We start from the raw sequence: 52,320 nt of genomic DNA, 5'->3' as shown, positions 1-52,320 counted from the left end.
TAACCAATTACATAGCCAGGTGCTTGCTGAAGTCAGGAGGGTTTAGAAATCAGCTACACCCTTAAATGCGAAGAGCCTTATTTCCATTCAAGGTCAGAGATGTCGAATTCAAATACTCTACTACCCTCTTGATAAAAGTTAGCCTCAATGAATACCGTGTCGGATTTTCGAGCTTGCGAAATGAATGATGATGCGTTGCTAATAAAAAGTAGATTGTTACTATGGTCGCTAGGCTCGCTTGCTGACATTCGTTGAGCTTTACCATTGGCGAATCTGACCCGCACATAGCAATCGTCATAGCCACAAATGAACTGGCCTTTGTCCAAAGATATATAAACTGAGGTTCCCCAGCGCGGATGTTTACGGATTGTTAAAGTGGCTCTTTGTGCTCCTCCGTACGGAAATTTGAAATTGACAGTATTTATCGATGATACGTATGCATGACGTGTGGACTTACCGGACATCGAATCTTCACTAACCGAATAATTCCATGTCAGTCCCATACTCTGACGATATGCCTTTTCTGCTTCAGCTGTTTTGCGAGCTTTCTCTTCTTGTGCCTTTTGCTCGGCCAGCTTTGAGTACTTGTCAGCGTCGGTTTGGTAAGTTTTATCTATTGCAGCAAGCTGAGTATAGGTACTAGCTAGTTCGGTAAAGTTATTTTTTGGAATTGATTGCAGCGATGCGACGAGACTAGATTTTCTCTGTTGTTTGTCAGCCTCTCCTTTTTGTGCTGAAACCTTGGTCATTGCTTGGTCGATTTTGATGCTGCCAGCGTTGTTATACTTTCCGCCAAAAGCGATTGCTGCAGCGTAGTCTTGTTTGGATGTGAGATCATTAATTTTTGTAAGGATCGTATTCTCGTTGGCAGTAACGTACTCACGGTTTTCCTTGCGAGCCTGCTCTGCTATCAGGGCTTCCTGAGCCGTCCGCTGAACCTGATCAGCTTCCATCGCTTTGCTACTGGTATAAATAAAGATGCCAAAACAAACGATAACTACGATGGCGCGACCACCTGGAGTTACAGTGATATTGGTCCTGTCCTTGATCGTTCTATTGATCTGAGGGACAAAAATGCACGCAGCCAATAGCATAATCAGTCCGGATAGGAAGCTGACAAACATTGAGGCAAGCCCAATGATCAAAAATGCGATAAATAGCATCCACATCAAGACGTTACGAAAAAAAACTCTGACCTTAGACTCCGACACCATTATCGCTCCCTGATAAGTGCTCAGATCGTAGGCAATAGGCCATTATTGGTCAATATGTTTATTTTTTTGCACATGCATATCGAATCGTGCCCAGCTTTTGCGTGCTCGCTCGTATGCGCTGTTGAACAGATGGCAGCTGAGTGGAGATCGAGAAGTGGTGGGGGTATACGCGGTCTAATTGTGTTAGACGTAAAAGGGCACTGTTTACACTGACGTTTCAGTGGTGAAAATTGTTACCGGACGGCAAGCGCCCTATTTTTTGCGAGCAAAATAAAACAGATCAATGCGCGCGTCACTCCTACAAATACTTCTTAAAACTCGAAACAGTGACATAAAAAGCCACTCCCAACATCACCGCACAAGGCCCCAAAATCAGCAACGGACTGACACTCACGGGCAGCGCCAGATAAACCGTCCACGGCACTACCGTCAACGGAACAATCGTTGCCCGGGCCTTGTGGTACAGGTAGCTCGACTCACGGCCTGAGCCAAATTTGCGCAAATCCCGCCGCACCAACCCGTCGACTAATCCGGTAAACCCCGCCAGTACAAACAACGGAATGGTCAGTGTCAGAATGACGATCCGTACGCAGAAGGTGAGCACGGTGTAGAGCGCGGCCAGGCCGTAGTCTTGCAGTTTGATCATCACTCGGCCGATTTCGTAGCGCAGGTCGAAGTTCGCGATCTGATGGGGTGAGGCATTGCGGGCGTATTGGGTCAGTGCGTTGAGGGTGTCCTGCAGGCCGGTTTTGATCATCAGCCAGTCGTAGACGGTATGGGCTAGCAAAGTGGCAGTTCGCCCGGGTTCTTTGATGACGATGCTGTTGAGCATGTCTTGTGACAGCCAGCCCAGTTCATGCTCAAACATTTGCTGAGCATGTCTCCAGCCCGCCTCGGGCCAGAAGAAATACAGGCACAGCCATTCCACGAGGATGGCGGCCAGTAGTGAGCCGAACATCACACCCAAGAAGTGAAAGGGTGCTGAGAACAGGATGCCCAGAAAGGTTTTCTGGCCTTCCTGCTGCTGTTGGGCTTTCTCGGTGATGTCAGCCATGGTTTGACGCCCTCAGGCTTGATCGCTGGGTTTTTCGTGGGTGATGTGCTGAAAGTTGTCCATCAAGTCATTTGGAAGCGACTCACTCAGTACGTGATACCCCGGTGCTTGCCACCACTCGCTGTTGCCGTTCGCACCCTTGCGCATGCCTTCAGCCAGCGCCTGGAGGTCTTTGGGCATGACTTCATCGGGATCGCTTGCGGGTAACGGCATGCGAATTTTCCACAGGTTGCCGCCTTCAATCAGCGCAAAGCATTGCCCTTTGGGCAGGCTCACAACATGCGCCGGTTCGATCATCGGCACGCTGACGCTTTGGATCTGGTCGTGGGTGGTGGAGGTGAAGGCGGCCTTACCGGTGATTGCATCGTTGGCGCTGCTGGCGGTGGTGCTGGTGAACACCTGAACTTTGGGTAATTGGTTGGGCAGCAGCTCTGCCGTGGCGGTTTCGCGCACTCGCAGCATAAAGAGGTTGTTGAAGTTACCGATGACTTGGCCAGCCTTGGCGCGGCTGCCGATTTTGGCTTCAATGTCGCTCATGGTCTGGGTGTAAGCGGTTACTTGCATGCCTGCGCCGCCGCCTTTGTTGATCATGGGGATGAACTCGTCGCCCATCAGTTCGTTGAATTCATCGGCATGCACGTTGATCGCGACCTTGCCGCTGGTGGCGCCGGGCAAGCCGTCATCGATGCCGAATTTGTAGATGTGGCCGGCAACGGACACCAGGTCGCTGAACATCGAGTTGCCGACGGCGGCAGCGACTTCGGTATCGGACAAGGCATCAAGGCCCACGTACACCACTGCGCGTTTTCGGATGACTTGCATCCAGTCGAAGATCGGCCGTGGGTCATTGAGGTCCATGTAGTCCGGTGAGAGCAGTTCGGCGATGCGCCCGGTGGTGAGCTTTTCCAGTAGGGGCAGCAGGCTGGCGACGATCTTGTCGAAGTAGGTTTTGTCGTAACGCACGGCTGAGCGCAGGCCGTCCATGACAGGATCAGACAAGCGTTGCTGGGTGAGGTACATGTCGAGTGCGACCACGCGCAGCGGGCGATCTTTCATGGCGAAGCTGAGGTTTTTACGATCGATCTTGCCTTCAATTTCGACAATGGTTTGCCAGGCTTTGGGGTCATGCTCTGCGAAGTAGCTCTTGGCGTACTCCTCGAACAGCGCGTCGATGTTGATCACATGTTTGAGAATTTGCTCGTAGTCGGGTCGACGGCCGAGTGCGACCAAGGCGCGGGCGATGATATTGACGAACCGCCAGGCAAACTCGCGAAATGCTGCAGAGTTGCCTTCCCCTGATAACTGCCCGGCAATTCGGGTTGCGACTTCGGAGATCCGGCCGAAACGGCCTACGGCGTTATAGCGGGCCGAGTAATCTGGCCAGCCCAGATGGAACACATAGAACTCGTCGAGTCGGCCAGCGCGTTTGCATTCGATGTACATGCGCTTTAACAGGTCGGCGTCGCCCTTGGGGTCGAAGACAATCACCACCTCGCGATCGAGGTTTTGCTGGGCAGGGACCTTTGCCTTTGAAGGCCGGGTTCGCCGAATATCCTGGGTGATAAACAGCTCGGCCAAGCGCGTTTTGCCCACGCGTGTGGTGCCCAATACCAAGGAATGACCCACCCGTTCACCCAAGGGCAGGCTGACATCGCCCTCGTGCGGCTCTATGCCGTGTAAGCGGGGCAGGCCGCCAACTGGAGGCAGCGGGCGCACCGGGTTGAGTGCGATGTTTAACGCCGTGGCCTTGGCCAGCAGCTTGAGTGGAAAGGGCGCAAACTCCAATCGCTCCTCGATGCGGCGAGCCCACTGATACAGCGCAGTGGGTTCGACATACTCAGCGTACTTGGGCAGATAGGTATCCATCAGCCGCTGGGTATGTTTTTGCGTCCAGCGAAAGCCTTTGCCGATGAACAGGCGTTCGTTGCTGACCGGCATGTCTTTGCTGGTCATCGTGTAGTGCGGCAGGCGGCGGATGTTGCGTCGATACCTCAGCACCACAAGCGCCTGTTGCAGGCGAACAAATCCCAAACCTGAAAACCCGGCTGCTGCGACCATGCCGAACAGCGGTGTCAGGGCAAATGCCCACGGCGCGAATACACACAGCAAGGCAGCGATCACGCACACAAGCACTGTGTAGAGCTCAACAGCGGGCCGAAGCAGCGATTCAATGGTAAAGGTGCTGGCCATGGTGTATGCCCTGATTACTGTTGTAGCGTGGTGGCGGTGATAAGCAGCGGGTAATGGCGGATCCCTAAGCGTTGAGCCAGGTCATCTGCTTGAACCGGGGCAATTTGAAGGCCCGCGGCCCAGCGTTGAACTTCAACCAGGCGTTCTGCGCTGGCCACGTTGGTGACCAGCCCAACAGCATTCAACGCCTGAAGTTGTTCGCGACGCTGCAGCAACCACGCTTTTGATTGCTCGTCGTCACCCACCAAAAACACGGGTTGAAGCCCTGGCGCGTTGATCACTCGACCTTGTTCCTGGCCCGGAGAAAGTAAGGCTGAACGTACGGGAAACGCTCCAGCATCCCGAATCCCGATTGAAGGGGGCGATGGCACACGATCGGAGGGTTCTGGTACCAGGTCCTGGTAGTAGGGCAGGGCTGAAACACCGCCACGGTCCTCCACCACAATCAATGAGCTGGCGTGCAGTGTCTGGCACAGGCAGGAAATTATAAGTAAGAGAGCAAAACGTCGATTCATGGGGTTGTCGCCATCAGGTTGATGCCGGTGACACGGCTGAGGTGTTTGGCAAAATCACGGCGATAGCGGGCAGCGGGCTTACCCCCGGCCGGGCGGTGATAGCGTCCGGCAGCAGTGATCCAGTCACCGCCTTTGTATTTTTGCTCCGCCAGAATCTGGGCCGTGACCGAAAGGTTTTTGTACGGATCAAGCCCTTCGCACGGCGAGCTGTAACGATGGCCATTAGCGCCAATATTGGTTTGGCCCAACCCCACGTCGACCCGGTGGGGGCCAGCCTTATTGATCGCTGCAATCAAGGCTGTGCAGGCATCGCTGCGGGTTGCAAAGCGATAGCCAGCCCCCGCGACATTCAGTGTCCAAGGCCATGGCACGAGTTGCCCCCTTAAACGGGTGCCGCTTTCCTGCAGGGCAACGGAATACAGCACCTCGGACGGAACCCCTGCCGGCAACGCAATCAGTTGATACGCCGGTGGCGGCACTTCGGCGCTGAGTGCATTGACTGAATTCAGCAGACCGCAGAACAGCAGTGCGCGAGCTACTGACGTTGCCATTGGCCATTCACCTTGCGCACTACAGCTGGAAGCACCCCGTTCAATCCAAGGGCCTGCCATCGACCTTCATCGTGATTGAGCGTTATTTGGCGGTTACGCACACTGCTGGCGTCGACTCCCGCGAGAATGGCCCAACGCCGGATTTTTTCGTCATCTCCTTGGCTGCCGACGTAGTACAGGTCAAAGGGTTGCCTCTGTGCTTGGAGGCTCTTGACGCGAGCGATGCAGGGTGTGCAGTCGTCTTGAACAAAGAGTGCCAATCGACCCCCGCTTTCCAGCATTGAAGGGCTGCTGCTCATCGGTGATGCGGGGCTGGAAGAGAGCTGGATGATCTTTTCATCCGGGTACATGCGTTTAAAGGCCTGGTCATAGGCCTGCTGGTAGGCCAGTTCCTTATCAACCCGCTGGCGCTCGGCCTTAACCTGCAACTCGGCATAGCGCTTACGATCTTCAGCCGACTCGGCTTCAACGCCTAACGCTGTGAGCGGATCCAGCCCCGGAGAGTAAATACCGCGTGGGCCAGCCATCACCGTCTGGTAATGACGCCACTCATCGGCCGTCAGCCCCCATTCACGTGCCAACTCAACCTGGGTTGATTCACGGGCAGGGCTGATAGCTTCTACGACATCCTTCTGCGTGGTCGCAACTGTTACAGCATTAGCGCATTGAGACATGGCCGATACCGCCAGGCCTGAAAGCACTAGCCCTGCAATTGCCAATCTGACGTGATTGGAGCGCGTTGTTGAATGCGTCACTGTGACCTCCTAAGGCGAAACAGCCAGGGTTTTCGGCAGGCCAGCCACATCGAAATGGGCCAGTTGCTGGTCCAGCGCCTTGAGCCGCCAAACCGTGCCAGCAACCCCATCACCGGGGCGGATCAGATTGACCTGACTCAACTGCGTGCTCCCCGGTGGAGTAACCGACAAAAAGCGCTCGCCACCGCGATATTCGATGCCAATCACAGTGAAGGGTGGTGGTTGGGGGGGAGGAGGTTTCTTGCGCGGGGAGGGTTTGACGGGTAGGGCAGCAGGCGGCAATGACGCTTGAGATTTGCTCAACTCTTCGAGCTTGCTATCGATCAGTTCGATGCTCGCCTTGAGCTGCAGCACCTGCTGCTCGGCGGCCATCACACTGCGTGAGAGCTCCTCAATCGATCCCGCCGCTTGTTTGGCATATGCCTGAACAGCATCAATGCGATTGGACAGCGCTTGCTGGCTGGAGCGGAAGTCATCGTTGGACACCAAGTGCTTGCCGTCCACGGTATCCAGCCGCTCATCCACCTTGGCCAGGCGTATCAGCAACGCATCAAGTGAATCCTTGTCGGCGGTGGCTGCCAGGCTGTTGGTCAGCTTGGTGAGATGGTGGTGCTCATAGCCCAGTGCGCCTGCCAGAAGGGCGAGGCACAGGCTGAGAATCAGCGTGGTACGGGTAGGGCGTGGAAGGTTCATGGGCAGCCTCGCGTGAGAACGAGGACAGGGTGTCAGGGTGGGGTAGGCGGGGCATTAGGAAATAGGTTTTTGGGGTGAGGTGTTTTTTGGCGGGAAGGCGTGTTTGGAGATCTAGACTTGATGCCAAAATGCTATTGGCGTTCTTCAAAGGCTCATATTATTGTTCATCTAAGTCCGTCGATAGCCAAGGAATGCCCTGATGATTCTGAGCGTGTCATTACAAAATGTTTCCAGTTACTCACCTGCGGTTCCTACAGTACTGGGTCCATTAAAAAAAATTAATTTAATTTACGGACAAAACGGTACGGGTAAATCCACCATTGGGAATTACCTACAGGCTATGGATCAGCCTGCATTCCAAAACTGCACTATTGATGAGCAGGCAGGACCACAAGACGTCTGCGTTTACAACCAGTCTTTCATTGAGAAGAACTTCCATGGTGGTAGTCAACCTGGAGTCTTCACTCTTAACCAAGGAAACATTGAAGCTGAGAAAGCTCTGGAAGAAGCGGATGCTGCAATTAAGTCCCTAGAAGCTGATCTTGAATTAGAGATAAAAGGTGGCTTAGAGATCCGGTCTGCTCAAGAGGCATTGGAGCAAGCACTTAAAGATGGAGTTTGGGCTTTGCGAAAGCAAGTAGAACCCACAGCGCTAAGGTATTGCTTGCAAGGTCAAAATACAAAGGAGCGAATGCTTGAGAAGGTGATCAGTATGGTCCACTCGGTCAGTCCTGATACTTTTGCGGACCTTGCTGCTGAGGCTGATGAGTTGCTTAAAGCCGATGACCGTCCAATTCAACCGATTCAGAAGCTTACGCTGTTAGCTAGAGCTGTAGAGCATGACGAACTGCTTCAGGAAAAGATAATCGGTTCTGATGAGTCTTACCTATCTGCTTTGATTATGTCACTTGGAAACTCAGACTGGGTCAAGCATTCCTTTTCTTATCTCAATGAGCAATCGCATCAGTGCCCGCTTTGTCAACAGCAACTGCCTGAGGAATTCTATGAGAATCTTCGGAAAGTCTTTGATACGACGTATGAAGAACGCATTGATAGGCTTCAGATACTGCGCTCAAAGTATGCTTCAGGATTGTCTCAGGTCATTTCTCAGATCGAAAGTGTTGAGTATCCAACCTCGGAACTAACTCAGTTAACCTCTGATCTCAAGGCGTTATTAATCGAGAATTTCAACTTCATAGAGACGAAAATTTCTACGCCTTCAATGGTAATCACCTTATCCTCCACCTCAAGTTTGATCGAGGAAATAAACAGGTTGATCGAGTTGGAGCAAGTACGTATTGATGCTTTTAACCAGAAAGTTCGTGAAAAAAAGAAACACCTCAACATTATCAATGACCGTTTTTGGCATTGTTATCGAGACGCTTGCGCTGATCTGGTGAACGATACTCAACCTAAACTTGAAGTGCTCAAGCTTCAGCGAAGCGAAAAGCGAGATGTAGTGCAACAAATTCGTACACATATAAATGTGCAACGTCAGGTGATAGTAGACAGCCGGTCTAAGATAACCAATATTGATCAGTCGGTCGAAAATATTAACCGGTGGCTGGGTTTGTTAGGGTTGCATGGTTTTGAGCTGCTGAGAGAGGAAGGACAGATACCTCAGTATAGATTGCAAAGGCCCCAGTCCCAGGACAAGGTCTTTAAATCGTTGAGTGAGGGGGAAAAGACTTTGATTTCTTTCCTCTATTTCCTTGAAGTGTGCAATGGTGAGCTTGACGCTCAATCAACGAAACAGAAAAGCCAGCGTATTGTAGTCATCGATGACCCTATATCTAGCCTTTCCCACAACTACATCTATGATGTGGCCTCCCTGATTCGACGACATGTATTGCTGCCATCCAACCGATTCAAGCAGGTGATCGTGATGACTCACAATTTATTCTTCTATCATGAGCTCATGAAGCTAGTTGAGGACGACAAGCGTGAAAACGAAATGGCACTTTTTAAGGTTTCAAAAGCTACTCATAGTGCGATCCAAACGCTTAGCAAACGTGACATAAAAAACGATTATCACGCATTCTGGCATACGATAAAAGACGCACTTGAGGGTAAGGCTTCTCCAGCACTAATTCCCAATATGATGAGAAATATTCTTGAGTATTATTTTAGTTTTGTTCAACGAAAAGATAAATTGTGGAAAGTGATCGATGAGCTGTCGGAACAGAATCCGGATTTCAGGGCTCTGTATCGTTATATAAACCGGGAGTCGCATTCAGATCCAGTCAATCTCACCGAATTTGGAGATATCGATCCTAAGCAGTACCTAGAACAGTTCAAGAAAATTTTCGTTGTTACGGATTTTGAGGAACACTACAACCTAATGATGGCTTGAGCACCTAGCTTGTGATCCAAGAACTGCTGGACACGTGTGTAAGAAAAAAGCCAAATGAGACGGACAATTTCTATCATGTATGGCAATTGGCCTTCACATACCCGTCAGATCTTGTTAACATATTTTTCGCAGCTACCCCCAAGGATCTCTAGTACCGCCGCACCTTCGATTGCACTGCTTCGCATATTGAGTGTGAGGGCGCTCAGCAGCATGCTGAGGACGGATGGAGGACGTGTCATGAGTAATCATGAAAAGGTAGTGCCTGTACGGCAGTATCAACGTTACCGCTTTGGACGCTGGGAGACAGTGTGTAAACATTGTCGCTCGCTTCCTAAGCAGTAATTGAATCGGCCAAGGGGGGAGCTGCTCTTGCTTGACAATTTTTTAGCATGTGTGATGCCTGCTAAAAAACTGCCACCCCAAAGGGTGGCCATCCACCTACATCCCAATCAACTGCCTCGCCAACGCCATCTCCACCGAATCCCCATCATGATTCAGCGCGTCCAGCCCTGACTCGGGCACATCTCCTGACGTGCTTTGCGCTACTGCAATTTTCTTGGCCATCAACTGCAGGCAAGTCATCTGCGAGCTGCCGGCATAGCCGAAGAAGATCACCCGCACCGGATGCTTTTGACCAATCCTCCATGACCTTCGCGCCGCCTGTTGCAACGTGTAGACGTTGTAGCCGGTCTGCAGAAAGGCGATGGTGGGAAAGTCGAGCAGGTCCAGCCCGGTCTTTACCAGCTCCGGGTTGGTGATCAGCACGTCGATCCCTCGGTCTACCTGGTCGAGTATCCAATCCTCGCGCCTGGCGGTATCCACTGACGCCCTCAGCACCGCTACCTTCAAAGCGGCCTGTTCCAGCAACCGTTTCAGGCGTGCGGTGGTGTCGCGGGTGCCGCTGTACACGGTGTAGGCCAGGACCTTGCGGCCTTTGGCTTTTTCCGTGAGGCAGAGGTCGAGCAACGCCTGTTCTTTGGGCATCTTTTCTTCATCTGCAAATATCGCAGGCACAAAGGCTAACGTGTCTTTGCTGCGTGGGTGTTTGACGATTTCCGGTCGGAAGCAGCAGTCTGGCCAGGCCAGGAGTACGTTGAGTACCACGCCCAGAAGGGTGGTGTCTCGACGGGCCAGTGCCTGACGAAGTTCTGCGGTGAGTTTGCCTGCCAGTTGCTGGTAGGCCGAGGCCTGTGTTGTCGACATGGCGATGTCGATGAATTCCTCCTGGTAGGTCGGCAGGATGTTGCCGCCAATGTCTTTGAGCTTAAGAAAGACGGTGAAGGGGAGCACGTAGCGGTGAATGCCTTTGGGGCCGAAGCCGGGTGCTTTTACCGTGCGTACCGAGAGTTTTTTGCCTTTGGCGGTTTTGTGCGATTGGTTGTCTCGCTCGGTGTAGATGTCTTTCAACACCCCGTGGTCGCGCATGAATGACATGGCTGAGGGGGCCATGCTGCCGCGTACGTTAGGTTTGTAGCCGTCCTCGATCATGCTGTGTGTGAGGATGCGAAACAGGAGGTAGAACAGGTCGTCGGCGTAGCCGCCCATCAAGGTGCCGGTCAGCAAAACGGTTTTACGCGCTTTGGCTGCCAATACGCCCATGGCCTGGCCTTGGGCCGAGCCACTGTTTTTGTACTCGTGCCCTTCGTCTACGACCAGCAGGTCGAAGTAGCCATCAGGCAGGTAGCGCTTGATGAACTCGGTGGGTTGGTAACCGCCCTCGCCAAAACCGAATTCGATGTTGGCCATGGCGCGCTCCATGCGCTTGGCTTGGCGGTCGCTAAAGACGAAATTGCCTTGAGCATCCATCAGGTTGATGAACTCGCTGACATTGTCGATCAGCATCGAGGCGAGAAAGTCCTCCCCGAAGTCGTTCAGCAAGCGGTCGGCGCGTATCGGGCCAATGGTCGGTATGCGGCACATTGATTTATGAATGGTTGATCGACGAGTACCGCTCTCAACTTTGCCCGGACGCATGAGCGTCCACAGTGGGCTTTGGCAATGAGGGCAGTTTCGTCGGCGTTCTTCTTGGATAAATACTTCGACAGTGATCCGATTGCTGTCTTGGTCTTTAAGCATTTGGCCGCAGTTGGGGCAGCTTGCAAAGCGATGGCCACCGCCAGAACGACGTGGCCAACAGACTGGACGCCAGTGGAACCCCATCCGCATGCGCACGCGCCCCAGGATGAAGAACTCTTGTCGCCCGTCATACGCATTGCCCTGTTGATCGCGCAAGGTGAGGAGTTTGACCAAAGTATCGGGCCCGTTCAGTACCCAAACCCGTGCATCCGGAAGGGTTTCAAGGATCTCGCGTCGCCACTTGTAGACCAGGTGCGGAGGCGCGATGACCAACGTGCGGCGATAACCCTCGCTGTGCATAACGGCTGCAGCGGCGATGGCCATCATGGTTTTGCCAGTGCCCATTTCGGCGTTGATGATGGCTGCCTGCTCATTGCGATCGAGTAGCAGGGCAGTCACGGCTTGTACCACTTCGGCCTGTGCGGGAAACGGTTGGCGTTTGAGGCCGTCCATTATTCGTTGGCGTGCAGGGTTCAAGTGTCCGGCGTAGACCGGTGGGTTGGAACGATTGAGAGAGTCGAGTAGTTCATCGCCGAACTCGTTGATGAATTGAGTCAGTCCAATGGACAGGGTTGAGGGAGGGGCTTGGGTGAAGCCTTGGGACAAGTCGTTCATGGATGTTTCTCCGGGAAGGATGAAACAGGGCATGCACGACACCCCGACGGGTATGGTGAATACCCTGTGGGTTGAGTGAGAAGGTGCCGGATTGGCGGGGTGGGTCAGTATTCCGATGGCAGCAACACGGTGGTTGCGCTTCGGTCGGCTTCGGTGATGATCCAGAGTTCAGGTTCTTTGTCATCGTCGAGGGTGTATCTGGAGAGCAAGCGGTCCACATTAGTAAGTGCGTGTTGGTTACTGGTCTGGTCGTAATATTCGATCTCGCCCCAGTCGCCCGCAAAGTGCCGTTTGAGATAGTGGGTTACGTCGAGAATGTCGTTGTCCACCAGATCAGCTATGCCCTGGGTGATGACCAAACGTCCTGGCGTAAAGAGCGAGGGCGTCGGGTGTGGCTCATCGGGCTTGGCTGGTGTATCAGCCGAGGAACTGATGGTGATGACACGTCCGAGATCGGGTGAGCCAGGCGTCATGTCCCATGCCCGGATAATCGGCACGAAACGATCAGTCAGGATGCTGACCTCGGAGACGTTGCCGTCCTGGTCTTCGGTAAACTCGGTCTTGCGGACCTTGTCTTTGTAGGTGTCGCCCTTGAGCACTAATACGCGCCCATTTTTTGAGGTAACAACACCCGATATCGCTCCGGCAGCTAAAGCCAATGCCAGATGCCAGCTCGACAATTTCCGAACAGGCGGTCGTGGTTGTATGCCGTTTTGACCGAAGTGCAGGGTGAAGTCCGGCCACAGGCCGCGCAGTCGTTTGACCTCTTGGCTGAATTGCTCCGGTTCCAGTGTGATGCGGTAGAAGTGTTCCTGCTCTGTGGTCGCCGACAAGACTCTGTAGGGCTCCCACGGCCAGCTGTCGGGTAGCGCTTCTGCTGTTAATGTCCCGGCGCCGATAGCCTGAAGGCGTGCGCGTAGGTGTTTGACGTCTTGTGGTTGAGCCAGATCCTGGCGTCGAATCCTGATGCCGAAAATCACAACCTGTTTGAATGTCGGATCAGACGCGCTGTATATCCTCAGCTCAGTGAAGTGGTTGCACAGCCATCCGCACAGTTCGTCGTCCAGCACATAGTGCGGAACAATAAACACCAGCACGCCGCCGTATTGCAGCAGAGGAAGCGCTCGTTGATAGAACGCTTTCTCCAGGCGTTGGCGACCGCTGCCTTGGTACTGTGAAGCGCCGGAATGGTCGCTGACCAAATCTCCGTACGGTGGGTTGAGCCACAGCAGTCCAAAAGACTGGCGGCTGATCAGGGTGTCCATCAGGTCGCCGTGCAGCACGCGATCAAGCAGTGTTTTGCAGTGTTCAGCACGTTCTTGGTCGTACTCGACCGCGTAAGCCTCTACGCGATCACGGCCCAGTGCATGGGCGGTTTCTGCCAGTGCAGCGCCTTCACCGGCACACGGATCAAAGATCCGCATTTTGCCGTTGGGAGAGGGTGCCAAAGCGAGCAACACGCGTTCCAGTGTGGTTTCGTCGGTAGGGTAGTAGCCGTTGCGGGCGAAGTTGTGCGCCAGGCGCGGAAACATCAAAGCCATGATGAGGCTCCTTGTTAGAAGGCTCAGGATTGAGCGTGAGTGGTGAGGTGGCCCACGCGAATCAAATCGCCCAAGGCAGGTTCAAGCACGTCGAGCTGCAGCGATAAACGCCAGGCTGTGATGGGGCCTAACGTCCCCGGAAGGGGCAGCAACATGTCGTGTTGGGTGAGTACGTCCAGGACTGGTTCACGCCAGTGCGGCAGAAGCGGCAACGGGCAGGTTTCAGTGATCAGCGGCCAAAGCCGTTGATCAGGTGATTGCCCGTTTTCAAGCAGGGCGTAGGCCAAGTGATTGGCTCGGTCGGGCTGGGCGCAGCGTCGATCGAACAGCCAGATATGCAGCAGGCTGCCGAACAAGGTGCCGCGAAATTGTCGCGTTGTGCGCTTTTCCAGTAAGTCGGCGTTAGGAAAGACCGGAAGGCTGCGCCCCTCAGCAACGATGTGAAATTGCTCCAGGCCGTTTTCGGATGAGCCGAGCGTGAGCCTGGCCAAGAACTCCTGCAGCGCGGTATCGCGGCCCCAGGCAGAGAGAAAGACCAGATTGCGCTGCTCATCGCAGGCGCAGGCGTCAACAAATAGGTCAGGGCACTCCTCAATGTAGAAGAGCGGGTTAGGGTTGGGCATGTGAACCTCCAGAGTGGAGGGTTTCACCGCCCTCAAGGGCTATGAAACCCTCAGGGTGTTGGTGGTGAGTGGGGTGTTAGTAAGGCGCAGTGAGTGGTGCGTCGGATTTGAACGATTTGTCGTTCGGATCAAACCAGACGGCGATTTCTTGAAACAAAGGGCTGTGCCTTTTCAGAAATGTTCGCACCCAGTATTGAGCGCGAAGTTCCACGGCGGCATCGGCCTGTTCGGCTGTTAAGTCGAGGTCCTCTATAAAAAGGTCCCACAGCTCTTCATCTGTCGACACCTGATTGTTAGCGAGGTGATCGTCGATGTGGTCCAGCGTCTTGGTGGTCAGGTTGCTGAAAATCGGGTTCATGGTGAGCTCCTGGTGTGAAGAGGAGCACCCAAGAGGGAGTTCCTCATGGGTGTGCCGATTGGCTTGGTTGAGTGGCGGGCTTTGTCAGGTGTTGGACATGTTCCAGACCTGCAATTTGAAGTCATGCAGGTAGCCGAGATCTGAGAGTCGACGACACTGTTGGCGTAATTGCTGACGGTCAACGGTGGTGTCTAGCCTGACTGTGTCGCCAAGTGGCCAGAGGGTGCCAAACAGCAAAGCATCTGCGTCTGGGTTTGTTGTTGTGTCAGGCGGTGACATTCCAAACGGGGCATCGGTTTTTGATACCTGTTTGGTGCTGGCTGTTACGGGTCGCTCAGTTTGCCGATGTTCTGGCTTTGACTGGGGAGCAGTTAGCTCTTCATCAATGGGATCAGGTTCGTTAGGCGAGAGCTTGTCGGTGTCCTCTGAGGTCAAATTGTCCACGTCGTCGAGGCTCATGCTGTCCAGCTTTGCACGAATCTCAACGACCAAACGACCTGCAGTGGAGTAATACGAAGGGCGGATTTCCGTTATCAGAAAGTCGCCTCTGTATTTGCCTTCGTCGTATTGGTCGAGGAGGGCGTCTTTGATGACGAACTCACCGATTGAGGTGGATAGTCGACCCACGTTGAAGTCGCCATTGCGACCGCTGATGGTACGGATGGCCAGTTGGCCAGGGATGTTAATCATGCTGAGCTCCGGACAACGGTCTGTCGGGATGACAGGCGTGTTGCTGGCAAGAGGAGAGGCCCTGTTTGCTTGGGCTTGATCGGGGGAGTTGTAATGCGGCGTCAGAAGGGCGGACTCTCCGAACTGAGCGAAATACACAAGTAAGAAGCGGCGTCTGGTGGTTCAACGCAGGTGATTTTGAGCTCAAGGTGCCTATTCTTTAACACAGAGATCTGGACAATACGCGGGTAGTAACAGAGCAGTGTTTCAGGTTGCCCCGGGTTTAGATGCAGTTCCCGGTACACCTTGAGTAACAAGGTACATAGGCGCAGTACAGTCACGTCGGCGCCGTTGGGCTCGTCCCATTGGACGGCTAACTCCCAGGCTTTAGGGGTTAAAACCACGGGAAGTTTGAGTAGGTGAGAGGTGAAAGCGGTGGGGTGGTCCATGGCATTTCTCCGGGTACGAGAAAGCACCAGGCCCGGCCGGGAGGTGATTTCCCGGTGGCGAATGTTGGAAAAGGCACCCGTAAGGGCGCCTTGATTTCAATCAAGCAGACTGACGTTGTTCTTCATCAGTCGGTTGTGGTGCACTCCCCGAATCGGACTCAGCATTGTCCTCAAGAGGTTCAACCGAGTCTTTCGGTTTGGCTTCGTAGACGGTATCGCCATCCACTTTGATCCAGCCTATAAACAACAGGCGCCCTTTGAGACTGGCTCCCGGTTGGCCTTGTTTATTGCCTTTCTCGTAGGTAAATGCATCAGTCCAGATGTCACCGATACGAAAGCTCGCAATCACTTTCTTACCGGCTTCAACGGCTTCTTGGCAGCGACGAATCAGCATTTCAGCTTCGGTGCCAACGACGTTGCAGTCGATATAGGAATACTCGACTTCATCGGATGAACCGCGCAATGCAGCAATGGTGACTGCCATAAAAGGCTTGCCTTTGCCACGAGGTTTGACTTCACGGATACGGTTCAGATAACCAATACCAGTGGTGTGCAGGTCGAAGAATTTGCTTACGTTGGTGCGAGAGGTGCTCATGGTGATTCTCCAGTTTCAAAGATGCAGAAAGCGGAGAAACACTTCGCCCTTGGGGGAAAGTATTCCCCGCGAAGGTGGGTAGAGCTGGTGAAGCGGTGTTTAGAGCATCAGTTTTATTGCAGCAAGCATGACTCCAGCGGTTGCTGACAGCATCAGGCCCATGCGGATGGTGAGTTTGAGCTCTAACTGAGAGATATCAGTTTTCAACTCAGCGAGAAGATCGGTGCGCAGAACAGCGATATCTGCTTTGGTGGCCAAGCGTGAAAACATGTCGGACTCCAAAGCTTCAATGACTGCATTAGCTTTCTGCTCGGGAACGTTAATCGAGATCAACGCTTGATAGAGAGCCAGCTCGGTTTTCATCAGACCTCCAAAAATAATCGAGAGGCCTGCCCTGACGGGGGAGGCCCGTCATGGGTGAGTAATCAAGGTGCTTCCATCGACTTGCGTCGATTGATCGCGCTACCGGAAGCTGTGGCGATCTTGGGCGTGGATCAATGCGGTAACCGCATCGTAGTCTTGAAGATCCTGACTACTGGGCATGTTGCTGACGACGTCAGCGGTACATGAGCACAGATTGGAAATGACGCAGGATTTTGTCAATGATCGTTGCGTTTAAAGTTTGAGTGGATGTTTCTATTGTTGCGCCTCACAAACTACAAGTGCCGTTGGCCATCCATTCGATCATGCAAGATTCTAATAACGGCAATACCGTAAGCCGTCACGCGAAAGTAAATCATGTGCCGTTCAACGTTACGGCGACGATAACCTGGGCGGATGTCATCGCAGGCGATGGCAGCTTTAGGTTGCTCTGACAGTTCTGCAAAGGTCCTTGTCATGAGGTCGATATATCGATTGGCTTGTTCCACACTCCATCGCAAGGCAGTGTAGCGCCAGATATTTTCCAGATCGGACTCTGCTGCAGGGCTAAGACGAAATTCAGCCATGCGCAGCCAACATTCTTTGCTTGAAAGACTCTGCGTCGAAAACGCGAGGTTTTCCGCTATTTTCGCCTTCATACAGGGCGGCACGGATTGCCTCGAGCTCAATGCTGCGCTCTTGTTCACGGCGTATCAGGTCGCGAATGTATTCGCTGTCATTGGTGTAATGACCAGCTTCGATTTGAGCTTTGATCCAGCTGTCTTGCTGGTCAGTCACGGTGATAGTTTTACGTACGGTTGCCATGAGTCAAGGTCCGGTATGGTCAGCAGTTGAGCGGAATTTATCATACTATTGATGCGTTTTTGTGTGGCTTGACGAGCAGGCGCCGAGCGGTATGTGTCAGGTTCCTAGGAGAGGAAGACAGAGTAGAAGTAGGTATTATTTCTAATTAAGTACTATGGTTTGGTTATGAAAAGTGGGGAGTCATGGATGTTTACTCCAGCAAAATATTGGCGCATTGCTTGCGATCTAGACGTCGTCTCGGCAAAGCCTTCTTCGACATTTTTACTGCCTGACTCCTTAGCAAATCAATCAGCTTCTCCTTCGGTTGGGCACGGTCTTGCAATTGCGGCTTACGATCCTTTAGAAAATATTGGGATCTTCAAATGGGTGGGCATCATCACCGAGCGTGCCGGAAAAATGCGCAACGTGGATTGGAGATCAACATCTGCACAAATATGGGTAGACACCCCTAAGGGACGAAGCTATTGGGAGGGTGGAGCATTCGGCTTTGCACATAAAAAGAATGTTGATTATGGGTTACACCAGCTATGGCAAGAGCATTTTGCGGAGCTGACAATCCGTGAGGCAGTTGCCGCTAGACCCAAGTCTTCCAGGCAGCGCTCATTCACGAAAGTCTCTCCCGAACGCTTGAACCCGATCGAAGTAATTGGTGAGCCCTTATTAGGTGACAAGGCTGGTGTCGTCTACCTATTGAAGTCGGCCTACGGCTATAAGATTGGGAGGACCCGCAATGTACCTGCACGTATGAGAGCGTTCGGGGTGCATCTCCCGTTTGTTTACACCATCCCATTGTGTTCGTGGTTTTCGGATTGCCACGCTGCAGAGCGGCGCTACCATGAAATGTTCGCCGGGCAACGTATTAATGGTGAGTGGTTTAATTTGGATGAAGAGGACATACAGCAAATAAGGCTGAGAGCATAGGCGCGACAAAGTGCCTGAAGTCGGTAGATCCCGGAAGATGATAGAAAATCCACCGAGAGCAACTGACCAACACTGCTCTCGGCTACGGTCCACGCAATTTCTGAAAAGCATGCCACCTGCAAGTCTTGAGCGTCTTTAATCTCTGGGCGGTGATCGTGACGGTTCAATTTCGCCTGGCCGATTATCGTGGCTGGGGCCAGCAAACATAAGGCACGCATCCGCGCACAAAGGGAGCCCTGCGTTTCGCCGGCGGGCCACCGGCAAGGACAAGCCGCTACCAAAGGGTAGCCTGATGATCTTTCACAAGATGATCAGGCTACCCTTCGGGTGAGCTTTAAAAAGAGTGAGCCGCAACACCAGTGCGGCTCTTGGATGACAGTGCTTCGAACCTCAAGAAAACCCTATGTGCCTTTGGACTCGCTATTCACGAGTTGACGGCTGCGTGTCTGGCTTGGAACAGGGAGACACAGGGAGAGTTTTCGACCAGATCCGCACGCGCTTCCCGGAGCTCAGCGTGCTTTGGGGAGGTGATGGGTAAACCGCATCACCGGGCGCTACTGATGACCGCCAGTAGCCAGCGAGGTGAAAACATTGACGCGTCCATTATGTGAGGGCTCCCATGTATGTGCAACCCGGCGGACTGTAACGAATTAATTGACTGCGACGACGGCACCTTCGGGTATGGCTGCAGGAACGCTGATGCCTGTAGACCCCATTGAAGGCGAGATGAGAACACCTGTTCTATTTACCCCGATAGCGATGGATTGAGTGAGATCAACCAGTGCCGACGGCAGGCCTGGCGGGTTAGCGCCATGAACGTAGGTGTATGCCGTCCCTGCTTCAAGGTAAGACGCAACACCGTCAGGTTTAATAAACCATGGCGGAAGTCTAAAAGACGCGTCGTCAGGGACACCGTTGAAACCCGGATTCGATTTGGCAAACTCAGCGACTGCCGCTCGATAGACCAGCATGTTGCGGCTTAGTGAATCCAGTGCTGCCCGTTCAGATGTTCGCTGCGCTTGCTGTTGAGCGTCAATAAACAGCCCGGTGGCCATGAGCAGTATCGTGATAACGACCCAGTGCATCGTCATCGTCAAGGCTCCTTGTATAAGGGGAGGAGCAGGTCTCTAGCGTTCAGTTGCATGCGATAACGTAGCTACAGACGCCCCCGGCAATGAAGGTTCCATAGTCGTAGAAGCCACACGTCACCACGCGATTTGAGTCTGCATAGGCATAATTGCCCCCTGCATAGTCCGGCCGGGGAGCGGGATGCGGGTTGGCAGCGTCAGAGGCTGACCAGGTGCACTGTCCGGCGGTGCTGCCGCTGGGAAGGGGTATTTGTTGGTTGTGTGAGATGAAGCCAGTGAGCACTTTTGAGCCGCCGCCTGAACGCCAAACGCCGGACTGGCAAGAGAGCGCGACACCTATCGCGTTTTTTGCCATCAGTGTGTGATCGCCACACGCAGTGCCTTCAACCGCTAAACCACCAATGGAGACATACTCACCGGTCGAGAGTCTGCCAGTGGCTGTGATCGTAGCAAGAGACGTGATTTGCCCACCCACCAGTGGGCCATTGGTTGACAGACCTTTGTCGTTATAAATCCGCACCCAGTCAGGATCCGTCTGATAGATCCCGCCGCCCCATTTTTCGCTGTACCAGCCTGTGTCGCCTCGTGTTCTGAACCAGCCGCCGGTATAAGTCTCACCGGAGATAGTGGCGGTGGCACCACTCAATTCGGCAGCGGAGGACACATTGCCCGCTGCGGTGATTGTTCCAGCGTCGTTGATGTTGTTGCCGCTCATCCCAAGGTCAGTATTCATCGTGTTGAGCTCGGGGCGACCGGGCACGGCATTGCGATACAAGTAGTCGTTGGCCAAGGTCCCATCCATCAGAAACAGCGCGCTTGCGGTATGACCGGGGCCCGGAGCAATTGCGTAGTTACTCAGTGCAACCTGCCAGCCACCTCGGACACCCTGGACAACACTAGGATCGGTTTTAGAGATGAACCCACCTGGGCCGCCCAGGTGTTCAGCTATGGCGCGAATACCCATTTCCGGAATAGGTTGCCCGCCTGTGGTGATCACAATCACTTCCAGTTGGTTGGGATTTGGTTTGCGGGCAAGGCCAACGATGGTCTGCCCAAAGACATTGGTGGCGCTGAAACCTGCAGGTAGATAGTGGGTGTTGATCAGCATCGGTACCGTGATCTGTACCGGTACGGTTGGCGTAGCGTTGGCCAGTACGGTCGCGAAGTTGTCCTTCAAATAGTTGACCTGGGCCTGCGCGATGGTTTTTTGTTGATCGGCCGCTATCCGGTAGTCCTGGGCGTCCATTTGTTTGAACTGCCACAACGTAGCCAGGGTGATGACGATGGTAAGCACCATCAGCCCTATGGCCATGTCCAGACTCAAAAAGCCGCGCTGATTATCGTTATTGATCATTCCAAAGGCTCCTCGATGACTGATTGACGATGTCCTGATCGAGCAACGAGACCTTACCTGCGCGGACTTTTTCCCGGATGCCTGGCCCGTCTGCTCCGGTGAAAAGCAGGGTTTGCAGTGTCAGGCGGCGACTGGCGTCATTGTTTTTCGACAGGGACTGTTGAATAACCGCCACCAGCCCTTCGGAGAGCAATTCCCGGGCATTACTCAGTAAGGGGTGAGCCAGCGCGCATATGCGCTCAATGCCTTGAATGACGCTGCCAGCGTGACCCGTGCTGATAATCAGATGGCCATTGATCGAGGCCTTGATCACTTGCGCGGCGGTGGCGCTGTCGCGTATTTCGCCGACAAACAACAAGTCGGCTCGGGTGCGCAGCGCCAGAATCAGGGCCTCTTCGTAACCGCCCAAGCGTCGGCACACGGGCACCTGAATGCAGCGGCCCTGACCATGCAGACCATGTAAAAACGGCTCCGGTGGATCCTCTACCGCCAGGCACAAGCCACCCCACGTTTCCAGGCGGGCTTTAACCAGCGAGGCCGCGCTCGACGTCTTGCCCGTACCCATTTCTCCGCAGATAAAAATCAGGCCGCGCACGGTGTCGGTCATCAGCGCATTTTGCAGGGTGTCCGGTAAGCCGAGCATGTCCAATGGACGAATCTGAACCGACGATTTGCTCAGGACAAACACGGGTTTTCCGTTCAAATCCAGCAGCTGCGTGACCCTTAGCACCACACCATCTTCGATTAAGGCGAACTCCGGGTCGGCAGCGTGTTTGTCGATGCACTGCATCCGCAAGCGTTCAAGGTCTGCCCGCCAATCGCAGGGAGCTTCAACGCGGCGCGCAGACCCCGGCAGGCCTTTGACGTCTGCGAATCCGTCACCCAAGTACAGGTCAACGAATTCTGCTTCGGAGATGACGCTCACAGACGACTCCTTCAATAAGAGGTCCAGGCGATCGTGTTGGCATCCGATGAACAACTGGTCGAAGCAGCCACGGCAGTGATTTCACCTGCTACAGCGGTACCGCCGTTAATGGCCGTGGTGGTCTGCTTGTCTTTGGCCATATTGGAGGCGAGGGTGATACAGGCATTTTTAGGCAGCTTGGTTTCAGTCACTGTGAAGGTCATGCCATTACTGACAACAGTGACGGCTCCGTTCCAGCGATTGGTGAGCGTCGTGCCACTGATGCCCATGCCGCCTGTGCCTTCGAGGTTTATCAGCGGCGGTACGAGGTTGGTCCCGGACGTGGCGTATCCCGTCGTACTTTTCAGGCGTTTGGTATTGGTCATCAGCGTGCCGAGGTTGCTCTGCTCAATGGTGACCTCTGAGTTGCCGAATGTTCGGTAGCCCATGTACACAATGAATCCGAGCGCCACAGCTATCAGCATCAGCCAGAACATGCCATCCAGTGACAGAAATCCCCGTTGAGAATTGCGAGTGTGTGCGGGCATCTTTCGTACCTCATATCAGGTTGGGTTGTGTGGGTGAGTCCTTAAAGTGATTCCGTCACGGTACTGGCCAACTGGAAAATCCCGACCACGACCAACATCATCATGATGCCCATGGCCATGGAGGACACGCCGATAAGGGACTTGGCAATGGCCTCAACCTTCTGCAGCGTTTGCTCCAGCCAGCGGTTGGAAAAGCGCTCCATCGACTCGGCAAAACCCTTGCGTGTCGCGAGCACTTCCAGAAAGTGCATGGCCATTGCATCAGGGAATTCGTGGCCTGCGAGTTTGAGCGCGGTACCGAAATTTTTGCCGGCACTGACGCCGTAATGGATGGCGCTGAGCCGTTCTTTCAACCACGGCGAAGCGTTACGTTGCAGAGTGTTGAGCGCATCGAGCTGGTTGATGCCGGAGCGCAACATCACGGCCATATTCAGCAGAAAGATTGAGCCGTGAAGGGCTTTGTATACCGACCAGGGCGGGAGCTTTTCAGCTCGCACACGCATTGTCTGAAAGAGTCGGGTCAGCTGCAGCTTCCACGCAGGGCTGCTGGCTGTGACCGGCAGCCCGCAAAACACGGGCAGGGTGGCAACCGAGACCAGGATAAAAGTCACCACGCCGATCAGTGTTACCAGCCCGTAATGGCTCACGAAGTTCGACACGGCGTAGAGCAGGGCCGGGATCCCCGTCCAGGCCTCGGGATTGGAGCGTTGCGCCATTGAGGGCACCATCCACATGGCGATGACGTACAGCAACGCGGCCATCACGCTCCAGACCACCGAAGGAAACACCGTGGCCGAGGCGATGAGGCGGCCTATGCGTTGGCGTATTTCAATGATGCGCACGCAATCCTTGAAGGCCTGAACCAGATTTCCGGTTTCTTCCCCAGACGCGATCAGAGAGTTTTCGTCATAGGGCACCCAGCGATCACAGGAAATGGTTAACGACTTTCCTCCCTTCACTTTTTGGGCGATATCGCGGCAGGCGAGGGACACCGGGTGCAACTTCAGACCGTTATCGCTGAAGGCTTTGGCCACGGTCAGCAAGGCCTCCTCAAGCGGCACGCCGTCTTCGAGAATGCCCATCAGGCTTTCATAGAACTGGATGCGTTCGTTCTTGCCAAATTGTTTGGCGTAGAACGCTTCAGCCCACCGATTAAGCATCTCCCTGAATTCAGTCAGCATGATCGACCTCCAGGATCTGCCGGTCGAAGTCGAGCGGGCCAATCATCATTTCCGCTTGCCGTGGATCTACCACGCCCTCTTTCAGTTTGATGATCGTGTGCGCAGTCTTGGTAATACCGCCCATTTCCTTGACCCAATGCCGCCGCGCGGCACTGGCGCCCTGAGCGTTAAAGACGTGCATAAACTTGAGGTCTGGCAGCAGGGTTTCGGCCACCACTGTCCGGCCGGTGATGCCCAGACCTTTGCAATTCGGGCATCCGGGGCCTTTGAGGTAGGCCAGGGCGAGCGCGTCCAGATCGTTAAGGCGTTGCAAAAGGGCCGGGTTGAGTTGATCAAGATGCAGCGAAGCCGGGATGCGGCACTGAGAGCACAGCACGGGCAGCAGGGATTGATTGATCACACCGGTCATCAGTGCCGGATCCGTGACCAAATGCCGGTCGACACCCATGTCGATCAATCGCTGTAACCCGGCGACCGCATTGTTAGTGTGCAGCGTGGACAGCACCAGGTGACCGGTCATCCCACCCCGGAACGCTGCTTGGGCTGAAGCAAGATCGCGGATTTCGCCGTACATGAGAATGTCCGGATCCAGGCGCATGGTGTTGGTAATCCCGTCATTCCAGGTTTCGCCTGCGCCCAGCGGTGACTGATTGGCGAGCAGCGGATACTCGGGAGGATCTTCCATCGTCAGAATGTGTTTGGTGCCACCACACTCTTCATACAGGCAATTGAGGTTCACTTGCAGAGACTTGGACTTGCCAGAGCCAGTAGGGCCGGTGATCAAATTGACGCCATAGGGCAAGCTGCGGATGCGATTGAATGCCTCAATTTGTTGAGGCAGAAAGCCAAGGTCCTCAAGTGACATTTTGGTTTTGTCGTCATACAGAAGGCGCAACACCATGAGCGGGCCATCCACCAGTGGTCGACTGGCCACGCGAGCCCCGAACAAACCGAGCTGCTCGACGTATTTGCGTTTGATCCGGGCGTCTTGACTGATCTGCGGTAGGAAATGCTCTTTGGCAACGTCGCACATGCTGTTATAGAGCGATGAACACAGCTCCATGCCGACCTGGCTTTGATGCTGTTCGGCTTCCCACAAAAGCCCGTGGATACGAAAAAACACCCGGGTAATGTCGTGGCCTACGACAAAGTGCACGTCGCTCGCATTGCGCCGATGTGCCTCACCCAACAGGTGAACCACTTGCGCCTGGCGTTCGGTCTCAGTCGCTGAAAGGGCTGTGCCTTTCACCTCTTCGTCGGACTGGTACAGGGCCTTGATATCGCTCATCGAGCAGACCTTGACCTCGTAGGGATGGTTTTCGTGTTAGAGCTGGTCCTCAAACGCCATCACATACGCATCGGTCTGGTGTTGCGCCGACACATACAAAATGCCGTCGCGGGTCAGTGCGCACAGTTGGCGCAACTCAGGTTTTAACTCCAAGGGGCCGCCACTACCCGTTAGCAGGGTTTGATGCGGCATCGCGACCGCTACAGAAAATGGTTCTGAGCAAAGCTCGATGGCGTCTTCGGGACCAGCAGTCATCTGCGTCATCAGCGTTGACCCGGGATCAAGCCAGGCAGGATGGGCAACGCCTGAGTGCTTCCAGAGGTTGGCCTGTTCACATCGCTTGAGTGCGTTGGGGATTGATGTGAAAAGCCCAAGGGGAAACGTTTACCGTCACGCTCAACGACCACGTTGTCGACAGTCAGGGTGACTACGCGGTAGCCCCCAGGCAGTTCTTGTGAAGTCGAGCCCGCATCGATTTCAAAGCCGCTGCTGTAGAGCAAGGTGGCGCGCAGGCGCTTGCCGGATCCGAATACAGCTTTAACAACGGGTAAGTCCGACTGGCTGTTAGTGCCGCGAAGGGTGGCTGACAACGGTTGGAAAGGATTCGCAGTGGACGGCAGGGTGACTTCGCCCAGGATGGATTGCTCCGCCTTGGCGCGCTCAGCCTGAGCTTTGAAGAGAATCGTCTGGCTCTGCACAATGGCCAATTCGCCAACGTTCAGTCCGGCCAGGTTGCCCTCTGCAGCCCAGCTAAGGGAGGGAAGCAAAGTGATTGCTGAGCACAAAACCCACAGCGCTTTATTTCGCATAGAGATCACCTGTCACTGACCACAAGAGATGGCCCGCCTGATATTCGGTACTGATTTCGCGCAGCCGAAGGCCTTGGGCTGGCACCCCTGTCAGTGAGTCCAGCGGCGTAATGCCTGTAGCGAATCGCAACTCAAATTGTTTCCACTTAGGGGGCGGGGGAGGCGGTGGTGCAGGTTGACCCGGTATCGCCGGTTCAATCGGCACCACGACCGGTACTTCTTTGAGGGTTGGTGCTTGCGAGAAGCTGTGCAGCCAGGAAGACAGGTTTGCCAGGATGTCGATTGCGTCCATCAGCGGTTCGTCCCCGGCTGCGGGGATCGAAATATCGAACTTCAACGTGGCTGAATTACCTTCGTCAAAAAAGGCTGGGTGATCCGAGAAGTAGCCCTTGGTCGCGGCAATTAGATCATCGGCCGTGCTGTTACCCGTGCGTTTGTATGAGGAGAGCACGTTCACGCCATCGCACTGGGCATTCGAAAACTGCCAGCCCTGAATGGAAAGGGGCAGTTGGTAAAAGACCTTGCTGCAATGCGCAACGAAGTCAGCCACCGATGGGCGCTTGGCCCAAGGATGTTCCAGGGCTTCAGGCGACTGCTCTTTGCCCGAGTCTTTTTGAAGCCGGGCCAGCTCGTCTAAACGTTTTTTTTCAGCCTGAAAAGCCGCTTCCTTGGCAATCTGGTCCTGATGACTCTGCCATTGCGCCCAGCCTATAGCGCCCGCTGTGATCAAGAGCCCGAGCATCACACACTGCAGCAGCTCGGCTTTGGATAGCCCAAACACCAGAGGGCGCAGTCGATACTCACGTTTTAACCGTGAAGGTTGAAGCAGGTCTTCAATGTCGATGGCTTGCCCGCCCATTTCAAACTCTACGGGCAGGTATTCATGGGTGAAGTGGATACCGCGGCTGCGCTGCTGTGCCACCCGGCGACGCACCTCAGCGCCGGTGCCGATCATGTCGCAACCGGAAATCACCCCGCCTTGATACACCGCTACCAGGGCATATTGATCGAGGTCTGGGGCCGTTTTCCAAGCCGCAATCCACGAGTCGCCGAGTTGTCCGGCCAAGGTGGCGGCTAACGAATACATGCCCTTGATAACGCCATCACTGCGCGCCACAAATCCTGCCTGAATGATGGCAGGTGTTCTTCGAATGGCGACTATGTCCAACTGGTGCTCGCGCCCGTATTGCCGCGCTTCTTTCATGTGTCCGGTGACACTGCCCAGCGGATGCCAGCGCAGACCCGTGACGAATGATTTGCCACGATGCTGCAGTATCTGCACCCGGGGAGCGCGCGGGATTTTGGCGGTTTCATCGGCCATGGCTTACCCCTTTAGTCCGGCGCAAAGCGTGACGGGGCTGGGGCAAGTGCGAGGGCTATGCAGTGCGCTGGGACTGTCTATTTCGCTATCGACCACTGGCGTGATCAGCACCACCAAAATGTTGTGGCCAGTGCTACGGATCTGGCTTCCGCCCAATCCGAAGAAGCCAGGATCCCCCACGCCTGATTTGGTTGCGTTCTCGCTGTTCTCCTCGAAACCAGTCAGTACCAGTGTCTGGCCGCTGCGCAATTTGACCTTGGGTGACAGGTTCTTGGTGTCGTAGTCGGCTGTCTGCACGCTGGCGCCATTGCTTTCAAAGGTTTGAAAGGTGGGCTTGCTGCTCATGCTCAGGGAAATCATCAGCAACAGGTTGTCCTGGTCGATGATGCGCGGCAGCAACATCATGTTGAAGCCGCTGGTGATGGTGGCCGGGGAGAGCGAAGTGGATGAGCCTACCGACGGTGTGGTGGTGGTTGTGCTTGAGGCCACATAGCTTTTAACGTTGCCGATCTGGATGGGGGCTGGCTGCAAATTCAGGGTGGTGACAGAGGGCGAGCGGACATTGGAAATTCGCCCCTGCTCTGACAACGCTTGCATGATGATGTTAGAGCCTGCCCAGGGCGACCCGGAGGTGTCCAAAATACTGATGGAGCCTGAAACCGCGTCGCCGCTAATTCCGGTCGCGGTGTTCTTCAGGGAAAAGCCCCATTTGTTGGAGAGCGAGGTGTAGACCGCTGTCCAGTTCAGGGCGGTTTGGTCTTTGTCGTTGAGGCTCACCTCGAAAATCTTGACGTTGAACAGCACTTGGCGGGTGATGCTGCGGTTAATCGAGTTCAAGTACTTGGCGATAGTCGACAGCACTTCCGGTCGGTCGCTGACCGTCAGCGTGCCGGTGGAGCGGGACAGAAACATGCGGCCGGCGGGTTGTTGGCTCAGCATGGTCTTGATGTTTTTTTCAATGTCGTCAACCAGCGACGTCTTGATCGTAACGGCCGTGCTCTGGTTGCTTCCGGATTCACCCGAAGCCCCCGTTGTCGATGAACCACCGCCCGAGCCGCTTCCACCTCCGGTCGACGTGACCAGCCCGGACTTCACCGTGCTTTCAATCACCTGGTCATCACCAAAGGCCCAGACATCGAAGGTTTTAGTGTCGAAATAAGTGATTCGGACACTGCGATCGTCCGAGGAATAATTCCAGGCCAGGCCCAGCCGTGCAGTGACTTGGTTCAACAAGCCCGAGAGCTTTCCGCTGAACTTGATCGGCAAGGTGCTGTGCGCGGACAAGCCCGTCGCATTCAGGGATTTGGCATTGCCGGGCAAACTGCCAATAACCCCAGCCGGCATGAAGCTGGAAAGATTGTCGGCCGAATTCAAGGCCGGTGGCGCCATGGGTCCTGAGCTGCCTTGAGTCGCGCTGGATAACACGTTCGGGTCAAGGGCGTCAGGCGCCACTATCACGGCAACCCCGCATTCACGGGTGATGGCATGCGCAACCTCTGCAATCCCAACGTTATAGGACGGGCTGTAAGTGATGTCGCAATCCATACTCAGCGGCAAGCCACGCTTGGCGAGCATTGGCTGTTTAGAAACCCACGGCTTATCGCTGAACACCACCGTGTCACGGGCTGGTTCCTGCTGTTGATTACGCAAGAAGCGGCTGTACTGCGAGGCCGTGGCCGCCTCTTGCTCGGCACGCTTGACGGATTCATTGACCCGCTGCACGGAGCAAGAGCTGACCAAAGCGACCATGGCTGAAAGGGCAACGCCCTGAGCCCAGAAATGCATAGCCATCAGGGTTTCCTCTCAGCGATGTAAATCAGCCGCTGTGACGAACTGCCATCGACGACAAAAGACCGGGGAGCGGCGTCATACAGCGGGAAAATCTGCTTGATCGCCTCTTGAAAACTGCCTTCGAATCGCAGCGGCGCATCAATGGGGTAATCCAGATCATCGACCTTCCAGATCAACCGCCAGTTGGCTGTAGCCGCCCAGCCTTCGACGGTTTGACGAAGGGTTGAGCCAGTTGAAGCCGCCCATGTCTGGGCCAGCGGCTTAGGGATGGCCACCACTGTGGCGGCGGGTTTGGGTGGCGTAGTCACGGCGGATGGCGCGGTGACGGGCTTTGTTGTGCTCGCAGCGCTTGTGGGAGGCGGCGAGTTGAGAAGGGGAACTGACTTCGGCTGATCAAGAGCTGGCAAAGAAACAGTACCCGTCACGGGGACAGACGGCGGGGCAGTTGTCACCAGCACTTTAGAGGCCGCACTGCTGCTTGCAGCGCTTGCCGGAACAGACTGCACTGAAGTCGGAGGATTAGCCTGCGCAACTTGCGTCAACGCAGACCGTGTTGAATCCGGAAGCTGATAACCAGGGCGCAGGACATAACAGACCTGGCGGTTCACCTCATCGACCTTCACCTGCCATGCGGGCCCGGCCAGTACTTGAAGGGTGTTGCGCAACGTCATCGGCCCCAACTTGTACTGCGCTGCAGGCAGTTGCCGCGTGTAGAGAATATTCACATGGCCAGAGTCAGCCGAGCACAGCGAATAACCTGAGCGATCCATGACGTATTGCATGGCGTCACGCAGATTCGGCTTCATATGGGCCGGGATAGAGACGTCGATAATCTGCGCCATCAGATCCCGCTGCCCTGACTCGGGCAGCGTGCTGACCAGGGTGTACCGCCCATAGCGAACGACCGGCTCTTTAGAAGCAACGGCCCCGCCTGGGTACAAATCCGGGGCGAGCAGATCGGGATTGCGACTGCTGTCGTATGCAGGCTTGGGAGCCGGTGTAGTTTGGCTCGTGCAACTGGCGACAAGCGCGAGCAGGGATAAAGTGGTGAAGTGCCTGATCATATGCCGAAAGGCCCCCTGTGAGGATGGGGGCACGTTGGCAGGTCAGTGGGGGTGGGGGCATTAGGAAATAGGTTATTGGGTGTGCTGGATTTTTGTGTGGGTGAGTTTTGGTGGCTTAATCGGAATTCCAATAGTGTGTGCAACTCTAAGCGGCAGACAGCAGTCGGCCCATCGATGACTCTCGGCATCACTTTTTTGCTTCTCTCAAGCCGTTACAACCCGCATCGCTCTTTGGGAAAAAGTGCGATGTTATCGACCATTGCTGCACTATGTGCATGAATGATCTGCAACAAGACAGTCTTGTTCATTGCACGGTCAGTTCTCACACTAAAGGCATCAATGTGAAGGAAGCTTCTGGCTGAAGGGGAAATAACCATGGCATCCGTGATCCGAGTTAATCAGTTCGGCAATCCTGAAGTAATGAACCTGGAGATACTGAGCGAGCAATCACCACGGCAAGGTGAGGTCTGGCTTGAGCAAGAGGCTATTGGAGTCAACTTTCTCGACGTCACTCAACGCAAGGGAGTGGTTCCCATCGCGTTGCCATCTGGACTTGGGTTGGAAGGCGCCGGGCGTGTTGCCGTAGTGGGTACCGGTGTCAGCAATGTGCAAGTTGGGGATCGCGTCGCTTATGCTACCGGCCCTATTGGCTCGTATGCTTCAGCTCGGCTTTACCCGGCGGAGCGGCTGGTTAAAATTCCGGATGCACTGTCGTTCGACGATGCCGCCGCCGTCATGTTCAAGGGCATCACGGCACAGTACCTTTTGAAAGCCACCTATCCCGTCGGACAGGGCACAATCATCCTCCTCTACGGTGTGGCCGGAGGTCTGGGGGAGATCATGGTGCCTTGGGCAAAGCATTTGGGTGCAACCGTGATCGGTGTGGTTTCGAAACCGGCCAGTGTCAAAAAGGCTCGAGCGTTGGGTTGCGACGAAGTACTGGTGTTTGATGCCGACAGCCTGGCGTCGGACGTTGCTCGTATCACTGGCGGGAAAAAGGTAGACGTCGTCTATGATCCAATCGGGCGCGTTTCTTTCCAGGCATCCCTGGATAGCTTGCGTCCCCGTGGTCTGATGGTCTCATTCGGCGCTTCATCGGGCGCACCGTCAGCCGTGGAGCTGTCGACACTCAATTCCAAAGGGTCGTTGTTCCTGACACGTCCTTCGTTGGCAGCCTACACGACCAGTGTCACTGAGTATCAGGAACGTGCTCAGGATGTTTTGGCAGCACTGGCTGCGGGTATTATCAAACCCCGGATCTGGGCAAGCTACCCACTGGCTGACGCAGCAACGGCGCATGCCGATCTGGAATTCGGGCGTTCATCGGGGGCGATAATTCTAAAACCATGAATCTTGATGTTTTGAATAATCATCACAGTGACGAAATCGCTGCGTTTCTGGCAGTCGCTTCGCAAGGATCTTTTGTCGGGGCTGGCCGGCTATTGCAGCGACACCCTACGATCGTCTCGAAACGACTTGCGTCGATGGAAAAGCGCCTCGGTGTGCGGCTCGTGGAGCGTTCAACCCGACAGGTTCGAATTACTGAAGTAGGTGCCAAGTTGGAGCAGCGTCTGCGCTCAGCCATCGAATTGATGAATGAAGCGCAGCAGCAAGCAACCCAGGGTGCGAGCCAAATTCGAGGTACTTTGCGACTCGCACTGCCCGCAGCCATGGGGCGACGTTGGCTTGCCCCGCTACTGCCGGAATTTCTAAAGGCTTATCCTCATGTCTCAATCTTTGCAGACTATAGCGAGCGACTTGTCGATTTCATTGATGAAGGCTTTGACGCTGCAATTCGAATTGGAGAGCTGGAGGACAACAGATTGATCGCCAGTAAACTGAGTGACCATCGCCGAATATTGTCCGCCTCACCTGCCTACATCAGCGAGCACGGCATGCCTGAAACTCCTCAGGATCTGATCAAACACAACTGCCTTCGCTTCAGCGGTCTTGCAACTTTTCCTCAGTGGAAACTTCATCGCGGTAACGAAATACAGACGGTCTTACCAAAAGGAAACCTGACGGCCAACGATAGCGAGTCGTTACTTTCGGCGGCCTGCGCTGCTACGGGAATACTGGGCGCAGGTGAGTGGTTGATGAGTAGCGACATTGCAACCGGTAACCTGGTGCATGTCCTGCCTGACTGGCAATTGGACACTGCTGGCGGAGTCTATTTGGTCAGGCCCTCGGCTAAATTTCCTAGTGCCGTGGTCGTCGCCTTCAAACAATGGATCGAGTCCAAGTTCAGCCCTACACCTCCATGGACCATTTGACCGGCTGATCCTCAATTCTCCCCAAATTAGTGGAGGCCCCTTGTTCACAGGTGTTGCTCTTTCTATTGTTTCATCCTGCCTTTTTGCCATCCTGTACTACTACGCGACCTTGCTTGCCCCCCTGAGCGGAAAGGAAATTTTCGGGTGGCGCATGCTGCTGATGTTACCTTGCATCACTGCTTTTCTAGTGCTCAGCGGCGAATGGCGGCATGTAAATGCAGTCTGGCAATGCCTCAGGCGAAAACCACAAATGCTCGTATCGCTATTTCTGAGCAGTTTTTTGCTAGGCATGCAGCAGTGGCTGTTCATGTGGGCACCACTAAACGGTCATGGGCTCGATGTTTCTCTAGGCTATTTCCTTCTACCGCTTGTGATGCTCCTCGTCGGCAGGATTCTGTATGGCGACCGCCTGACATCCACACAAAAAATTGCAGCCCTTTGCGCTGCAATAGGGGCGGTTAACGAGCTGTACCAAGTCGGGCATCTATCATGGTCGACGCTCTTGGTAGCTTTCGGTTTCCCCTTGTATTTCGTGTTGCGACGTAAACTCGCCACGGCACATCTCGGCGGCCTTTGGTTTGACATACTGCTTACGTTTCCGGTTGCTGCCTATTTTGTTATGGGGCAGCAACCAGTGGCGGATGCCTTCGCCCGGACGCCGAGTTTGTATTTTCTGCTTGTTCTGTTAGCGGTTATCAGTTCGGCCGCGTTTATGGCCTACACCGTTGCTAGCAAGATTCTTCCGTTCAGCCTGTTTGGTCTACTAGGTTATGTTGAACCGATATTGATGGTCGCTGTGGCCCTAGCCTTGGGTGAGCAGATTAGAGCTGAGCAGTGGATGACGTACCTCCCAATCTGGATGGCAGTGGGCTTGCTTATTTTCGATGGTGGTCGTTATTTGTGGCGTTCGGGGGAGGGTAGACGGTAGAAAAATGCGGCGAGGACTAAGGCTAATCTGAGGGTATCCGCTTGATAGTGACGAACGTCGGTTTCTGGCCGATTGCTGTCTAACATGATGGGCACTCCGTTTCGATAACAGCCCTTCGTGGTAGATGGCCCATTAACCTTTCTAAGTTCTGACCGGTCACAGCGAACCTGCCAACTCCGCCCGATTGTTCACCGCTACATCCCGCTCAATCAAATCCTGAGTAATCTGCCGCTTATCAAGCAACATCTGCCACAGCATTTGGTCGATGGTGTTCTCCACCAGCGGGATTTTCACCACGACCATGCGCATCTGTCCGTTGCGATAAGCTCTGTCCTCAGCCTGTTCTTGCATACCTGGTGTCCAGGGCAAACCAAGAAACATGACGTAGTTCGCGGCGGTCAGATTGTTGCCTGTACCCGCCGCTGAAGTCGTGCCAATAAATATCCGGCTATCGGGATCGCTCTGGAATGCATCGATCGCTTTTTGTCGTTTGCCAATCGAGTCGCTGCCTACCAAGGAGACGCACCCATAACCAGTGACTACACACAGTGATCGCAGTTTGCTGACAGTGTCTTTGAATTCGCAAAACAAAATTACCTTGTCCTCGACGTCCAGCTCTGCGAGCAGTTCCATCACGACTCGAATTTTCACCTGCTCCAACAGTTGGCGAAGTGAGCCGAGTCTGGCAAGGCAGGGCCTGTCTTCAAGACGAGTGCGATCGTACTCACTACGTTCTTCCATAGAGAGTTCGACCGGTAATGTTTGTCGCTGCTTGCCCTTGAGTCCGGGCAAGACGTCTTTGCGCCGACGTAGCATCCAGTCGCCAATGGCATCGCGCAGGTTTTTGCGAAAATCCTGACTGCCAGCGAACTGTTCGCAGAAGTCTTTGAGGGGTAGCTGTCCCACCGGGTGTCCGGACAGGCGCAACAACGTGTGCAGTTCTGATTCGCGATTCAGAACGGGTGTACCGGTCAAGAGGTAGCGATTAGGCACTTTTGCTGCAATGTCGAAGCCGTGGCGGGTCCAAGCCGCAGTGGGCTCTTTCAGACGGTGGGCCTCGTCAATGATCATCACTTCGAAGTGAGCCGCCTGCAGGACGTAGTCCCCCAAGCGCTCATAGTTGGTGATGATCCACTGGGAAGATGTGTCAAAAACCTGCAGCCCGATTCTGGCCTCTGGGTACACCATCTGAATTTCACGCTGCCAGTTGATGATCAGCGTTGATAGGGTGATGACCAATATAGGCCGGCTTGCCGCCCTTACAGCAGCCGCAATGATGGCCTGACGTGTTTTGCCAAGGCCCATATCATCTGCCAGTAACGCACTGGTGCGTTGAAGCAGGTGCTGGATGCCTGCCGGTTGATGGGCCAGTAACGAATGACCGTTAAAGAAATCGAAGAAGACCGCCTGGATATCACCTGGATTGATGCCCAGTTGGCACGCCTGGGTTACACCGCATGAAGATCGTCATTCTTGACCGGGACACGCTGTCGCCACAGACCGTGCTGCGGGCGCCGTCCTTTGCGCATGAGATCCAGTCCTGGGGGCGCACTGCTCCCGAGCAAGTGGCTGAGCGGATCGCCGATGCCGACATCGTTGTGCTCAACAAGGTAAAGCTCAGCGGTGAAGTCATCGCTGCGGCGAAAAACCTTCGCCTGGTGGCCATTGCCGCAACGGGCACCGATAACGTCGACATTGCGGCGTGCAAGGCGCGCGGCATCGTGGTCAGCAATATCCGCAACTACGCCGTCAACACGGTGCCAGAGCATACCTTTGCCCTGATCTTTGCCCTGCGCCGGAGCATTTGTGCGTACCGTGACGCGGTGAGGGCAGGGCGCTGGCAAGAGGCGCAACAGTTCTGCTTCTTCGATTACCCGATCAAGGACCTGGCCGGCTCCACCCTTGGCATCATCGGTGATGGAGTACTGGGGCAGGCGGTCGCCAACATGGCGCGCGGGCTCGGCATGCGGGTGATTTTCGCCGGGTACAAAGGCCACTCCGGGCTTGGCTCGTTGTATGTGCCGTTTGAGCAGACGTTGGCTGAAGCCGACATCCTGACCCTGCACTGCCCGCTGCTACCCGAAACCCGCAACATGATTGGCGCCGCAGAGTTTGCGCTGATGCGCCGCAAGCCTTTACTGATCAATACCGCACGCGGTGGGTTGGTGGACGAAAGCGCTGTCGGCCCGGCCCTGGAAGCGGGGCAGATCTCTGGCGCGGGTTTTGATGTGGTGATGGCCGAGCCGCCAGCGCCGGATCATCCGTTCATGACGCTGGTGGATCGGCCCAACTTTATTCTCACCCCCCATGTTGCGTGGGCGAGTGATGAGGCCGTACAAGGTTTGGCCGATCAATTGGTCGACAACATTGAAGCCTTTGTCCGTGGCGAGCCAAGAAACGTCGTTTAACCCACACGCGTTAAATGCCCACATTTAATGTTAGAACCGCTACAACCTCGAACAAGCAGGTTGTGTTTGAAACGCTGGAGGGCGCCCCATGATTAAACACCTTGATCACTTAGTGTTGACCACCGTTGATGTTGAAGCCTGCAAAGACTTCTACCTGCGTGTGCTCGGCATGCAATTTGTGCCTTCGCCGGGCGGGCGGATGGCGTTCCATTTTGGCCAGCAGAAGATCAACGTTCACGTGCGCGGGTTTGAGTTCGAACCCAAAGCTCATTTGCCGGTCTCGGGGGCGCTCGACCTTTGCTTTATCGCCACCGTCACCCTGGATGAGGTCATCGCCCACCTGGAAGCCGAGAACTGGCCGATTCTGCTCGGTCCCGTGCAGCGTACGGGAGCTACCGGCCCCATTCGCTCTGTTTATCTTCGCGACCCTGACCTCAACCTGATCGAGATTTCCGAACTGCTGCCCACTGAGCAGGCGTAAACACGTCACGATTATTTGATTCGCTCCGCTGAGCGTTCGGCACGCGCTTGACCCAAGGTGTTGAAGTCTCCTGTTTCCCTTTGCACCGCACGTGGCGAGGGGGAGTTAAGAGAACACCCGGTCAAGTGTCGTGCCTTTTTTTGCGCTCACACCTGCCGTGATACCCCTGAAGACCAACACTTAATGATGCGAAAAAGGAATGAATAAGGTTTCTTATTTATCGCTTTTATCGACATCGCCGAATGCAGAACATGGCGGCTCCAATAAGCATAAAAAAAGGAATGTTCATGACCGCAATCGCCGCCACCGACGTTGCCGCTCAGGCGAGGTCAAAGTATCGCTGGGTTGTTCTGTCCGTCATCGTCGTTGTTTACATGCTGGCCGCCGCCGATCGGGCCAACATTGGTATCGCCTTGCCCTACATCCAGAAAGAGTTCGGGGCGACCAATGCCCAGGCGGGATTGCTGGTCAGCGCGTTCTTTCTGTTTTATTCCCTGGGGCAAATTCCTGCAGGCTTTTTGCTCAGCAAAGTGGGCGTGCGTGTTGTTGCGCCGGTCTCCATTGGCTTGACCTCAATCGTCACCCTGCTGATTGGCACCGCGCATAATTTTGGGCTGCTGAAAATCTATCGCTCAGCCCTGGGCATTGCCGAAGCGGCCCTGCCGTTGTCGATGCTGAGTACGATCAATCGCTGGTTCCCGGCACGTGAAAAAGGTCTCGCCACAGGGGCTTTTCTGTCGGCGGCGAAGATGGGCGCAGTGATCGCTCCGCCCATTGGCGCAGCGCTGATCATGCTCGATGGCTGGCGGACGATGTTCTTTGCTTTCGCCATCCCCGGCGTCGTGCTGGCGCTGATCTGGTGGTGGCTGGTGCCCAACGATCCACGCGCGGGTCGCCGGGTCAACGACGCAGAAGCCACCTATATCGAAGACCAGCAGACCAGCAAAACCGACAGTGTGCGCACTCACAAAAGCTTCGGTGCGCTGGACACTTTGCTGCGTTACAAGCAAACCCCGCGATTGGCCAGCTCCCGCTCTGTGTTTGCGTCCTGGAACATATGGGGCTGCGGCCTCGGCTATTTGTTGATGACCGGCGTGGTCAACGTGCTGCTCGCCTGGCTGCCCAAGTACCTGGGGGAAGTGAAGCATTTTGAACTGATGCAGATCGGTTTCGTGGCGGCCTTGCCTTTTGCTGGCGGCGTGCTGGGCAATATCGTCGGGGGCTGGTTGTCCGACACCGTGCTGGACCGTCGCAGAAAGCCGACGATGATGATCAGCGCTGTGGCCACGTGCCTGATGATGGTTGCCTTGGTGTATGCACCCAATGACCTGCTCTCGGTCAGCCTGCTGCTGTTTGGCACGGGCTTTCTGTTGAACATCGGTTATTCGTCATTTTCGGTGTACTCCATGGGCCTGACCACGCGCACCACTTACCCGGTGGCGGCCTCTGTGGTCAACAGCGCCGGCCAGGCCGGCGGGGCGATGGCGCCGCTGATCACCGGCTTGCTCCTGGATAGCTACAGCTGGACGGCGGTGTTCATCTTCCTGGGCGTGTGCTCACTGGCGGCGCTGGTCTTTGTGCTTTCGATTAACGAGCCGGCCAACCATGACGAGTCGCTGGCGAGTGCGTAACCGGGCTGCCCATTAACGGGCTTCGGCCCACGCCGGGAAGGTGTGTTGACGACCGTCATCTGCACCTTCTCAGCTTTGCAGTTGCCGCGAAAAATCACACTGCTCGACGGCCCGAATCGCCACTTCGCTCACGAACGCCGAGGGCCGATCATTTCGGTACATCGCCATGTAGGGCACGGGCGGCAAGGGCGGGTCGGTGTGTATGATCGTCAATTTGCCCTCATCCACCAGCGGACGAAAGCACTCCAGCGGCAGGTATGTGACACCCAGCCCGGCGGCGGTCAGCCCGAGCATGGCCGTCAGGCTGTCCGAGGACAGCATCTTGGGCAGCTCGATGCCCATGGTCCCCAGCCACTTGTTGACAAACAAACCCGACCCCGACTTTTTGCCTTGTACCAGCAGCGGGTACTTGGCCAGTTCGGCCAGCCCGACCACCCCCGAATGCTCGACGACGCCGGGCGCTGCCATCCAGGCGTTTTCAACGATGCCCAGCGGCACCGCAGTGATCTCGGGTGCTGTGAAGGTGTCAGGGATGATAATCATGTCCACCAGGTCGTCCACGAGCTTTTCATGGAGGTTGCGGCTCATGTCGACTTCAGCCTCAACCGTTAGCCCCGGAAAATCCTCCACCAGTTTGGCAATCAGCCGGGGCAGCCATGTCAGCGCCGTCAGCTCGGTCACGCCCAGCCTGAGCCGTCGAGTCACCACGTGGGTGCCGTCCTTGAGTGAGGTGATGCGTTCTGCAAGGGTGAGCATTTCCCGGGCGATCACCAGCATTTCTTCGCCGATGGCCGTGAGCCGTGCGCCGCGTTGCGAACGGTCGAACAGTTGCAGCCCCGTGGAGGCCTCCAGTTCCTGTATGCGCTTGGAGATGGCTGACTGCGTGGTATTGAGGTGCTCGGCCGCACGCTCGAAAGTGCCGAGGCGTTCGATCCAGTGCAGCGCAAGGAGTTGCCGGAGGTTGATCATTAACATTCCTGTTGGGCATGTTTGGGCATACGATAATATCGCTTTTTCTATTTTTCAGGGTCTTTATCCTCAAAGCCATACGCCACCTGAGGAACACCCATGAACGCTATCGCCTCAACGCCAGACTTGCATGTGCTGCTGGCCGCTTATGCCCGCACCTCGACGTCCATTATCAGTGATTGCCTGGATCGTCTGCCTGGTGCGCCACTTACGCCATTCCATCGCATTGAAGGGACCATGGTCGGCACCGCCCTGACCGTGAAAGTCCCGTGCGGTGACAATCGCGCGATCCATCAGGCGCTGGAAATCCTGAGCCCCGGGCAGGTGCTGGTGGTGGATGGCGGGGGTGATATCAGCCGGGCCTTGATGGGCGACATCATGACCGCCATCGCGCAAAAGCGTGGCGCGGCAGGCATTGTGGTAGACGGCGCCATTCGTGATCTGGCGACGATTGGCAAGGGCAGCTTCCCGGTGTTTGCCCGGGCCGCCTACCATCGCGGCCCGTATAAAAACGGGCCGGGGGACATTAACGTACCGGTCAGCATTGGCGGCATGATCATCTCGCCGGGCGACATCGTTGTCGGCGATCACGATGGCATCGTGGCGTTCCCGGCCGAGCAGGCAGAAGCACTGTTGCAACGGTGCCTTGGGACCGAACAAAAAGAAGCAGAGATGATGGCGCAAATCGCGTCCGGAACTTACAAGGGCGCCTACGCGGCCAAATAATCGGAAACCCTAACAATGAAAATCGCAATTGTCGGAGCGGGCGAAGTCGGCCTCACTTATGCGCGGCCATGGGCAGCGGCAGGGCATGACATCATCTTGTGCGACCTGAAACCCTCAGCCACCGCCCAGGCGTTTGCCGCCGAGCGGGGCCTGGATATCGCCACCTCAGTCGGTGCTATCGCTGCAGACTGCGACGTTGTCGTGTCGTGCGTATTCGGCACAGTGTCGCTGGTGGTGGCCGAGCAGGCGCTGGCCCACATGCGCAAGGGCGCGCTGTACATCGACATGACGACCGCAGACCCGGCGCAGATCAGAATCGCTGCCGAGCAGGCGACGCAATCGGGCATCGTGTACGTCGACGTGGCAATCCTCGGCGCCATCGCGCTGACCCATGAGAAAACCAACTTGCTGGGCGCAGGTCCCGGCATTGAACCTGCGCAGCGCCTGTACACGGCCATCGGCGCACCGCTCAAGGCGGTTGAAGGGGGGGCGGCGGGCGATGCGGCTGCGCTTAAAATTTTGCGCAGCGTGTTTACCAAAGGGCTGGAGGCGCTGACCATCGAGTGCTTTATGGCCGCAGAAAAACAGGGCGTGACCGACAAGCTGCACGACGCCTTGAGCGACATTGATCAAGCCAGCCTGCGCGACTTTCTCGGTGCTTTGATCCGTACGCACGTGTTGCATGCGCCGCGCCGCCTCAAAGAGGTGGAAGAGGCTGAGCGCCAGTTGCGCGCCGCCGATATGCCGGTGGCTGTGTTGCCGGGGGTAAAAGACCTGTTTCAGCGCACCGCCGAACAGATCAGCGCGAATCCGTTGGAAACGCCCGCACCGACCTTGGAGCAGGCGTTTGAATGGCTCTTTAAGGCCAATGGGGTCAAGCGTTAAATGAAGACAGGGCCAGTCACCTGATCAAGGTGCTGGCCCTGGTGTTGCGGGGTTAATCAGTTGCGGTCCAGCCACACGGTTTGCACGTTGCAAAATTCCCGCACGCCGAAGTGCGACAGTTCACGGCCGAAACCGCTCTTTTTCACGCCACCGAAAGCCACGCGGGGGTCGCTGGCCGAGTAACCGTTGATGAATACGCCGCCGGTTTCCAGCTCGCCGGTCAGTTGCTGGGCCAGTTCGACATTGGCGGTGTAAATGGTCGCTGTCAGGCCGAAATCGCTGTCGTTGGCCAGGGCGACTGCGTGCGCACAGTCTTCGGCGGTAATGATCGATGCCACCGGGCCAAACAGTTCCTGTTTGAACGAGGTCATTTGGTCGGTCACGTTGGCCAGAATCGTCGGCTCATAAAAGTTGCCAGCCCCTTCGGCTTTGCCGCCGCCGAGCAACAGGGTCGCGCCGTCCTCAAGGGTGTTGCGCACTTGTTGGTCCAGTTCATCACGCAGGTCATAGCGCGCCATCGGGCCGATGTAGGTGTCGCTGGACAGCGGGTTGCCCACCACCAGTTTGCGGGTGGCCTCGACGAATTTTTCAGTGAATGCCTCAACCACGCCTTTTTCAATAATCAGGCGCTTGGCGGCAGCACAGACTTGCCCCGAGTTCTGATAACGACCGACCACGGCGGCCTGCACGGCGGCGTCGAGGTCGGCGTCGTTGAGTACGATGAACGGGTCGGAGCCGCCCAGCTCCAGCACGCATTTCTTCAGGGCAGCACCCGCTTGTGCACCGATGGCGGTACCGGCGCGAACGCTGCCGGTGAGGGTCACGGCGCTGATGCGCGGGTCGGCAATGGCGCGCGACACACCGTCCGGGGTGACGTTGACCACTTCAAACACGCCTTCGGCAAAACCGGCACGCACAAAGGCGTCGCGAATCAGGTAGGCGCTGCCCATCACATTCGGTGCGTGCTTGAGCACGTAGGTATTGCCCGCCAGCAACGCGGGTACCGCGCCGCGCAGCACTTGCCAGACCGGGAAGTTCCACGGCATCACCGCCAGAATCGGGCCCAGCGGGCGATATTCGATGCGTGCCTTGCCGCCTTCGACCTGGGTCGGTTCAGCGGCCAACATGGCCGGGCCGTGTTCGGCGTACCACTCGCAGAGCTTGGCGCATTTCTCGATTTCGCCACGGGCCTGGGTGATCGGCTTGCCCATTTCTTCGGTGATCATGGTTGCCATGGCGTCAGCGTTGTCGCGCAGCGCCTGGGCCAGCGCGACCATGGCCGCAGAGCGCGCCTGCAACGGCGTGCGCTTCCAGCGGCTGAAGCCCGACGCGGCGCGGGTGAGGGCCGCGTCCAGAGCCTCGGCGGACTCAAACGCGTAGTGGCCAATCTGCTCGCCCGTGGTCGGGTTGATCGAAATAGCGTGGGTCTGGCTGGAAATCGGGCTCATGGCATGGTCCTGCTGAGTGAGTAGATGGGCACAGAGTAGGGTGGCTAAAGATTTCTTGAAACTGAATAATAGAGATCGTTTCTTTCACGATTGGAGAATGGCTGTGGACCTGGTGCAACTGGAAATCTTCAAGGCGGTGGTGGACCACGGCAGCATCAGTGCTGCGGCAACCCACATCCATCGTGTGCCCTCAAACCTGACGACGCGGATCAAACAGCTCGAAGAGGATCTGGGTGTCGACCTGTTCATCCGCGAGAAAAGCCGTTTGCGCCTGTCACCGGCGGGCTGGAGTTTTCTTGACTACGCGCGGCGCATTCTCGACCTGGTGCAAGAAGCGCGGGCGACGGTGGCGGGCGAAGACCCCCAGGGTGCATTCCCGCTGGGTTCACTGGAAAGCACTGCCGCGGTGCGGATCCCCGCCTTGCTGGCGGCCTACAACCAACAACACCCCAAGGTCGACTTGGACCTCTCGACGGGGCCGTCCGGGGCCATGATTGAAGGCGTGTTGTCGGGTCGATTAGTGGCTGCGTTCGTCGACGGCCCGGTGCTGCATCCGGCGCTGGAAGGTGTGCCGGTGTTCGAAGAAGAAATGGTCATTATCGCGCCGCTCCACCACGCGCCGATCCGCTGCGCAACCGACGTCAACGGCGAGAGCATCTACGCCTTCAGGGCCAATTGCTCGTACCGTCATCACTTTGAAAAGTGGTTCAACACCGACGCCGCCGTGCCCGGCAAAATCTTCGAAATGGAGTCTTACCACGGCATGCTCGCCTGCGTCAGCGCTGGCGCCGGGCTGGCGCTGATGCCCCGCAGCATGCTCAACAGCATGCCGGGGTGCGCGACGGTCAGCATCTGGCCGCTGGCCGCCGAGTTCCGCTACCTGACCACCTGGCTGGTCTGGCGGCGCGGGGCCGTGTCGCGAAACCTCAGCAGCTTTGTGCAGTTGCTGGAAGAGCAGGGGCTGAGCGCTACGCCTGCTCTTGGCGATTAAGCTTCGCTGATTTTATTGACGCTGGTGATACGCCCATTCCAGATCATCTCGTAGTGGGCTGACTGAACCATCGACGACACGGCGCTTGGGGTCATAAGTGCCCAGCAGTGGTTGCCTTCCAAGCGCACTGAGTTGTACCGCAGCCCTGGGCATCGGGCGTCTTTCACGGCTTTGCCCAACGCATGCGAGTGCGTGTAATCGTCGGGGTTATAGATGGCATCGCTCATGGGCAGCGACGTTGCGTCCTTCATCGACGCGTCAGTGAAAGAGCAGCACAGCCCGCGGAACACAAAACGCTCGTAATTGAGCCCGTGAATATTTGCCCAGTATTTGTCCTGGTGATAATGGACCTCCGCCAGCGCCGTCTCCAGGTTGGCCGCCAGATACAACACGCCAAAACGGCCGTTGCTGAAACGCGAACCCTCGGGGTTGACGTGGGTGAACGGGGCGGTCGCGTAAGAGCAACCCGGGATACCAAACGGAATCTCTGCTCGCGCTATCAGCTCAAGGCGGCCGACTTCATTTTGCAGCCGGGGATTGGTCAGCGCCTGAATCTGGTACAGCGCTTCAAAGGCGGCGGCATCGGCCACGTCATCAAACAGGGCAATGGGCGGGAATTTTGAATTGACCAGTCGATAGGCGTGCAGTAGCTCGCCGGGCAGATCTGCCAACTGGCTCAAGGTCACCATTGCGAACCCCGCAGTACATCAATGCGCCGATAGGTCTCGTACAGAGAAATCATGTCCCCTTGCGACATGACCTCCAGCGGCGTGCGGCCATTAAAAAATTCGTTGTCGTTCGCCATGGTCACAAAGCCATAAACGTTCTCGGGGTTGTCGAACACCAGGCGTAACGCTGCATGAATGTTCAGCACGAAACTGATGCGCTGCATTTGGTCTGAGTCCAGCCCGACAGACCACTCAGCCTCCCGCTGTTTGGCGCGGGTATAAGTGCTTCGAGAGATTCGTAAAATACGGCAGGCCTGCTCGCCCGATGCCTGCCATTTTTCGAGAATGTTCACCGCCACCCGAAGACCGGCCACGCACTGATCTTTGGTGAGGGCTTGAGCTGGATGGGCTAATGTCATTTTCGGTGCCTTATTTTTAATCCATAGACTCAAATATAGGTATTTTGAGTCTGTAGATCAATGGCGTGAAAGCCATCCCCGCACTTTGCGTATGCCTATACCTGTGATTTTCTTCAGGTGTATGGCCCCGATGCGAAAGGCTCCCAGCTTTCAGTCACCCGTCCTGTTTGAGTCCATACGTCGTCGGTCTTCACAACCCTCAGTGCAAATGCTGCTGCTACACGTCGCACAAACTCAATTGCCGTTAATTCACCTCCCATGAGTTGTCTTTGCAATGGGCTGGTTAATTCGTCGGGGTGCGCAGCGTTGGCAGTCAATTGCGCTTCAAGTGCTGACCCTGAAGAATTTCGCTCATAACTCAATAATGCCCCTTCAGGGGCAGAAAAGTAGGCGTGAGTTTCTGGGGTCGCTTGCATCAACAGAAAATCAATCCAGACATTGTCAGGGGACATGAAATCGTTCAGCACCCTGGACTCGGTTGCAGGTGCTACAAGCTTATGGACATCCGCTGAGTGGTACACGGCAAACATTCGAAACCCTTCAGGCAGTTGTGGCAGGCCATTGCCGTCTCTGGGGAAGACATCAGGGCGATCAAACGTCTCGTAAACCGTAGGCTGTGGTCGCGTGCAAATAAATGACTCGGTCTGCAAGTGCTTGAGAATAAAGCCTGCCTGTTGAGCATAAGGGCGTTGCCTGATTAGTTCATCTGCAAACAAGGCAGCAGCATCAGCAGTTAGCAGTACAGGGCCACAAATAGGGGGGATGCTGGCTTGCCAAACATAGGCTGCCTGCCATTCTCGCCAGCCTGCAGAAATTCTGCCGCGTCTGGTCCAAAATGCTCCCGGCTGAAGGACTGTCAGCGCCCCGCCACTGTAAACCAGTGTGAGCAAGTGACTGGGCAGAAAAATACTGTTCGTAGACTGTTGTTCAAGGTGACCCGGTGTGCCCGGATGTACCAGCCTTAATAACGGTTCCAAAGCTTGTTCGGTGGGTGAGCCGCTGGCTATATAACAAATCAGGCTTTTGTCTGCGTTGGATAAATAAAAGCGTGCATAGTTGTGACGAAACGAAATGGCCGTTCGCAAGTCCATCAATGAGAAAAAATTATCTTGTAACTCATTCTCGGGATCCCTTGTTGCGTCTGCGCGCTGGAACGCGGCATGAGAGTGATACAACCCTTCAATCACATACCCTGCGGGTGGCAGCATGTCACCCTCTGGTGATCGTTCAAGCACATCAGAGGGGCGGAACAAGCTCCCCTCGTTGGACATGGGAAGCGTCGCATAGTGGTAATTATCCTTGCTCAATATGAAACCACCGTATTCCTTGTCGCGGCGGCTGCCGATCAGATCGTGGGCATAGACAGCGGCATCATCGGGGGTTATGAAGGCAGGGCTTAATGCCGGTGATACCTGTGTTTCGGTGGAACCCGCTCTAGTGTTCATAGAGGCTCCAGGTGCAAGCAAAAAATCGGTTTAGGGTCCATTTCAAGGCTCTTTGTATAAAACTGGAGCCTTTATGTTCAGAGAAATGCTTAATTCAGGTGCACTAGATAAGTACATACCTGCGCATTGGCTGTTACAGCCCGTCTTTACACCTACACCACCCCATCAATTGGATACTGCCTGAACAGCCACAGAGATCACCATGTCACTACGCGCCCTTCACACCTTGATCGCCATTGCTCAGTACGGTTCGTTTGTGCGCGCTGCGGAGGCTGTACATCTCACGCAGTCTGCGGTGAGCCTGCACATAAAGTCCCTTGAAGAGACGTTCAATGCGACCTTGTTCGACCGCTCGCGGCGTTTGCCGGTGCTCACCGAGGCGGGACATGTAGCGGTGGAGCGGGCGCGGGAGATCGTGGCGCTGTATGACGGCATTGCGGCTGAAATTGGCGGGGATAACGAGCTGCGCGGCCGGTTGAAGATCGGTGCCATTCACACGGCACTCGCCAGCACGTTGCCTGCGGCCCTGGCCGCGTTGTCGGCTGAGCACCCGCATGTGCGTATCAACGTGGCTTCTGGTATGTCGGCGGAACTGGCCGTGCGCGTTGAGGCGGGCGAACTGGACGTTGCAATCACCACCGAACCTGTGCGCCCGCACCCTTATGGCCTGGTCAGTACCACGCTCTATGAAGAGGGCTTCTGGATAATTGCGCCGGGTTCGTTGGCGGGGCAGGATTTTCGGCAGTTACTGCAACAGCAACCGTTCATTCGTTTTGATCGCCGGGCCTGGGCCGGACGCACCATCGAGCAGGAGCTACGGCGGATGCGCCTGCGCGTGCTCACCAGCATGGAGTTGGACAGCCAGGAGGCGATCATCCAGATGGTCAGCAGCGGGCTTGGGGTGGCGGTGATTCCGCTGTCCAGTCACAACCTCGCGCAGTTGGGCCATCTCGACATCCAGCCCTTCGGCTCGCCACAAAAGATCCGCCGCGTGGTCTTGCTAGAGCGCGAAGACCGTCCGTTGGCCAGATTGGCCGCCGCCCTCGCGCAGGCCGTTCAACGCCATGCTCCGGCCAGATGACCTATGAGCAAAACTTGTTGATGGCTGAATTTTAAGTCGATTTTATTTTAGGTCGCGAGTTTTTATCGTGGTGCTCATCCAACCGTTGCCCGGAGAGCTCCATGTCACCTGCCGCTTGCGTAAAAATGATCGAAAGTTGTCACGGTTCGATTCGCCCAGCAGGGCCACGGTCATGACCCTCGCACTGCTGCTCGCCTTGGCGCCCATCGCGTTGCTTATCGCCCTCGGCGCCTGGCTCAATCACAGTCATTTTTTGGCTGACAGTTTTTGGGCGCAGGCAGAGCGTTTGGGTTATTACGTTCTCCTGCCAGCGCTGTTTTTACATGGCTTGGCCACGGCCAGCCTGGACAACGTGCCCGTGAAGGGCATGGCTCTGGTGCTGGTGCTTTCGACCTGTGCAGTCACTGTGGCGCTGGTCGCCAGCCGCGCGTTGCTCAAGGGCAGTGATGCGGCGTTTACCTCGGTGTTTCAGGGCGGCATACGCTTTAACAACTATGTCGGCGTGTCGATTGTCGCGGGCTTGTTCGGCGCACAAGGCATTGCCCTGGCGGCGGTCGCCAACGCGGCCATTGTGCCGACGGTGAACATTCTGTGTGTGCTGGTGTTCGTACGGTACGGCACCGGGGCCAAGATGACGGCGGGCAAGGTGGCCCGGCAATTGGCGCTTAATCCGCTAGTGCTGGCCTGCTTCGGCGGGATAGCGCTTCAGGTGCTGGGGCTGGGACTGCCGGTGGTTATTGAACCGGTGCTCAAGGCGTTGGGGCAGGCGTCGTTGCCCCTCGGTTTGCTCTGCGTCGGGGCGGCCCTGGAGCTGGGGTCGGTGCGCAGTTGGGTGCGACCGGTTGCGTACTCATCACTGGCCAAGTTTGTGATCATGCCGCTGGCGACGGTAGGCGCGTGCCATGTGTTTGGCCTGGACGGCAAAGCGGCGATTGCGGCAGTCCTTTTCCAGGCACTGCCCACCGCATCGTCGTCCTACATCATGGCGCGGCAACTGGGGGGTGACGCCCCCCTGATGGCCGGCATCGTGGCGAGCCAAACCCTGCTCGCGGCGGTGACGCTGCCCCTTGCCGCGATTGTTTTGATTCCCTGGATCTGATGGCTGCAGAGCGACTTACTGGCCCAGGTAATGCTGTACTTCGGTCGCCGAAGGGTCGATGCGTTTTTCCATTTCGGCGACAAACCCCTTCAATGGCATCAAGGCTTTGCCCGCGTAACCGGGGTATTGCACCTGATAGGGCGGTGTGTCGGACAAGCTGCGCAATTGGTCCATGCTCTGCGCCACATACGCCACGCTGACAAACTGCGCGCCGGTGTGGTCGTCGACCCAGCGTTCAAACAGAAGGGTGCCGCCCGGTGCGGCATCGTTTTCGGGGTACTCAGCGATTTTCCAGTCAAAGCCCAGCAGTGTGCGCAACTGCGCGATGTTGGTGTCGTGGCCCACGAAAGCCAGCCATTGGGTGCCGGGCGGGCTGCCCGCTGCGGTCGGTTGCAAAGCCAACAGGATTTGCCCGAGCAACTGCGAAGCACCGCGCTGGGCGATGTATGGGACGTGGTTGCTGAGGGCGTATTTAGCCGAACGCAAAGCCATCAGGCGCGATACCTCTTCAGCATTTCGGCCTTGGCCAAACGCGACCTGATCCAGCGGCAAACCTTCGGCATATTGCATGCGAAAGGTTTCGCTCATGCCCGCGCCCACGCCCAATGGGCTGCTGAGTTTAACCACGCTGGCTTTCTCTTTAAGCGCCCAGGGTTGCTCGCTCAGGGCGCAGGTCTTTTGCTCGCAGGTGGACGGCACGCCGACCACTTGCTGCATGGCCAGCACCGGTGCGGCATAGCGTTCACGGGCAGCGTCGAGGCTGCCGCCCATGGCGTGCAATATTGCCGCTTTGGTCCGCGCCGGGTCCAAGGGGGCCAGGCCATTTTCGGTCGCGTGGAACAGCCGGTCCTGGTTTTTCTGTGCATGGTTTACGGCGACGTTGCAGCCCGGGAACATCCCTTGTACCAACGCCGCACTGGTGGCTTGCGTGCGTGCGACCGGGCTCGACCACACGTAGGCCGCCTGCACTGGCGGGCATTGCCCGGCCTTGAACAGGCCGAGCGAATCGAGCAGGCCACGTTGCCATTGGCCCAGCAGCACGATGGCTGCGCGGCCATGGTCGGTCAACTGGCCGTCGGCCACGTCAAACGCTGGCCATGGCTTGGCTGACCAGCTTTGCAGTGCGGCGGTGTCGGTTGCCGGTCGGATGCCGTGTCGCATCACCAGCACGACTTTGTCCAGGCGCAGCCCGCTGGTGTCCAGTGGTGCGGCTACAGAGGGCAACGCCAGGCAAATGCCCAGCGCCAGAACCGTGTACTTCAAGAACGTTGTTTTTATCATTGCGGGCCTAGAAGTCATAACGCGTGTTGAAGGTTAACGTACGGGGCGAACCCGGCTGCAGGTAGTTTTCCTGATAGAAGGTCCAGTACTTTTTGTTGGCCAGGTTGCTGACGTTGGCGCCAAAGGTCAGTGCATGTCCGCCGCTCAAATGCAGACGATAACCGCCACCGGCATCGAACAGGCTGTAGGCCGGCAGGGTGTGCACGTTGCCTGAGTCCACTGCCATTTCGCCGATACGCTGGGCGCCGGTGTGCAGGAACATGCCGGGCACTTGCGGGACACGGTACGTGACTTGTGTTGCAGCTTGATAATGCGCTGCACCGGCGGCGCGGTTGCCATCCACGCCGTCGCCCGCATCGTGGTAGGCCGAGTCCAGTGACATGACGCTGCCGTCCACGGTCAGGTTGGGGGTGGCATCGACGCTGGCGTTCAGCTCCAGGCCTTGATAGCGGATGGTGCCGCTCTGCACGAAGACGTTGGCATCGTTGGTGTACTCGGCGCCCCGGTCGATGCGAAACGCTGCCGCCGTCGCGCTCCAGTTACGCTGCTGGGCTTTTACGCCCACTTCGTATTGCTTGCTGCGCAGCGGGCCCAGGGTCTGTTCGGAGTTGACCGCCGTGGTGGGCGCGGTGCCGCCGTTTTCCAGGGATTCGACGTAACTGGCATACACGGTCACGTCTTTGTTGGGTTTGTACATCAACGCCACCGTTGGCGTGGCGGGTCGGGCCTTGTACTGGACAGCAGGGGCGGTCGAGGAGGCGTGAGTCTCCTCGCGGAAGTCTTCGTTACGCAGGCCCGCCAGCAATGACCAGTGTTCACCCAGGCCGATGGTATCGCTGGCGAATACGGCGCTTTCTTTAATGTTGTCATCGCCGTAGGTGCCGCCGCTGTAGTCGATGTTGTACACCGAGAAGATCGTCGGGTCGTACAGGTTGCCCTTGCCCACGGTGCCTTTGGGGCTGACCACGGATTTTTCGGAGTTCAGTTGCGAGTAACTGCTGCCCAGTACCAGGTCATGGCTGAACCAGCCGGTGGTGAACTTGCCTTCCAGGGTGCCCATGGCGTCGTTGTAATCGTAGCCGTGGTACTCGGCCGACGCTTTGTCGGAGTAGCCGCCCGCATCGCTGGAAATGATGTACTGGTCTTTCAAATAACGGCGTGTCGAATCGCTGTAGCGGTAGGCTAGTTTGCCGGTCCAGTCGGGTGAAAATTTGTAGGTCGCACTGAGCGTCGACAGACTGTAATCCACATCGGTGAAGGAGCCATTGCTGTACAGGCGTTTGCTGCCATCAATGGGTTTGGGCAAGGCGTTTTTGGGGTTGACGATGATGTCGGTGCCGCCGCTGGTATCACGCGTCTGGTACAGCGTGTCGAAGTCCAGGCTCAGGTCATCGCTGAGTTGCGCGTTGAGGGCCACGCCGACGGCTGTGCGGTTGACCTTGGCGTCGCCCGAAACGGCATCGCCTTCTTCGTGCACCAGGTTGACCCGGTAGCCGAAGCGCGGGTCATCCAGGCGGCCGCCGACGTCCAGGTGTTCCTTGTACAGGTTGTTGGATTCGTAACCGGCGTCCACGCTGAAGGTGGTCTTGTCGGTTGGCCGTTTGGTCACGTAGTTGACGATCCCGCCCGGGCTGCCGAAGCCGTACATGAAGCCCGACAGGCCTTTGAGCACATCGATGCGGTCAAACATCTCAAGGGGCATTTCCACGCCACGGTTGATGTTGGCCATGCCATCTACCTTGTAGCCGTTCAGGTCATCCAGCGGCAGGCCGCGCACCGCCAGTGTGGCCGGGTGCGTGCCATAGCTGGAACTGATGGAGGTGACCGACGCGTCGTACTTGACCGCCTCAGACAAAATCCCCGCCTGGCGGTCCTGGATTTCGCTGCTGCCGACGCTCTTGAACGAGAACGGTGTATCGATCACCGCGCGGCTGCCCAGGGCACCGCTGTTGGTCTGCTGATGCAGCGCCGGTTTGCGCTTGGCGGCTTTGACCGTGACTTGCGGCAAGGTGGCCAAGGCACTGTCGTCGATGGCCGCTGCAGCATCGGCGGCAAAAGACGGCGTGGCCATGGCAAGCGCTGCGAAACCGAGACCTGCACGCACATACAACGGGGATTTGCGAAACATGACTGCACCTTCGAAAACGGCCATTCACGGCCTGGTTGATTTCTGTGGCGCGCACTTCGCCGTGGTCGGCTATAAAGGCCGGCCAAACGGGTGGGGCGAAGGGCGACGCCGTGGTTAGGGGGTAACGGCCTGGGTCACGAAACCAATCTTGCCCAGACCACCGGACTGCGCCGCCGCCATCACCTGCACGACCTTTTCATAGGGCGTGTTGCGCTCGGCGCGCAGGTGCAATTCGGGGACCGGTTGGCGTGCGGCGGCCTCGGCGATCAGCGCGGGCAAGTCGCTGTCGCTGATGTCTCGGTCCTCCCAATGCAGGTGGCCATCGTTGTCCAGCGCCAGATCTACCGACGGCGGCGGTTTGTTGTCCTGTTGCGCGGCGGCCTTGGGCAGGTCGATCTTCACCGAGTGCTGAATGGCCGGGACGGTGATGATGAAAATCACCAACAGCACCAGCATCACGTCCACCAGCGGCGTGGTATTGATCTCGGGGTTAAAGCCGTCTTCTTCCAGGTCGTCCCCGCCCGACAGTCCACCGGCCATCAGACGTACTCCGCTTGGGCATTGAAGGTGCTGTGGGCAGGCAGCCCGTTGCGTGGGGTGGCGCGGGCGCCGATCACCAGCAGGTCGTGCAGCTCGAAGGCAAACTTGCTCAGCTCTGCCAGGGTCTGCTTGTTGCTGCGCACCAGCAGGTTGTAGCCCAGGGTGGCGGGGATGGCCACGGCCAGGCCCAGGGCCGTCATGATCAAGGTTTCGCCAACGGGGCCGGCGACTTTGTCGATGCTGGCGTCACCGGACAAACCGATCTTCATCAAGGCGTGATAAATGCCCCACACGGTGCCGAGCAAACCGACAAAGGGCGCGCTGGAACCCACGGTGGCCAGAATCGCCATACCGCCTTGCAACTTGCCGCCGATGGCCGCGGTGGACTGGCGCAAGGCGCGGGTCAGCCATTCGCTGAACGGCGGCGGGTTCATGTCGCCATCCAGCGCATCACGGTGCTGGCGCGCGGCGCTGATACCGGCGTGGGTCACTTCAGCCCAGGCGCTGCCCTGGCCCAATTGCTGCACGCCATCTTTGAGTGTCGGCGCGCCCCAGAACGCCGCCAAAAGCTTGGCCGAGCGCAGCCGAAACAGCGCCAGACGCAGCAGTTTGTCGAGCATCACGTACCAGGACGCCACTGACATCACCAGCAGCATCAAGGCCACGCCTCGGGTGACCACGTCGGCCTGTTGCCACAAAACATTCAAACCCAGTGTTACGGTTTCCATGTGTTTTTCCTTTCTTTGGGGTGAGCGCTGCCCTGACCGGGAGGCCCTTCAATAAAAAATAGGGGTGAGTGCTAGCTGTCGAGCTGAAAGCGCAGCGGCACGATCACGTACACCGACACCGCATGCCCATCCTCCAGATAGGGCTTGAACAGTGCGCCGCGCACCGCCGTCTTGCCCGCTTCATCGAGGCTGCCGAAACCCGAGGAACGCACGATATCCACGGCGCCGGGCTTGCCGTGGGTATCCACCAACACGCGCAAAATCACGGTACCTTCGTTGCCCTCTTCACGGGCACTGTCGGGGTATTCGGGTTCGGGTTCATGCACGTACTCCACGCCTCGGGTGATCGTCTTGGGCTGAGGCGGCGGAGCGGGCGTGGGCGCAACCACGGGAGCGGCCGCCGCAGGTGTGGCGGGTGCGGGATCTGACTTGACCACGGGCGTTAACGGGCGCTGCACGGCATGCGGCTTGGCCACCGGCTTGGGC

General features: G+C 56.3%; 49 protein-coding genes and 2 pseudogenes. 14 read left to right on the top strand and 37 right to left on the bottom strand.

What is annotated here, in order from left to right:
- Positions 1–77: 77 nt before the first annotated feature.
- From GHO32_RS21910 to GHO32_RS21880, 7 genes are all read right to left on the bottom strand, one after another.
- Complete coding sequence (locus GHO32_RS21910; RefSeq protein WP_153334983.1) at positions 78–1,211, bottom strand: hypothetical protein; 1,134 nt, start codon at positions 1,209–1,211, stop codon at positions 78–80.
- A gap of 301 nt (positions 1,212–1,512) precedes the next feature.
- On the bottom strand, positions 1,513–2,268 hold the full coding sequence (locus GHO32_RS21905; RefSeq protein ID WP_153334984.1) for a TIGR03747 family integrating conjugative element membrane protein: 756 nt from the start codon (positions 2,266–2,268) through the stop codon (positions 1,513–1,515).
- A 12-nt stretch (positions 2,269–2,280) separates the two neighbouring features.
- Positions 2,281–4,458: a type IV conjugative transfer system coupling protein TraD gene (gene traD / locus GHO32_RS21900; RefSeq protein ID WP_153334985.1), complete on the bottom strand. Its 2,178-nt coding sequence runs from the start codon at positions 4,456–4,458 to the stop codon at positions 2,281–2,283.
- Positions 4,459–4,472: 14 nt separating this feature from the next.
- Positions 4,473–4,973, bottom strand: a complete 501-nt coding sequence (locus GHO32_RS21895; protein ID WP_153334986.1) for an integrating conjugative element protein — start codon at positions 4,971–4,973, stop codon at positions 4,473–4,475.
- Complete coding sequence (locus GHO32_RS21890; RefSeq protein WP_153334987.1) at positions 4,970–5,524, bottom strand: lytic transglycosylase domain-containing protein; 555 nt, start codon at positions 5,522–5,524, stop codon at positions 4,970–4,972. Before GHO32_RS21890 ends, GHO32_RS21895 begins: the two co-directional genes overlap by 4 nt.
- Positions 5,509–6,198, bottom strand: a complete 690-nt coding sequence (locus GHO32_RS21885) for a TIGR03759 family integrating conjugative element protein (RefSeq protein WP_153334988.1) — start codon at positions 6,196–6,198, stop codon at positions 5,509–5,511. The genes GHO32_RS21890 and GHO32_RS21885 overlap by 16 nt, the downstream gene beginning before the upstream one ends.
- A gap of 90 nt (positions 6,199–6,288) precedes the next feature.
- Positions 6,289–6,972 (bottom strand): methyl-accepting chemotaxis protein, encoded by a 684-nt coding sequence (locus GHO32_RS21880; protein ID WP_153334989.1) that lies wholly within the window; start codon positions 6,970–6,972, stop codon positions 6,289–6,291.
- Positions 6,973–7,171: 199 nt separating this feature from the next.
- Between GHO32_RS21880 and GHO32_RS21875 the strand changes: the two genes are divergently transcribed.
- On the top strand, positions 7,172–9,325 hold the full coding sequence (locus GHO32_RS21875) for an AAA family ATPase (RefSeq protein ID WP_153335497.1): 2,154 nt from the start codon (positions 7,172–7,174) through the stop codon (positions 9,323–9,325).
- Between the two features lie 438 nt (positions 9,326–9,763).
- On the opposite strand, the gene GHO32_RS21870 is transcribed toward GHO32_RS21875, so the two are convergent.
- The 7 genes from GHO32_RS21870 to GHO32_RS21840 form a co-directional block, all read right to left on the bottom strand.
- Complete coding sequence (locus GHO32_RS21870; RefSeq protein ID WP_153335496.1) at positions 9,764–12,016, bottom strand: SNF2-related protein; 2,253 nt, start codon at positions 12,014–12,016, stop codon at positions 9,764–9,766.
- A gap of 104 nt (positions 12,017–12,120) precedes the next feature.
- Complete coding sequence (locus tag GHO32_RS21865; RefSeq protein ID WP_153335495.1) at positions 12,121–13,557, bottom strand: DUF6094 domain-containing protein; 1,437 nt, start codon at positions 13,555–13,557, stop codon at positions 12,121–12,123.
- A gap of 23 nt (positions 13,558–13,580) precedes the next feature.
- On the bottom strand, positions 13,581–14,180 hold the full coding sequence (locus tag GHO32_RS21860) for a hypothetical protein (protein WP_153335494.1): 600 nt from the start codon (positions 14,178–14,180) through the stop codon (positions 13,581–13,583).
- Positions 14,181–14,256: 76 nt separating this feature from the next.
- On the bottom strand, positions 14,257–14,538 hold the full coding sequence (locus GHO32_RS21855; protein ID WP_123749971.1) for a hypothetical protein: 282 nt from the start codon (positions 14,536–14,538) through the stop codon (positions 14,257–14,259).
- An 84-nt stretch (positions 14,539–14,622) separates the two neighbouring features.
- Complete coding sequence (locus GHO32_RS21850) at positions 14,623–15,228, bottom strand: DUF3275 family protein (RefSeq protein ID WP_153335493.1); 606 nt, start codon at positions 15,226–15,228, stop codon at positions 14,623–14,625.
- A gap of 528 nt (positions 15,229–15,756) precedes the next feature.
- Complete coding sequence (locus tag GHO32_RS21845) at positions 15,757–16,251, bottom strand: STY4534 family ICE replication protein (RefSeq protein WP_153335492.1); 495 nt, start codon at positions 16,249–16,251, stop codon at positions 15,757–15,759.
- A gap of 99 nt (positions 16,252–16,350) precedes the next feature.
- The gene (locus GHO32_RS21840; RefSeq protein ID WP_153335491.1) at positions 16,351–16,614 is read right to left on the bottom strand and encodes a hypothetical protein; all 264 of its coding nucleotides are present in this window, start codon (positions 16,612–16,614) and stop codon (positions 16,351–16,353) included.
- Positions 16,615–16,668: 54 nt separating this feature from the next.
- Here GHO32_RS21840 and GHO32_RS21835 point away from each other — a divergent pair, with 54 nt between their 5' ends.
- Positions 16,669–16,821, top strand: a complete 153-nt coding sequence (locus GHO32_RS21835) for a hypothetical protein (protein ID WP_153335490.1) — start codon at positions 16,669–16,671, stop codon at positions 16,819–16,821.
- An 86-nt stretch (positions 16,822–16,907) separates the two neighbouring features.
- Here the strand turns inward: GHO32_RS21835 and GHO32_RS21830 are convergent, their stop codons facing one another.
- Both GHO32_RS21830 and GHO32_RS21825 read right to left on the bottom strand, forming a co-directional pair.
- Positions 16,908–17,198 (bottom strand): type II toxin-antitoxin system RelE/ParE family toxin, encoded by a 291-nt coding sequence (locus GHO32_RS21830; protein WP_153335489.1) that lies wholly within the window; start codon positions 17,196–17,198, stop codon positions 16,908–16,910.
- Positions 17,191–17,436 (bottom strand): type II toxin-antitoxin system ParD family antitoxin, encoded by a 246-nt coding sequence (locus GHO32_RS21825; protein WP_153335488.1) that lies wholly within the window; start codon positions 17,434–17,436, stop codon positions 17,191–17,193. Before GHO32_RS21825 ends, GHO32_RS21830 begins: the two co-directional genes overlap by 8 nt.
- Positions 17,437–17,622: 186 nt before the next feature.
- Between GHO32_RS21825 and GHO32_RS21820 the strand changes: the two genes are divergently transcribed.
- Positions 17,623–18,357 carry a GIY-YIG nuclease family protein gene (locus GHO32_RS21820; RefSeq protein ID WP_178113922.1) on the top strand — a complete coding sequence of 245 codons (735 nt, stop codon included), beginning with the start codon at positions 17,623–17,625 and terminating at the stop codon, positions 18,355–18,357.
- A 650-nt stretch (positions 18,358–19,007) separates the two neighbouring features.
- Here the strand turns inward: GHO32_RS21820 and pilM are convergent.
- From pilM to GHO32_RS21770, 10 genes and pseudogenes are all read right to left on the bottom strand, one after another.
- Positions 19,008–19,448, bottom strand: a complete 441-nt coding sequence (gene pilM, locus GHO32_RS21815) for a type IV pilus biogenesis protein PilM (RefSeq protein WP_153335486.1) — start codon at positions 19,446–19,448, stop codon at positions 19,008–19,010.
- Between the two features lie 43 nt (positions 19,449–19,491).
- Positions 19,492–20,799 carry a shufflon system plasmid conjugative transfer pilus tip adhesin PilV gene (pilV, locus tag GHO32_RS21810; protein WP_153335485.1) on the bottom strand — a complete coding sequence of 436 codons (1,308 nt, stop codon included), beginning with the start codon at positions 20,797–20,799 and terminating at the stop codon, positions 19,492–19,494.
- Positions 20,789–21,724 carry an ATPase, T2SS/T4P/T4SS family gene (locus tag GHO32_RS21805; protein ID WP_368668472.1) on the bottom strand — a complete coding sequence of 312 codons (936 nt, stop codon included), beginning with the start codon at positions 21,722–21,724 and terminating at the stop codon, positions 20,789–20,791. Before GHO32_RS21805 ends, pilV begins: the two co-directional genes overlap by 11 nt.
- Positions 21,725–21,735: 11 nt before the next feature.
- A complete protein-coding gene (locus tag GHO32_RS21800) occupies positions 21,736–22,251 on the bottom strand; it encodes a type 4 pilus major pilin (RefSeq protein ID WP_178113921.1) in 516 nt (171 codons plus the stop codon).
- Between the two features lie 41 nt (positions 22,252–22,292).
- Positions 22,293–23,432: a type II secretion system F family protein gene (locus GHO32_RS21795; RefSeq protein ID WP_153335484.1), complete on the bottom strand. Its 1,140-nt coding sequence runs from the start codon at positions 23,430–23,432 to the stop codon at positions 22,293–22,295.
- Positions 23,422–24,912 (bottom strand): annotated as a pseudogene (locus GHO32_RS21790) (GspE/PulE family protein). Before GHO32_RS21790 ends, GHO32_RS21795 begins: the two are co-directional and overlap by 11 nt.
- A gap of 71 nt (positions 24,913–24,983) precedes the next feature.
- Entirely contained in the window at positions 24,984–25,487 is a 504-nt protein-coding gene (pilP, locus tag GHO32_RS21785; RefSeq protein WP_256665561.1) for a type IV pilus biogenesis protein PilP, read from the bottom strand.
- Positions 25,488–25,518: 31 nt separating this feature from the next.
- Positions 25,519–26,850: a type 4b pilus protein PilO2 gene (gene pilO2 / locus GHO32_RS21780; RefSeq protein WP_153335482.1), complete on the bottom strand. Its 1,332-nt coding sequence runs from the start codon at positions 26,848–26,850 to the stop codon at positions 25,519–25,521.
- 3 nt (positions 26,851–26,853) lie between these two features.
- Positions 26,854–28,641 (bottom strand): PilN family type IVB pilus formation outer membrane protein, encoded by a 1,788-nt coding sequence (locus GHO32_RS21775; RefSeq protein WP_153335481.1) that lies wholly within the window; start codon positions 28,639–28,641, stop codon positions 26,854–26,856.
- Complete coding sequence (locus tag GHO32_RS21770; protein WP_153335480.1) at positions 28,641–29,705, bottom strand: TcpQ domain-containing protein; 1,065 nt, start codon at positions 29,703–29,705, stop codon at positions 28,641–28,643. The genes GHO32_RS21775 and GHO32_RS21770 overlap by 1 nt, the downstream gene beginning before the upstream one ends.
- A 375-nt stretch (positions 29,706–30,080) precedes the next feature.
- On the opposite strand from GHO32_RS21770, the gene GHO32_RS21765 reads away from it, so the two are divergent.
- The 3 genes from GHO32_RS21765 to rarD are packed head-to-tail and all read left to right on the top strand — an operon-like array spanning position 30,081 to position 32,906.
- A complete protein-coding gene (locus GHO32_RS21765) occupies positions 30,081–31,055 on the top strand; it encodes a quinone oxidoreductase (RefSeq protein WP_153335479.1) in 975 nt (324 codons plus the stop codon).
- Complete coding sequence (locus GHO32_RS21760) at positions 31,052–31,978, top strand: LysR family transcriptional regulator (protein WP_153335478.1); 927 nt, start codon at positions 31,052–31,054, stop codon at positions 31,976–31,978. The genes GHO32_RS21765 and GHO32_RS21760 overlap by 4 nt, the downstream gene beginning before the upstream one ends.
- Before the next feature lie 40 nt (positions 31,979–32,018).
- Positions 32,019–32,906 (top strand): EamA family transporter RarD, encoded by an 888-nt coding sequence (gene rarD / locus GHO32_RS21755; protein ID WP_153335477.1) that lies wholly within the window; start codon positions 32,019–32,021, stop codon positions 32,904–32,906.
- A 156-nt stretch (positions 32,907–33,062) separates the two neighbouring features.
- On the opposite strand, the pseudogene GHO32_RS21750 reads toward rarD, so the two are convergent.
- Positions 33,063–34,322: pseudogene (locus tag GHO32_RS21750) on the bottom strand (DEAD/DEAH box helicase); the annotation flags it as partial.
- A 41-nt stretch (positions 34,323–34,363) separates the two neighbouring features.
- On the opposite strand from GHO32_RS21750, the gene GHO32_RS21745 reads away from it, so the two are divergent.
- From GHO32_RS21745 to GHO32_RS21735, 3 genes are all read left to right on the top strand, one after another.
- The gene (locus tag GHO32_RS21745; RefSeq protein WP_153335476.1) at positions 34,364–35,314 is read left to right on the top strand and encodes a D-2-hydroxyacid dehydrogenase; all 951 of its coding nucleotides are present in this window, start codon (positions 34,364–34,366) and stop codon (positions 35,312–35,314) included.
- An 88-nt stretch (positions 35,315–35,402) separates the two neighbouring features.
- Complete coding sequence (locus GHO32_RS21740) at positions 35,403–35,795, top strand: VOC family protein (protein WP_153335475.1); 393 nt, start codon at positions 35,403–35,405, stop codon at positions 35,793–35,795.
- Between the two features lie 287 nt (positions 35,796–36,082).
- Positions 36,083–37,426 carry an MFS transporter gene (locus GHO32_RS21735; RefSeq protein WP_218576986.1) on the top strand — a complete coding sequence of 448 codons (1,344 nt, stop codon included), beginning with the start codon at positions 36,083–36,085 and terminating at the stop codon, positions 37,424–37,426.
- Between the two features lie 69 nt (positions 37,427–37,495).
- On the opposite strand, the gene GHO32_RS21730 is transcribed toward GHO32_RS21735, so the two are convergent.
- The gene (locus GHO32_RS21730) at positions 37,496–38,395 is read right to left on the bottom strand and encodes a LysR family transcriptional regulator (protein ID WP_153332582.1); all 900 of its coding nucleotides are present in this window, start codon (positions 38,393–38,395) and stop codon (positions 37,496–37,498) included.
- Between the two features lie 99 nt (positions 38,396–38,494).
- Here GHO32_RS21730 and GHO32_RS21725 point away from each other — a divergent pair, with 99 nt between their 5' ends.
- Together GHO32_RS21725 and GHO32_RS21720 are read left to right on the top strand one after the other, a co-directional pair.
- Positions 38,495–39,121: an RraA family protein gene (locus GHO32_RS21725; RefSeq protein ID WP_153335473.1), complete on the top strand. Its 627-nt coding sequence runs from the start codon at positions 38,495–38,497 to the stop codon at positions 39,119–39,121.
- A gap of 15 nt (positions 39,122–39,136) precedes the next feature.
- On the top strand, positions 39,137–40,006 hold the full coding sequence (locus tag GHO32_RS21720; RefSeq protein WP_153335472.1) for an NAD(P)-dependent oxidoreductase: 870 nt from the start codon (positions 39,137–39,139) through the stop codon (positions 40,004–40,006).
- Positions 40,007–40,062: 56 nt separating this feature from the next.
- Here GHO32_RS21720 and GHO32_RS21715 read toward each other — a convergent pair whose 3' ends face one another.
- Positions 40,063–41,454 (bottom strand): aldehyde dehydrogenase family protein, encoded by a 1,392-nt coding sequence (locus tag GHO32_RS21715; protein ID WP_153335471.1) that lies wholly within the window; start codon positions 41,452–41,454, stop codon positions 40,063–40,065.
- A 103-nt stretch (positions 41,455–41,557) separates the two neighbouring features.
- Here GHO32_RS21715 and GHO32_RS21710 point away from each other — a divergent pair, with 103 nt between their 5' ends.
- On the top strand, positions 41,558–42,445 hold the full coding sequence (locus GHO32_RS21710; protein ID WP_368668478.1) for a LysR family transcriptional regulator: 888 nt from the start codon (positions 41,558–41,560) through the stop codon (positions 42,443–42,445).
- Here GHO32_RS21710 and GHO32_RS21705 read toward each other — a convergent pair.
- The 3 genes from GHO32_RS21705 to GHO32_RS21695 form a co-directional block, all read right to left on the bottom strand.
- The gene (locus GHO32_RS21705; RefSeq protein ID WP_153335469.1) at positions 42,442–43,134 is read right to left on the bottom strand and encodes an RES family NAD+ phosphorylase; all 693 of its coding nucleotides are present in this window, start codon (positions 43,132–43,134) and stop codon (positions 42,442–42,444) included. The genes GHO32_RS21710 and GHO32_RS21705 overlap by 4 nt on opposite strands.
- Positions 43,128–43,532: an antitoxin Xre-like helix-turn-helix domain-containing protein gene (locus GHO32_RS21700; RefSeq protein WP_123750043.1), complete on the bottom strand. Its 405-nt coding sequence runs from the start codon at positions 43,530–43,532 to the stop codon at positions 43,128–43,130. The genes GHO32_RS21705 and GHO32_RS21700 overlap by 7 nt, the downstream gene beginning before the upstream one ends.
- Positions 43,533–43,645: 113 nt before the next feature.
- Entirely contained in the window at positions 43,646–44,977 is a 1,332-nt protein-coding gene (locus GHO32_RS21695) for a DUF4329 domain-containing protein (RefSeq protein WP_153338261.1), read from the bottom strand.
- Positions 44,978–45,179: 202 nt separating this feature from the next.
- Here GHO32_RS21695 and GHO32_RS21690 point away from each other — a divergent pair, with 202 nt between their 5' ends.
- Together GHO32_RS21690 and GHO32_RS21685 are read left to right on the top strand one after the other, a co-directional pair.
- Complete coding sequence (locus GHO32_RS21690) at positions 45,180–46,058, top strand: LysR family transcriptional regulator (protein WP_153335467.1); 879 nt, start codon at positions 45,180–45,182, stop codon at positions 46,056–46,058.
- Between the two features lie 172 nt (positions 46,059–46,230).
- Positions 46,231–47,157, top strand: coding sequence for an AEC family transporter (locus tag GHO32_RS21685; RefSeq protein WP_153335466.1), 927 nt, complete (start codon positions 46,231–46,233; stop codon positions 47,155–47,157).
- A gap of 15 nt (positions 47,158–47,172) precedes the next feature.
- On the opposite strand, the gene GHO32_RS21680 is transcribed toward GHO32_RS21685, so the two are convergent.
- The 5 genes from GHO32_RS21680 to GHO32_RS21660 form a co-directional block, all read right to left on the bottom strand.
- Positions 47,173–48,438: a histidine-type phosphatase gene (locus GHO32_RS21680; protein WP_178113920.1), complete on the bottom strand. Its 1,266-nt coding sequence runs from the start codon at positions 48,436–48,438 to the stop codon at positions 47,173–47,175.
- A 7-nt stretch (positions 48,439–48,445) separates the two neighbouring features.
- Positions 48,446–50,566 (bottom strand): TonB-dependent siderophore receptor, encoded by a 2,121-nt coding sequence (locus GHO32_RS21675; protein ID WP_153335464.1) that lies wholly within the window; start codon positions 50,564–50,566, stop codon positions 48,446–48,448.
- Between the two features lie 114 nt (positions 50,567–50,680).
- Positions 50,681–51,106 (bottom strand): biopolymer transporter ExbD, encoded by a 426-nt coding sequence (locus tag GHO32_RS21670; RefSeq protein WP_153335463.1) that lies wholly within the window; start codon positions 51,104–51,106, stop codon positions 50,681–50,683.
- Positions 51,106–51,834: a MotA/TolQ/ExbB proton channel family protein gene (locus tag GHO32_RS21665; RefSeq protein WP_153335462.1), complete on the bottom strand. Its 729-nt coding sequence runs from the start codon at positions 51,832–51,834 to the stop codon at positions 51,106–51,108. The genes GHO32_RS21670 and GHO32_RS21665 overlap by 1 nt, the downstream gene beginning before the upstream one ends.
- A gap of 71 nt (positions 51,835–51,905) precedes the next feature.
- Positions 51,906–52,320 (bottom strand): energy transducer TonB (locus GHO32_RS21660; protein WP_153338260.1); only part of this gene is annotated, 415 nt, incomplete at its 5' end.

The organism is Pseudomonas sp. FSL R10-2189 (assembly GCF_009600325.1).
Lineage (GTDB): Bacteria > Pseudomonadota > Gammaproteobacteria > Pseudomonadales > Pseudomonadaceae > Aquipseudomonas > Aquipseudomonas helleri.
The sequence above is the reverse complement of the archived record's forward strand: the minus strand, read 5'-3'. Positions and strand labels throughout refer to the sequence as shown.

Bases quoted from the DNA above. Each gene is read 5' to 3' on its own strand.
- GHO32_RS21765 (WP_153335479.1), top strand. From the start codon at position 30,081: ATGGCATCCGTGATCCGAGTTAATCAGTTCGGCAATCCTGAAGTAATG.
- GHO32_RS21725 (WP_153335473.1), top strand. From the start codon at position 38,495: ATGAACGCTATCGCCTCAACGCCAGACTTGCATGTGCTGCTGGCCGCT.
- GHO32_RS21705 (WP_153335469.1), bottom strand. From the start codon at position 43,134: ATGGTGACCTTGAGCCAGTTGGCAGATCTGCCCGGCGAGCTACTGCAC.
- pilV (WP_153335485.1), bottom strand. From the start codon at position 20,799: ATGATCAATAACGATAATCAGCGCGGCTTTTTGAGTCTGGACATGGCC.
- GHO32_RS21825 (WP_153335488.1), bottom strand. From the start codon at position 17,436: ATGGCAACCGTACGTAAAACTATCACCGTGACTGACCAGCAAGACAGC.
- GHO32_RS21665 (WP_153335462.1), bottom strand. From the start codon at position 51,834: ATGGAAACCGTAACACTGGGTTTGAATGTTTTGTGGCAACAGGCCGAC.
- GHO32_RS21730 (WP_153332582.1), bottom strand. From the start codon at position 38,395: ATGATCAACCTCCGGCAACTCCTTGCGCTGCACTGGATCGAACGCCTC.
- GHO32_RS21760 (WP_153335478.1), top strand. From the start codon at position 31,052: ATGAATCTTGATGTTTTGAATAATCATCACAGTGACGAAATCGCTGCG.
- GHO32_RS21860 (WP_153335494.1), bottom strand. From the start codon at position 14,180: ATGCCCAACCCTAACCCGCTCTTCTACATTGAGGAGTGCCCTGACCTA.
- GHO32_RS21800 (WP_178113921.1), bottom strand. From the start codon at position 22,251: ATGCCCGCACACACTCGCAATTCTCAACGGGGATTTCTGTCACTGGAT.
- GHO32_RS21740 (WP_153335475.1), top strand. From the start codon at position 35,403: ATGATTAAACACCTTGATCACTTAGTGTTGACCACCGTTGATGTTGAA.
- traD (WP_153334985.1), bottom strand. From the start codon at position 4,458: ATGGCCAGCACCTTTACCATTGAATCGCTGCTTCGGCCCGCTGTTGAG.
- GHO32_RS21840 (WP_153335491.1), bottom strand. From the start codon at position 16,614: ATGAAAACCGAGCTGGCTCTCTATCAAGCGTTGATCTCGATTAACGTT.
- GHO32_RS21895 (WP_153334986.1), bottom strand. From the start codon at position 4,973: ATGAATCGACGTTTTGCTCTCTTACTTATAATTTCCTGCCTGTGCCAG.
- GHO32_RS21695 (WP_153338261.1), bottom strand. From the start codon at position 44,977: ATGAACACTAGAGCGGGTTCCACCGAAACACAGGTATCACCGGCATTA.
- GHO32_RS21715 (WP_153335471.1), bottom strand. From the start codon at position 41,454: ATGAGCCCGATTTCCAGCCAGACCCACGCTATTTCGATCAACCCGACC.
- GHO32_RS21690 (WP_153335467.1), top strand. From the start codon at position 45,180: ATGTCACTACGCGCCCTTCACACCTTGATCGCCATTGCTCAGTACGGT.
- GHO32_RS21905 (WP_153334984.1), bottom strand. From the start codon at position 2,268: ATGGCTGACATCACCGAGAAAGCCCAACAGCAGCAGGAAGGCCAGAAA.
- GHO32_RS21670 (WP_153335463.1), bottom strand. From the start codon at position 51,106: ATGGCCGGTGGACTGTCGGGCGGGGACGACCTGGAAGAAGACGGCTTT.
- GHO32_RS21775 (WP_153335481.1), bottom strand. From the start codon at position 28,641: ATGGCTATGCATTTCTGGGCTCAGGGCGTTGCCCTTTCAGCCATGGTC.
- GHO32_RS21675 (WP_153335464.1), bottom strand. From the start codon at position 50,566: ATGTTTCGCAAATCCCCGTTGTATGTGCGTGCAGGTCTCGGTTTCGCA.
- GHO32_RS21865 (WP_153335495.1), bottom strand. From the start codon at position 13,557: ATGGCTTTGATGTTTCCGCGCCTGGCGCACAACTTCGCCCGCAACGGC.
- GHO32_RS21700 (WP_123750043.1), bottom strand. From the start codon at position 43,532: ATGACATTAGCCCATCCAGCTCAAGCCCTCACCAAAGATCAGTGCGTG.
- GHO32_RS21880 (WP_153334989.1), bottom strand. From the start codon at position 6,972: ATGAACCTTCCACGCCCTACCCGTACCACGCTGATTCTCAGCCTGTGC.
- GHO32_RS21735 (WP_218576986.1), top strand. From the start codon at position 36,083: ATGACCGCAATCGCCGCCACCGACGTTGCCGCTCAGGCGAGGTCAAAG.
- GHO32_RS21830 (WP_153335489.1), bottom strand. From the start codon at position 17,198: ATGGCTGAATTTCGTCTTAGCCCTGCAGCAGAGTCCGATCTGGAAAAT.
- GHO32_RS21870 (WP_153335496.1), bottom strand. From the start codon at position 12,016: ATGAACGACTTGTCCCAAGGCTTCACCCAAGCCCCTCCCTCAACCCTG.
- pilM (WP_153335486.1), bottom strand. From the start codon at position 19,448: ATGACGATGCACTGGGTCGTTATCACGATACTGCTCATGGCCACCGGG.
- pilO2 (WP_153335482.1), bottom strand. From the start codon at position 26,850: ATGGCCGATGAAACCGCCAAAATCCCGCGCGCTCCCCGGGTGCAGATA.
- GHO32_RS21875 (WP_153335497.1), top strand. From the start codon at position 7,172: ATGATTCTGAGCGTGTCATTACAAAATGTTTCCAGTTACTCACCTGCG.
- GHO32_RS21680 (WP_178113920.1), bottom strand. From the start codon at position 48,438: ATGATAAAAACAACGTTCTTGAAGTACACGGTTCTGGCGCTGGGCATT.
- GHO32_RS21850 (WP_153335493.1), bottom strand. From the start codon at position 15,228: ATGATTAACATCCCTGGCCAACTGGCCATCCGTACCATCAGCGGTCGC.
- GHO32_RS21770 (WP_153335480.1), bottom strand. From the start codon at position 29,705: ATGATCAGGCACTTCACCACTTTATCCCTGCTCGCGCTTGTCGCCAGT.
- GHO32_RS21720 (WP_153335472.1), top strand. From the start codon at position 39,137: ATGAAAATCGCAATTGTCGGAGCGGGCGAAGTCGGCCTCACTTATGCG.
- GHO32_RS21795 (WP_153335484.1), bottom strand. From the start codon at position 23,432: ATGCTGACTGAATTCAGGGAGATGCTTAATCGGTGGGCTGAAGCGTTC.
- GHO32_RS21890 (WP_153334987.1), bottom strand. From the start codon at position 5,524: ATGGCAACGTCAGTAGCTCGCGCACTGCTGTTCTGCGGTCTGCTGAAT.
- GHO32_RS21845 (WP_153335492.1), bottom strand. From the start codon at position 16,251: ATGAGCACCTCTCGCACCAACGTAAGCAAATTCTTCGACCTGCACACC.
- GHO32_RS21820 (WP_178113922.1), top strand. From the start codon at position 17,623: ATGTTTACTCCAGCAAAATATTGGCGCATTGCTTGCGATCTAGACGTC.
- GHO32_RS21855 (WP_123749971.1), bottom strand. From the start codon at position 14,538: ATGAACCCGATTTTCAGCAACCTGACCACCAAGACGCTGGACCACATC.
- GHO32_RS21745 (WP_153335476.1), top strand. From the start codon at position 34,364: ATGAAGATCGTCATTCTTGACCGGGACACGCTGTCGCCACAGACCGTG.
- GHO32_RS21885 (WP_153334988.1), bottom strand. From the start codon at position 6,198: ATGTCTCAATGCGCTAATGCTGTAACAGTTGCGACCACGCAGAAGGAT.
- GHO32_RS21685 (WP_153335466.1), top strand. From the start codon at position 46,231: ATGACCCTCGCACTGCTGCTCGCCTTGGCGCCCATCGCGTTGCTTATC.